The 57,192-nt window shown below is 70.1% G+C and carries 52 protein-coding genes (2 of these 52 only partly in view); 31 read left to right on the top strand and 21 right to left on the bottom strand.

Features of this window, described 5'->3' with window-relative positions:
- The 7 genes from N1032_RS13630 to N1032_RS13600 all read left to right on the top strand — a co-directional run.
- Nucleotides 1–698 carry the 3' portion of a LysR family transcriptional regulator gene (locus N1032_RS13630; RefSeq protein WP_259539644.1) on the top strand. It extends 187 nt beyond the left edge of the window, so 698 of the gene's 885 nt are visible here — the last part of the coding sequence; its start codon lies beyond the left edge, outside the window; it ends in the stop codon at nt 696–698.
- Nucleotides 695–1,528: an SDR family NAD(P)-dependent oxidoreductase gene (locus N1032_RS13625; protein ID WP_259539643.1), complete on the top strand. Its 834-nt coding sequence runs from the start codon at nt 695–697 to the stop codon at nt 1,526–1,528. Before N1032_RS13630 ends, N1032_RS13625 begins: the two co-directional genes overlap by 4 nt.
- A 311-nt stretch (nt 1,529–1,839) precedes the next feature.
- Nucleotides 1,840–2,853 carry an ABC transporter substrate-binding protein gene (locus N1032_RS13620; RefSeq protein ID WP_259539642.1) on the top strand — a complete coding sequence of 338 codons (1,014 nt, stop codon included), beginning with the start codon at nt 1,840–1,842 and terminating at the stop codon, nt 2,851–2,853.
- A gap of 51 nt (nt 2,854–2,904) precedes the next feature.
- Entirely contained in the window at nt 2,905–3,717 is an 813-nt protein-coding gene (locus N1032_RS13615; RefSeq protein ID WP_259539641.1) for an ABC transporter permease, read from the top strand.
- A complete protein-coding gene (locus N1032_RS13610) occupies nt 3,714–4,586 on the top strand; it encodes an ABC transporter permease (RefSeq protein WP_259539640.1) in 873 nt (290 codons plus the stop codon). Before N1032_RS13615 ends, N1032_RS13610 begins: the two co-directional genes overlap by 4 nt.
- Entirely contained in the window at nt 4,583–5,557 is a 975-nt protein-coding gene (locus tag N1032_RS13605) for an ABC transporter ATP-binding protein (RefSeq protein ID WP_310795951.1), read from the top strand. Before N1032_RS13610 ends, N1032_RS13605 begins: the two co-directional genes overlap by 4 nt.
- Nucleotides 5,554–7,332, top strand: coding sequence for a thiamine pyrophosphate-binding protein (locus N1032_RS13600; protein WP_259539639.1), 1,779 nt, complete (start codon nt 5,554–5,556; stop codon nt 7,330–7,332). Before N1032_RS13605 ends, N1032_RS13600 begins: the two co-directional genes overlap by 4 nt.
- A 31-nt stretch (nt 7,333–7,363) precedes the next feature.
- On the opposite strand, the gene N1032_RS13595 is transcribed toward N1032_RS13600, so the two are convergent.
- Nucleotides 7,364–8,353 (bottom strand): zinc-dependent alcohol dehydrogenase, encoded by a 990-nt coding sequence (locus tag N1032_RS13595; protein ID WP_259539638.1) that lies wholly within the window; start codon nt 8,351–8,353, stop codon nt 7,364–7,366.
- Complete coding sequence (locus N1032_RS13590) at nt 8,350–8,889, bottom strand: flavin reductase family protein (protein WP_259539637.1); 540 nt, start codon at nt 8,887–8,889, stop codon at nt 8,350–8,352. Before N1032_RS13590 ends, N1032_RS13595 begins: the two co-directional genes overlap by 4 nt.
- Before the next feature lie 249 nt (nt 8,890–9,138).
- Here N1032_RS13590 and N1032_RS13585 point away from each other — a divergent pair, with 249 nt between their 5' ends.
- The 3 genes from N1032_RS13585 (at nt 9,139) to N1032_RS13575 (ending at nt 12,228) form a co-directional block, all read left to right on the top strand.
- Entirely contained in the window at nt 9,139–10,323 is a 1,185-nt protein-coding gene (locus N1032_RS13585) for an acyl-CoA dehydrogenase family protein (RefSeq protein ID WP_259539636.1), read from the top strand.
- 61 nt (nt 10,324–10,384) lie between these two features.
- On the top strand, nt 10,385–11,476 hold the full coding sequence (locus tag N1032_RS13580; RefSeq protein WP_407933039.1) for a cupin domain-containing protein: 1,092 nt from the start codon (nt 10,385–10,387) through the stop codon (nt 11,474–11,476).
- A complete protein-coding gene (locus tag N1032_RS13575) occupies nt 11,473–12,228 on the top strand; it encodes a maleylpyruvate isomerase family mycothiol-dependent enzyme (RefSeq protein ID WP_259539634.1) in 756 nt (251 codons plus the stop codon). The genes N1032_RS13580 and N1032_RS13575 overlap by 4 nt, the downstream gene beginning before the upstream one ends.
- A 132-nt stretch (nt 12,229–12,360) precedes the next feature.
- Here the strand turns inward: N1032_RS13575 and purQ are convergent, their stop codons facing one another.
- From purQ to N1032_RS28300, 3 genes are read right to left on the bottom strand one after another with little or no spacing between them, the layout of a single operon-like run.
- Nucleotides 12,361–13,059, bottom strand: coding sequence for a phosphoribosylformylglycinamidine synthase subunit PurQ (gene purQ / locus N1032_RS13570; RefSeq protein WP_259539633.1), 699 nt, complete (start codon nt 13,057–13,059; stop codon nt 12,361–12,363).
- Complete coding sequence (purS, locus tag N1032_RS13565; RefSeq protein WP_259539632.1) at nt 13,056–13,349, bottom strand: phosphoribosylformylglycinamidine synthase subunit PurS; 294 nt, start codon at nt 13,347–13,349, stop codon at nt 13,056–13,058. Before purS ends, purQ begins: the two co-directional genes overlap by 4 nt.
- A gap of 40 nt (nt 13,350–13,389) precedes the next feature.
- Nucleotides 13,390–15,906, bottom strand: a complete 2,517-nt coding sequence (locus N1032_RS28300) for a helix-turn-helix transcriptional regulator (RefSeq protein WP_310795950.1) — start codon at nt 15,904–15,906, stop codon at nt 13,390–13,392.
- Nucleotides 15,907–16,334: 428 nt separating this feature from the next.
- On the opposite strand from N1032_RS28300, the gene N1032_RS13555 reads away from it, so the two are divergent.
- The 3 genes from N1032_RS13555 to N1032_RS13545 all read left to right on the top strand — a co-directional run bounded on the left by N1032_RS13555 (nt 16,335) and on the right by N1032_RS13545 (nt 23,738).
- On the top strand, nt 16,335–21,713 hold the full coding sequence (locus N1032_RS13555) for an ExeM/NucH family extracellular endonuclease (RefSeq protein ID WP_259539631.1): 5,379 nt from the start codon (nt 16,335–16,337) through the stop codon (nt 21,711–21,713).
- Nucleotides 21,714–21,804: 91 nt separating this feature from the next.
- Nucleotides 21,805–22,236, top strand: coding sequence for a Fur family transcriptional regulator (locus N1032_RS13550; protein WP_259539630.1), 432 nt, complete (start codon nt 21,805–21,807; stop codon nt 22,234–22,236).
- Nucleotides 22,233–23,738, top strand: coding sequence for a catalase (locus tag N1032_RS13545; RefSeq protein ID WP_259539629.1), 1,506 nt, complete (start codon nt 22,233–22,235; stop codon nt 23,736–23,738). The genes N1032_RS13550 and N1032_RS13545 overlap by 4 nt, the downstream gene beginning before the upstream one ends.
- 69 nt (nt 23,739–23,807) lie before the next feature.
- Here N1032_RS13545 and N1032_RS13540 read toward each other — a convergent pair whose 3' ends face one another.
- Nucleotides 23,808–24,680, bottom strand: a complete 873-nt coding sequence (locus N1032_RS13540) for a VOC family protein (protein WP_259539628.1) — start codon at nt 24,678–24,680, stop codon at nt 23,808–23,810.
- A 147-nt stretch (nt 24,681–24,827) separates the two neighbouring features.
- On the opposite strand from N1032_RS13540, the gene N1032_RS28295 reads away from it, so the two are divergent.
- From N1032_RS28295 to N1032_RS13515, 4 genes are all read left to right on the top strand, one after another.
- Nucleotides 24,828–27,776, top strand: coding sequence for a rhamnogalacturonan lyase (locus N1032_RS28295; protein ID WP_310795949.1), 2,949 nt, complete (start codon nt 24,828–24,830; stop codon nt 27,774–27,776).
- A 1,045-nt stretch (nt 27,777–28,821) separates the two neighbouring features.
- The gene (locus N1032_RS13525; RefSeq protein WP_259539627.1) at nt 28,822–29,784 is read left to right on the top strand and encodes a hypothetical protein; all 963 of its coding nucleotides are present in this window, start codon (nt 28,822–28,824) and stop codon (nt 29,782–29,784) included.
- 45 nt (nt 29,785–29,829) lie between these two features.
- Complete coding sequence (locus N1032_RS13520) at nt 29,830–30,702, top strand: alpha/beta fold hydrolase (protein WP_259539626.1); 873 nt, start codon at nt 29,830–29,832, stop codon at nt 30,700–30,702.
- A 7-nt stretch (nt 30,703–30,709) separates the two neighbouring features.
- Nucleotides 30,710–31,258, top strand: coding sequence for a TetR/AcrR family transcriptional regulator (locus N1032_RS13515; protein WP_259539625.1), 549 nt, complete (start codon nt 30,710–30,712; stop codon nt 31,256–31,258).
- Between the two features lie 138 nt (nt 31,259–31,396).
- Here the strand turns inward: N1032_RS13515 and N1032_RS13510 are convergent, their stop codons facing one another.
- The 4 genes from N1032_RS13510 to N1032_RS13495 form a co-directional block, all read right to left on the bottom strand.
- Nucleotides 31,397–31,807, bottom strand: a complete 411-nt coding sequence (locus tag N1032_RS13510) for a siderophore-interacting protein (protein ID WP_259539624.1) — start codon at nt 31,805–31,807, stop codon at nt 31,397–31,399.
- 85 nt (nt 31,808–31,892) lie between these two features.
- Nucleotides 31,893–33,029, bottom strand: coding sequence for a cell wall-binding repeat-containing protein (locus N1032_RS13505; RefSeq protein WP_259539623.1), 1,137 nt, complete (start codon nt 33,027–33,029; stop codon nt 31,893–31,895).
- Nucleotides 32,942–33,775 carry a hypothetical protein gene (locus N1032_RS13500; RefSeq protein ID WP_259539622.1) on the bottom strand — a complete coding sequence of 278 codons (834 nt, stop codon included), beginning with the start codon at nt 33,773–33,775 and terminating at the stop codon, nt 32,942–32,944. Before N1032_RS13500 ends, N1032_RS13505 begins: the two co-directional genes overlap by 88 nt.
- Before the next feature lie 477 nt (nt 33,776–34,252).
- On the bottom strand, nt 34,253–35,239 hold the full coding sequence (locus N1032_RS13495; protein WP_259539621.1) for a DsbA family protein: 987 nt from the start codon (nt 35,237–35,239) through the stop codon (nt 34,253–34,255).
- A gap of 83 nt (nt 35,240–35,322) precedes the next feature.
- Between N1032_RS13495 and N1032_RS13490 the strand changes: the two genes are divergently transcribed.
- Together N1032_RS13490 and N1032_RS13485 are read left to right on the top strand one after the other, a co-directional pair.
- Entirely contained in the window at nt 35,323–36,303 is a 981-nt protein-coding gene (locus N1032_RS13490) for an alanyl-tRNA editing protein (protein WP_259539620.1), read from the top strand.
- A gap of 61 nt (nt 36,304–36,364) precedes the next feature.
- On the top strand, nt 36,365–36,832 hold the full coding sequence (locus N1032_RS13485) for an NUDIX domain-containing protein (RefSeq protein WP_259539619.1): 468 nt from the start codon (nt 36,365–36,367) through the stop codon (nt 36,830–36,832).
- 60 nt (nt 36,833–36,892) lie between these two features.
- On the opposite strand, the gene N1032_RS13480 is transcribed toward N1032_RS13485, so the two are convergent.
- The 4 genes from N1032_RS13480 to N1032_RS13465 form a co-directional block, all read right to left on the bottom strand.
- The gene (locus N1032_RS13480) at nt 36,893–37,855 is read right to left on the bottom strand and encodes an acyl-CoA thioesterase (protein ID WP_259539618.1); all 963 of its coding nucleotides are present in this window, start codon (nt 37,853–37,855) and stop codon (nt 36,893–36,895) included.
- 131 nt (nt 37,856–37,986) lie between these two features.
- Nucleotides 37,987–38,775 (bottom strand): class I SAM-dependent methyltransferase, encoded by a 789-nt coding sequence (locus tag N1032_RS13475; RefSeq protein WP_259539617.1) that lies wholly within the window; start codon nt 38,773–38,775, stop codon nt 37,987–37,989.
- 29 nt (nt 38,776–38,804) lie between these two features.
- Nucleotides 38,805–39,227 carry a type II toxin-antitoxin system VapC family toxin gene (locus tag N1032_RS13470; protein WP_259539616.1) on the bottom strand — a complete coding sequence of 141 codons (423 nt, stop codon included), beginning with the start codon at nt 39,225–39,227 and terminating at the stop codon, nt 38,805–38,807.
- Complete coding sequence (locus tag N1032_RS13465) at nt 39,224–39,478, bottom strand: type II toxin-antitoxin system Phd/YefM family antitoxin (RefSeq protein ID WP_259539615.1); 255 nt, start codon at nt 39,476–39,478, stop codon at nt 39,224–39,226. Before N1032_RS13465 ends, N1032_RS13470 begins: the two co-directional genes overlap by 4 nt.
- 107 nt (nt 39,479–39,585) lie before the next feature.
- Here N1032_RS13465 and lipB point away from each other — a divergent pair, with 107 nt between their 5' ends.
- The 3 genes from lipB (at nt 39,586) to N1032_RS13450 (ending at nt 41,989) form a co-directional block, all read left to right on the top strand.
- Nucleotides 39,586–40,263, top strand: a complete 678-nt coding sequence (gene lipB, locus N1032_RS13460; RefSeq protein WP_259539614.1) for a lipoyl(octanoyl) transferase LipB — start codon at nt 39,586–39,588, stop codon at nt 40,261–40,263.
- Nucleotides 40,264–40,382: 119 nt separating this feature from the next.
- On the top strand, nt 40,383–41,351 hold the full coding sequence (lipA, locus tag N1032_RS13455) for a lipoyl synthase (protein WP_259539685.1): 969 nt from the start codon (nt 40,383–40,385) through the stop codon (nt 41,349–41,351).
- Nucleotides 41,352–41,467: 116 nt separating this feature from the next.
- Nucleotides 41,468–41,989, top strand: a complete 522-nt coding sequence (locus N1032_RS13450) for a VOC family protein (RefSeq protein WP_259539613.1) — start codon at nt 41,468–41,470, stop codon at nt 41,987–41,989.
- A 66-nt stretch (nt 41,990–42,055) separates the two neighbouring features.
- Here N1032_RS13450 and N1032_RS13445 read toward each other — a convergent pair whose 3' ends face one another.
- Together N1032_RS13445 and N1032_RS13440 are read right to left on the bottom strand one after the other, a co-directional pair.
- On the bottom strand, nt 42,056–43,237 hold the full coding sequence (locus N1032_RS13445) for a low temperature requirement protein A (protein WP_259539612.1): 1,182 nt from the start codon (nt 43,235–43,237) through the stop codon (nt 42,056–42,058).
- Nucleotides 43,237–43,659 (bottom strand): DUF1622 domain-containing protein, encoded by a 423-nt coding sequence (locus N1032_RS13440; protein ID WP_259539611.1) that lies wholly within the window; start codon nt 43,657–43,659, stop codon nt 43,237–43,239. The genes N1032_RS13445 and N1032_RS13440 overlap by 1 nt, the downstream gene beginning before the upstream one ends.
- 205 nt (nt 43,660–43,864) lie before the next feature.
- On the opposite strand from N1032_RS13440, the gene N1032_RS13435 reads away from it, so the two are divergent.
- Complete coding sequence (locus N1032_RS13435; protein WP_259539610.1) at nt 43,865–44,860, top strand: hypothetical protein; 996 nt, start codon at nt 43,865–43,867, stop codon at nt 44,858–44,860.
- A 92-nt stretch (nt 44,861–44,952) separates the two neighbouring features.
- Here N1032_RS13435 and N1032_RS13430 read toward each other — a convergent pair whose 3' ends face one another.
- Entirely contained in the window at nt 44,953–45,720 is a 768-nt protein-coding gene (locus N1032_RS13430; protein ID WP_259539609.1) for an SDR family NAD(P)-dependent oxidoreductase, read from the bottom strand.
- A 63-nt stretch (nt 45,721–45,783) separates the two neighbouring features.
- Here N1032_RS13430 and N1032_RS13425 point away from each other — a divergent pair, with 63 nt between their 5' ends.
- Nucleotides 45,784–46,365: a TetR/AcrR family transcriptional regulator gene (locus tag N1032_RS13425; protein WP_259539608.1), complete on the top strand. Its 582-nt coding sequence runs from the start codon at nt 45,784–45,786 to the stop codon at nt 46,363–46,365.
- A gap of 85 nt (nt 46,366–46,450) precedes the next feature.
- On the opposite strand, the gene N1032_RS13420 is transcribed toward N1032_RS13425, so the two are convergent.
- Complete coding sequence (locus N1032_RS13420; protein ID WP_259539607.1) at nt 46,451–48,124, bottom strand: alpha-amylase family protein; 1,674 nt, start codon at nt 48,122–48,124, stop codon at nt 46,451–46,453.
- Between the two features lie 163 nt (nt 48,125–48,287).
- Here N1032_RS13420 and N1032_RS13415 point away from each other — a divergent pair, with 163 nt between their 5' ends.
- From N1032_RS13415 to N1032_RS13405, 3 genes are all read left to right on the top strand, one after another.
- A complete protein-coding gene (locus N1032_RS13415) occupies nt 48,288–49,157 on the top strand; it encodes an aldo/keto reductase (protein WP_259539606.1) in 870 nt (289 codons plus the stop codon).
- Between the two features lie 136 nt (nt 49,158–49,293).
- On the top strand, nt 49,294–50,598 hold the full coding sequence (locus N1032_RS13410) for a glutathionylspermidine synthase family protein (RefSeq protein WP_259539605.1): 1,305 nt from the start codon (nt 49,294–49,296) through the stop codon (nt 50,596–50,598).
- A 53-nt stretch (nt 50,599–50,651) separates the two neighbouring features.
- Complete coding sequence (locus N1032_RS13405; RefSeq protein WP_259539604.1) at nt 50,652–51,230, top strand: hypothetical protein; 579 nt, start codon at nt 50,652–50,654, stop codon at nt 51,228–51,230.
- A gap of 99 nt (nt 51,231–51,329) precedes the next feature.
- Here N1032_RS13405 and N1032_RS13400 read toward each other — a convergent pair whose 3' ends face one another.
- Nucleotides 51,330–52,052 carry an SDR family NAD(P)-dependent oxidoreductase gene (locus tag N1032_RS13400; protein ID WP_259539603.1) on the bottom strand — a complete coding sequence of 241 codons (723 nt, stop codon included), beginning with the start codon at nt 52,050–52,052 and terminating at the stop codon, nt 51,330–51,332.
- Nucleotides 52,053–52,076: 24 nt separating this feature from the next.
- Nucleotides 52,077–52,505, bottom strand: a complete 429-nt coding sequence (locus N1032_RS13395; protein ID WP_259539602.1) for a cupin domain-containing protein — start codon at nt 52,503–52,505, stop codon at nt 52,077–52,079.
- Between the two features lie 86 nt (nt 52,506–52,591).
- Here N1032_RS13395 and N1032_RS13390 point away from each other — a divergent pair, with 86 nt between their 5' ends.
- Genes N1032_RS13390 through N1032_RS13375 form a run of 4 tightly spaced genes read left to right on the top strand, consistent with a single transcriptional unit; the run spans nt 52,592 to nt 56,477 of the window.
- A complete protein-coding gene (locus tag N1032_RS13390; RefSeq protein WP_259539600.1) occupies nt 52,592–53,353 on the top strand; it encodes an SDR family NAD(P)-dependent oxidoreductase in 762 nt (253 codons plus the stop codon).
- A gap of 34 nt (nt 53,354–53,387) precedes the next feature.
- Nucleotides 53,388–54,008 carry a DNA-3-methyladenine glycosylase I gene (locus N1032_RS13385; protein ID WP_259539599.1) on the top strand — a complete coding sequence of 207 codons (621 nt, stop codon included), beginning with the start codon at nt 53,388–53,390 and terminating at the stop codon, nt 54,006–54,008.
- A gap of 24 nt (nt 54,009–54,032) precedes the next feature.
- Entirely contained in the window at nt 54,033–55,076 is a 1,044-nt protein-coding gene (locus N1032_RS13380) for a cell wall-binding repeat-containing protein (protein WP_259539598.1), read from the top strand.
- Nucleotides 55,077–55,130: 54 nt separating this feature from the next.
- On the top strand, nt 55,131–56,477 hold the full coding sequence (locus N1032_RS13375; RefSeq protein ID WP_259539597.1) for an aminotransferase class III-fold pyridoxal phosphate-dependent enzyme: 1,347 nt from the start codon (nt 55,131–55,133) through the stop codon (nt 56,475–56,477).
- A 136-nt stretch (nt 56,478–56,613) separates the two neighbouring features.
- On the opposite strand, the gene N1032_RS13370 is transcribed toward N1032_RS13375, so the two are convergent.
- Nucleotides 56,614–57,192, bottom strand: partial view of an SDR family oxidoreductase gene (locus N1032_RS13370; protein WP_259539596.1) — the 3' portion only. 189 nt of this gene lie beyond the right edge of the window; the window shows 579 of its 768 coding nt (coding positions 190–768); its start codon lies beyond the right edge, outside the window — the gene reads right to left on this strand; its stop codon occupies nt 56,614–56,616.

The raw sequence follows: 57,192 nt of genomic DNA, 5'->3' as shown, positions 1-57,192 counted from the left end.
CCTTCCTCGAAGAGGCGATCGCGGTGCTCGCCCAGGCCGACGGCGCCAAGGCCCGGGCGATGGCGGTGAGTCGTGGTCAGGTGGGGCATCTCAACATCGGCTTCATCCAGCCGGCGCTCGCCGACCTGCTGCCCCGGGCGCTTCGTCGCTATCGCAAGGAATACCCCGACGTGCGCATCCGACTCGCAGAACTCACCAGTCGGCAGGCTCTCGACCAGACCGCGAGCCGCACGGTGCACTGCGCGTTCACGCGACTGCCCGTCGAGCTGCGCGACGACCTCGCCTTCGAGCCCGTGTCGCAGCAGGACGTCTCGCTGGCGATTCCCGAAGGGCATCCGCTGACCGAGAAAGACGAGATCGACCTGCGTGACATCGCCGACGAAGACATCATCCTGATCGACCGCCGGGTCGAGCCGGCCCTGCACGACTACTACATCTCGGTCTGCAACGAGGCCGGGTTCAGCCCGCGGGTGGCACACGAGGTGAACTCGACCTGGGTGGCCCTCGGCCTCGTGGCCGGTGGCCTCGGCGTCGGGTTCGCTCCGTCGTCGGCGAAGCTCGCTCCCCAGCAGGGCGTGGCCTACCGGCCCATCGCCGACATCGCGCCGCGACTGAGCATCGGGCTGATCTGGAACAACCGCGCCAAGCCTGCGGTGCTCACGAACTTTCTCGACATGCGACCCTGGAACGGACGGTGACGGCCACGATGACCACGACCACGAGACCGGAGTCGTCACGACCCGACGTGCTCTTCGCCGTCGCCGGCCGCGGAGCGGTGGTGACCGGCGCCGCCAGCGGCCTCGGCTTCGCGATGGCCCGCGTGCTCGCGCGCAACGGGGCCCGGGTGCTGCTCGTCGACGCCGTGCCCGAGACGCTCGACGCCGCACGGGCCGAGTTGGCGGCCGAGGGCCTCGACGTGCGGTCGGCCTGTGCCGACGTGCGCGACGCCGACGCGATGGATGCCGTGATGCGGGATGCCGCCGCGTGGGGCAGTGGGCTCGACATCGTATTCGCGAACGCCGGCATCTCGGCAGGCCTCGGGCAGCGCTTCGGCGTGGGCCGGCTGGCGGAGTTCGATCCGCAGCGCTGGAGCGAGGTGCTCGACGTCAACCTCACCGGCCTGATGAACACCGTGCGCGCGGCGGCCGAGCACGTCAACGACGGCGACGGCCGCATCATCGTGACCTCGTCGGTGGCGGGCCTCGGCCCCGACCCCCTGGTGGGCTACGCCTATTCCAGCTCGAAGGCGGCCGTGACCCTGTTCGCCCAGAACGCCGCCGCCGAACTCGCGCCCCGGGGCATCAACGTGAACGTGATCGCACCGGGGTCGTTCCTCACCGCGATCGGTGCTAGGAATCCGGGCAACACCGGCATGATCGACGCCCTCACCCGCGCCACGGCTACCAAACGCATCGCCGATCCGGCCGAGATCGAGGGCCTGGCGCTGCTTCTGGCCTCGCCCGCCGCCCGTCACATCACCGGTGCCGTCTTCGTCATCGACGGTGGCGTCATGGTCACCAGGAACTGAGCAGGCCATGTCGACCGCCCTCGTCACCCTTGCATCCGCGAACCGCTCTCAAGCGTTATCACGTGAGAGCTTTCGGGCCACTCCGGAGCATCACACGGAGATTAGCCTGAACGAAAGTCGCGGCGGGCGAGGCCTGCCCCGCAGTCACCGCACCGCCCGGACACGGTCGATCTCGACGCCGAGATCGCCGGCCCGGATGGCGCACACAGCACAGGCGAATCCCGTTCGCCGCCACTGCGAAGGAGCAGTTCTGACAGTGACCTCGATCGCGAGCGACTCCAGCACTCACATCTACCGAAAGGACATCCCGAATGTCTAGAAAAGCACTTCTCGCGGGCGGAGCACTCCTCGCCGCAACGGCGCTTCTCGCGGGCTGCGCAGGCAGCTCCGACGCGACGAGCACCGACGGCGCTGCCGCCGGCGGGGGCGAGACCACCAAGATCACGGTCGCCACGAACCCGTCGTCGCAGACGGCGCCGATCTACCTCGGCATTCAGGACGGCATCTTCGCGAAGCACGGGCTCGAGGTCGAGCTCGTGCCACAGACGGATGTCGCGGCGATCATCTCCGGGGTGGCGAGCGGTCAATACGACTTCGGGTTCGCCACCGTGGTGCACGTCATCAACGCGAACGCCAACGACATCCCGATCCGCGCCGTCGCCACCGTCGAGGGGCAGCAGAAGGCCGAGGAGGAGCCGGATGAGGGCAACGCGCTCGTCGCCGGCCCCGACTCGGGCATCGCCTCGGCGGGCGACCTCGGGGGCAAGACGCTCGGCGTGATCGGCCTCTCGTCGCTCAACACGCTCGCCGCCTGGGACATGGCCGCCAAAGAGGGCGTCGACACCACGTCGATCAACCTCGTGCAGCTGCCCTTCGGCCAGATGCCGGCCGCGCTCGCCGCGGGTGACATCGACGCCGCCGTCGTGCAGGCGCCGTTCATCGCCGAGGCCGAGGCGGCTGGAGCGACCATCATCGGCAAGCCGAACGTCGAGACCTTCCCCGACATGGCCGTCGGTCTCTACACCACCAGCCAGAACTACATCGACGCCAACCCCGACACCGTGAAGGCCTTCGCCGACGCGATGGTGGAGTCGCAGGAGTACGCGACGGCGAACATCGACAAGGCCAAGGAGACCCTGGTCACCAACCTCGGTCTGACCGAGGAGGCCGCCAAGGCTGCCAAGTGGAACACCGGCTCGAACCCCTACGTGAACGTCGAGGGCTTCGAGACGGCCAAGAAGCTGCTGTCGAAGTATGCCGGCCTGACCAAGGATCTCGACGTGAACGAGCTGGTCTGGCCCGGAGCGCTGGAAGAGAACAACTAGCTCCACCACCGCACCACCACCCGAAACCCGAGTCGAAGAGGATTCCGAACGATGAACGCAACGACGCGTCGGTCAGTGCGCTGGCTGGCCCCGGCAGCCGCGGTCGTGGTCGCCCTGCTGCTGTGGCAGCTGGTGACCGCGGGCGGTCTGTTCCGTGCCGACCAGTTCCCGACGATGTTCGACACCGTGCAGGCGCTCGGCAAGGCCGTGGCCACGCCGGCGTACTGGATGTCGATCGGCTCGACTCTTCAGGCCTGGTTCCTGGGGATGGTGATCGCCAGCGCACTGGCGATCACCATCGGGTCGGCGCTGGCGTTCAACGACTTCGCCTTCCGGAGTGCGGCGAGCGTGATCGAGATCTTCAAGGCGATCCCGGCCATCGCCATCCTCCCGCTGGTCATCCTGGTGCTCGGCTCGACCCTGCCGATGAAGGTTTTCCTCATCACGTTCGGCGTGTTCTGGCCGCTCGTCATCCAGGTGATCTACGGGGTGCGGTCGATGGACCCGATCGTGCTCGACACGGCCAAGGCCCTCGGCGTGGGCGGGTTGCGCCGCTTCGTCACCATCACCATCCCGAGCGCCTCGCCCTACATCGCGACCGGGCTGCGCATCGCGTCCGCGTCGGCGCTCATCCTCGCGGTGGTCTCCGAGCTGGTGGGTGGTGCCGCCGGCATCGGCCGCAACATCCTGCAGGCGCAGAACGGCGGGTCGTCGGCCTACCCCGTGATGTACGCCTACATCCTCACCGCGGGTCTTCTCGGCATCGTGCTCACGGGAGCGTTCTTCCTGCTCGAGCGCAACGTCATGCACTGGCACGAATCGCAGCGGAACATCCGCTCCAACGCCGAAGGGGCCCTCCGATGAGCCAGACCATCCTGCCCGAGGTCGTGCCCGAGCGGGCCGACGGACCCTCGATCGGCGAGACCACCGACCTGCTCGTCACCCCTCGCGGCCGCAGCCGCGGCACGGTGGTGCGCAACGTGCTCATCGCCGTCTGGCTGCCGATCGTGCTGCTCGCCGCCTGGTGGTTCCTGTCGGCCTCGAGCACGTCGCCGTTCTTCCCGCCGCTCAGCCGCATCCTCGAGGAGTGGTGGAACCAGTGGGTGATCGGCGACGCCAAGTTCCAGCTCAGTTCGAGCCTGCGCAACCTGCTGCTCGGCTATGCCGGCGGCGCGCTGATCGGCGTGGTGTTCGGAACCCTGCTGTGGCGCTTCCCGCCGGTGCGCCGGGTGTCGAACCCCATCATCTACTTCCTCTACGTGCTGCCGGCCCCGGCGCTCCTGCCCGCCATGATCGCCCTGTTCGGCATCGGCGAGCTGCGGCAGATCGCGCTCATCTCGTTCGGCGCCATCTGGCCCACCCTGCTCAACACGCTCGACGGCATGCGGGGCATCGACCAGGTGAAGTTCGACACCGCGCGCGCCATGAAGCTGAGCCCCGTGCGCATCCTGTTCTCGCTGGTGCTGCCGGGCGCCGGCCCGCAGATCGCCGCCGGTCTGCGCGCCAGCCTGCAGACCTCGATCATCCTCATGGTGGTCACCGAGATGGTGGCCGCGAAGCAGGGCATCGGCTACTTCATCCTGCAGGCGCAGACGGTGTTCGCCGTGACGACGATGTGGACCGGCATCCTGACGCTCGCCATCATCGGCACCGTGGCCAACTACGTCTTCGTGCTCGTGGAGCGGATCGTGCTGCGCTGGTACTACCGCTCCCGCGCGCTCGGCAACTCGTGAGCACCGCGCCCGATCAGCTCGAACCCCTCCCGCTCGAACCCCTCCCGCTCGAACCCCTCCCGCTCGAACCCCTCCCGCTCGAACCCCTCCCGCTCGAACCCCTCCCGCTCGAACCCCTCCCGCTCGAACCCCTCCCGCTCGAACCCCAGAAGACCGGAGAACACGCCATGTCCAACGCCACGGCCACGTCTGAAGTGCTCACCGTCGAGCACCTTCGCAAGATCTACAACGAGGGCAAACCGCAGGCCAAGACGGCCATCGACGACGTGAGCTTCACGGTGTCGAAAGGCGAGTTCGTCTGCATCGTCGGCCCCTCGGGCGCCGGAAAGACGACGCTGCTGCGCTGCATCTCGGGCCTCGCGAAGGCGAGCTCCGGCACCCTCGCCTTCGAGGGCACGCCGCTGACCGCGGTGCCCGACCAGCTCGGGCTGGTGTTCCAGGACTACGGGCGTTCGCTCTACCCGTGGTTCACCAACGCCAAGAACGTCGGGCTGCCGCTCGCCGCCCGCGGCATGCCGAAGGCGCAGCGCGCCGAGCGTGTGAGCGAGGTGCTCGCCAAGGTCGGGCTCGGGCACGTCGAGAAGCAGTACCCGTGGGAGCTCTCGGGCGGAATGCAGCAGCGCGTCGCGATCGCCCGCGCCCTGTCGTACAAGCCCGACCTGCTGCTGATGGACGAGCCCTTCGCCTCGGTCGACGCGCAGACCCGGTTCGACCTCGAAGACCTCATCCTCACGGTGCGGCGCGAACTCGGCATCACCGTCGTGCTCGTGACCCACGACATCGACGAGGCGATCTACCTCTCCGACCGCATCGTCGTGCTCTCGGGCTCGCCGAGCCGCGTGCGCGAAGTGGTCGACGTGCCGCTCGGCCGCGAGCGCGAGCAGGTCGCCACCCGCGCGAGCGACGAGTTCCTCGACCTGCGCCGGCACCTGCTCGACCTGGTCATGCCGCACGCGCCGCACGCCGCATGAGCGACGGGCCTGCGCAGACCGTCGCCCAGCAGCTCGCCGCGATCATGGCGGCCGAGGGATGCGACCACCTGTTCACCCTGATGGGCGCGGGCAACCTGTGGCTCGTGCACCACCTCGACGTGGAGCACGGGGTGTCGATCCACCACCTGCGGCACGAGAACGGAGCCGTCGGGGCGGCGGACGGCTATGCCCGCAGCACCGGACGCCTCGGCTGGGCGACGGTCACGCAGGGCCCCGGCTTCACCAACACCATCACCGCCATGCTCACCGCCGACCGCGGCCGCTCGCCCCTCGTGCTGCTCGTGAGCGATTCCTCGAACCTCGATCCCGGCCGCTTCCCCTTCGCCGGGGGCATGCAGGCGCTCGCCCCCGAGGCGCTGCTCGACCCGCTCGGAATCCTCACCGTGCGCGCCGAGGGGGCGGATGCCGGCTCCCGCCTGCTCGAGGCGATCCGGCGGGCCCGGGGCGAGCGGCGTGCCATCGCGTTCGTGATGCCCGCGGGTCTCGACAAAGTGACGGCGGCATCGCTCGAGCTCCCGGCCGGCGGTTCCGGAGAGGCCGGGCCGGCGGCCGCGGCTGCGACTGCTGCGGCTGCGCCTGCGCCTGCCGGTGCGGGTGCGCCTGCTGCTGCAGCGGCGCCTGCGCCCGACCCGCAGCAGATCGTCGCGGCGGCCGACGCCATCGAGGCGGCTGCGCATCCGCTCGTCGTGGCCGGGCGCGGTGTCATCGAGGCGGGCGCGGCTGCCGACGTGCTCCAACTCGCCGAGCTCCTCGGCGCGCGCGTGGCCACCACCGTGCCGGCCTCGGGCGCGCTGGGCGACCACCCGGCGGTGGTGGGCCAGTTCGGCGGATTCTCGATCGGCGCCACCGAGGCCCTGGTCGAACAGGCCGACTGCCTCGTGGTGATCGGGGCGTCGCTCAACACCTTCCAGACCCGCAAGGGCGAGTTCACGCGCGGCCGCACCATCGTGCGCATCGATCTCGACCCGCGCTCCGAGCTGCCGGCGATCGGGGCCGCCGACGTGGTGCGCCGCGCTCCGGTCGACCGGAGTTCAGGCGCACTGCTCACCGCCGGGCGCACGGTCGTGGTGGAGGCGGATGCCTGTGCCGGCACGGCCGCCATCGTCGCGGAGTTGCGCGCCCGCGGCCGGATGCCGAAGATGCAGGAACGCCTTCCGGCCGAGACGGTCGACCCGCGCGACGACCGCTCGGGCGACGGTCTCGTCGACCCCCGCCTGCTGAGCCTCGAGTTCGAGCGGCTGCTGCCGCGAGACCGCCGCGTGTTCGTCGACAACGGCCACTTCGGGGCGTTCCCGATGCTCTACCTGACCCACCGTGCGCCGAGGTCGCTTGTGTGGATGCCCGACTTCGGCGCGGTGGGCAGCGCTCTCGGTGCGAGCTTCGCGAGTGCCGTCGCCGACCCGGCCACGGCATCCGTTCTCTTCATCGGCGACTGCGGTCTCTACCTCACCCTCGGCGACCTCGAGACGGCCGTGCGCGAACGGGCGCCCCTGCTCGTGGTGTGCATGAACGACGGGGCCGCCGGCAGTGAGCTCGTGCACATGCAGGACTGGGGCGTGCCCCTCGACCAGGCGATCTTCGGCTACGCCGATTTCGCGGCGCTCGCCCGCGGGTTCGGCGCGCAGGGTGCGGTCGTCACCGCGGTCGAGCAGCTCGAGCCCGCGCTGGCCGGGTGGGACCGCTCGCGCGGCCCGTTCGTCGTCGACGCCCGCATCACGCGCGAGGTGCGCTCGCCCATCTACGCGCACGTCTGACGCGAGCGGCGCGAGGCTCAAGGCGCGCGGCTCAGGGTGCGAGGAAGGTCTTGCCCGAGAACGCGTCGGTGTGGTCGACGATGCCGTCGAACACCGCGCCGCCCTCGGCGAGGTCGACCACGCGAAAGCCCGGGGCGGGCGCCACCGTGCCGTCGGCCAGCCAGCCGAGCGCCACCTCGAAATCGGCGGGTGTGAAGCAGTTCGCCCCGCGCACGGTGATCTCGCGCCTCACCAGGTCGAACCACGGCACGGCCACCTCGTCGGCGCCGAGTCCCACGGCGATCACGGTGCCGCCGTTGCGGGCGCGCGAGATGGCGGCTCCGCGTGTGGCGGCGATGCCCACCACGTCGAAGACGGTGTCGAAGGATGCCGCCGGCACCTCGTCGGCCGAGCTCACGCAGAGTGCCGCACCGGCGGCGCGCGCCGAGTCGTGCTTCGCGGCATCCGGGTCGACGACGGTGACCCCGGTCGCGCCCTCGAGCCGCAGGGCGTGCACGATCCAGAGTCCGATCGAGCCGCTGCCGATCACGAGGCACTCGCCCAGCGGGCCGAGCTCGGCGGCGCGCAACACGTCGTGACGGGCCTGGGCGAGCGGTTCGGCCGAGGCGGCCGCCTCCCACGAGAGCGAGTCGGGCACCGGATGCGCGTTGCCGGCCGGCACGGCGACATAGCGCGCGAAGGCGCCGGGCCGGTGAACGCCCACGATGCGGATGGCCGAGCACGAGCTGGGGCGGCCGTCGAGGCAGGCCGGGCAGGTGCCGCACGGGATGACCGGGTCGACCGAGACGCGGGTGCCCGGCGCCAGGGCGGAGCCCGCGGCATCCGTCACCGTGCCCGAGAATTCGTGGCCGCGCACGGCACCGGGTTTCGAGATGCCCATCACGCCCTTGTGCGCCGTGACGTCAGAGCCGCAGATGCCCACCCGGGCCACCTCGACGAGCACCTCGCCGGGCCCGGCGACCGGGGTGTCGAGCTCCTCGAGCTGGTGTGAGAACGGGCCGCGCCAGACCAGAGCCCTCATACGGCGGCGGCCAGTGCCTGGCCCGCCGACATCGTGCTGCGGAAGAACACCAGGGGCGCCGAGTCGGGCTCGTGCACGGCACGGGTGACCTGGCAGACGATGAGCATGTGGGTGGCCTGGGGCTGAACGTCCATCACCGTGCACTCGAGCGAGGCCATCGACCCCTCGAGCAGCGGTGCGCCGTTCTCGCCCGAGGTCCATTCGACGCGGTCGAGCTTGTCGCTCTCTTTCGACGCGAACACCCGGGCGACCTGCTCCTGGTCGTGCGAGAGGATGTTCACGGCCAGCCGGCCGCTCGCGAGCACGTGGCCCAGGGTGGCGGTGGTGCGGGCCAGGCACACGATGATCTGCGGCGGGGAGGCCGACAGCGAGGTGAAGGAGTTCACCGTGCTGCCGTGCACGCCGTCGGCCGAGCGGGCGGTGACCACGGTCACCCCCGTGACGAAGCTCGAGCAGACGGCCCGGAAGTCGGCGGCGGTCAGCGAGTCGGGCGCCGGTGCGGTGGCATCGGGAAGTGCGGGTGCGGTGATCGACATGAGCCTGCCTTTCGTCGGGCGGTCATCGGCGACCGCTGCTCGCCTTCAGGTCTACGCGCTTCGTGATCGCTTCTCCAATAGCCGTTGGCTGCCAGTGATAGCGCTCGGTGATCGGCGACTGGATGCAGCAGAGCGATAACGAATGGCTCTCAGTCGGCGGTCAATGCCTATCACCGACGTCTGGTCAGGGCCGTGACCGCTGGGTTAGCGTCGCCAACAGCATCTTCGCCACGAACATTGGAGTTCACCATGACCGAGCTAGCCGAGCGCCGCACGTCGACGGCACTGGACAGCGCGCCGAGCGCGAGCGACGTGCTCACGGCCGTCGCCGGTCTGCACGACCTGGTCGACTCCTACGGCGCCGAGAACGACGTCGAGGGCCGCATCGCGGAACCCGTCGTCGAGGCGCTCTATGCCAGCGGCGCGATCGGCGTCATCACCCCGCGCGAACTGGGCGGCAGCGAGATGACGCCGCGGCAGGCGATGGATGTCTACCGCACGCTCTCCTACGCCGACCCGTCGACCGGGTGGGTCACGATGGCCCTGGCCATGTCGACCGGCCTCGCCGGCGCCTTCTTCGATCGCGACGCCGCCGAGGCGCTGTTCGCAACACCCCGTCTCGGCATCGCCGGGCAGGGCACGCGCGCCGGCCGGGCCGAGCCCGTCGACGGCGGCTACCGCATCAGCGGCCAGTGGTCGTTCGCCTCGGGCATCAAGCACGCCACCCACCTGCACACGGCCGCGGCCGACACGAAGACCGGCGAGACGCGGTTCTTCATCGTGCCCGTCGACCAGGTCGACTTCGTCGACAACTGGGACGTGCTGGGCCTGCGTGGCACCGCGAGCATCGACTACTCGCTCGACGGGGTGTTCGTGCCCACCGAGATGAGCTACCCCTCGCTGAGCGTCGAGCCGGTCACCGGTGGCAGCCTCTACCGCGTCGGCATCGGCAACTTCGCCAGCATCAACCACGGCGCCTGGGCGCTCGGGGTGGGGCGGCGGCTGCTCGACGAGCTCGCCGCCACCGTGCGGTCGAAGGCGGGACGCGCCGGGTCGTCGGCCGAGAACCCGAGCTTCCACGAGCAGTACGCCAACGCCGAGCTCAAACTGCGCGCCGCCCACGCACTGCTGTACGACGTGTGGGAAGAGATCGAGGCCGAGCTCGCGACGGGCGACCGCATGTCGATCCGGCTCGAGACCCTCAACCGGGCGGCCCTCTCCAACGCCACCTGGACCCTCGACGACGTGGCCGGGTTCGTCTATCGCAGCGCGGGAACCGACGCCCTGCGCCGCGGCACGATCCAGCGCCTCTACCGTGACGTGCACGGCGGAACCCAGCACATCTCGTCGTCGCCCATCATCCTGCAGTCGGCCGGGCGTCAGCTCGCCGGGCTCGCCGAGGGCCAGAAGTGGGTGCACTTCCAGCTGGTCTGACCTGGCCGCATCGACTGCCCGTCAGCTGAACAGAGGAGTTCGAATGACCGACCACAACACGATGAACGACGTCGAGAACGCGATGGAGGGCGGCGAGCAGAGCCCCGAACTCACGCAGCTCTACGCCGACTTCGAGGCGAAGAACCTCAGCCCGCTCTGGACCCAGCTCGGCGAGGTGATGACGGATGTGCCGCGATCGAAGGCGGTGCCGTTCGTCTGGCGCTGGAACGAGCTGCTGCCGCTGGCCGCGCGCTCGGGCGACCTCGTGCCGGTGGGCCGCGGGGGCGAGCGCCGGGCGATCGCCCTGGCGAACCCCGGGCTGAACGGCCACCCCTACGCCACCCCCACGATCTGGGCGGCCATCCAATACCTCGGGCCGCACGAGACGGCGCCCGAGCACCGGCACGCGCAGAACGCCTTCCGCTTCGTGGTGGAGGGCGAGGGGGTCTGGACCGTCGTCAACGGCGACCCGGTCGCCATGCGGCGCGGCGACTTCCTGCTCACGCCGGGCTGGAACTTCCACGGCCACCACAACCAGACCGACCAGCCGATGGCCTGGGTCGACGGGCTCGACGTGCCGCTGGCCGATCACCTCGACGTGGGCTTCTTCGAATACGGCACCGAGCGGGTGACCGACTACTCCACCCCCTCGGTCTCGCGCGCCGAGCGGCTCTGGGCCAACCCCGGCATCCGGCCGCTCTCGGGGCTCGACTCCCACGTGAACTCGCCGATCGCCGCCTACCGCTGGGAGTACACCGACCGGGCGCTGCGCGAGCAGTTGCTGCTCGAGGAAGAGGGCTTCCCCGCCACCGTCGAACAGGGGCATGCCGGCATCCGGTTCACCAACCCGACGAACGGCGGCGACGTGATGTCGACCCTGCGCGCCGAGTTCCACCGCCTGCGGGCGGGGGCGCAGACGCCGAGCCGCCGCGAGGTGGGTTCGTCGGTCTGGCAGGTGTTCGAGGGCCGGGGCGAGATGGTGGTGGCCGATCACACCTGGCTGCTCGAGAAGGGCGACCTCGTCGTCGTTCCGTCGTGGGAGCCCTGGGAGCTGCGCGCCGAGACCGAGCTCGACCTGTTCCGGTTCTCCGACGCCCCCGTCATCGAACGACTCAACTTCGACCGCACCTACGTGGCCGGCCGCGAGCGATGACGGTTCTCACCGATCGCGCCACGGATGCCGCGGTGCTCGACGATCTGCGCCAGGTGCGCCTCGGGCAGGCCAACTTCAGTCGCAAACTCAACGAGCTGCAGAACGTCGACCTCTACGAGATCTCGCGGCTGCCAGGGTGGACGCGCGCGCACGTCGTGGCGCACGTGGGCTACAACGCCCGGGCCATCGCGCGGCTGGTGGAATGGGCCGAGACGGGCGTCGAGAACCCGATGTACGAGTCATCCGCTCACCGCGACGCCGAGATCGACCTCGGTGCGACGCTGTCGCCGCGCGCCCTGCGCCACCTCTCCGATCACGCCGCAGTGGCCCTCGACGTGGCCTGGCGGGATCTGCCGCCCGAGCGCTGGTCGTTCCCTGTGGTCACCGCCCGCGGGCGCGAGGTGCCCGTTGCCGAGACGGTGTGGATGCGCACCCGCGAGCTCTGGCTGCACGCTCTCGATCTCGGCAACGGCGGGCGCTTCTCCGACGTGCCGGCACCGGTGGCACGCCGGCTGCTCGGCGACGTGCTCGGCACCTGGGCCGCTCGTGACAAGGCCGGCGCCGGGCCCCGCCACGTGCTCGAGGCCACCGACACGGGCGAGGTCTTCCGCGCCGACGGCGGGCCGGATGCCCCGGACACCCTCGTGCGCGGCACCCGCAGCGACCTGCTGGCCTGGGCGACCGGCCGCTCGGTGCTCGGGGTCACCCTCGCGAACGGCGACGCCCCCGACGTCGCCCCCCGCTGGCTCTGACCGCGCGCTCGCGCCCCGCCTTCTCGCGAGTGGTCACTTTTCGCGCCAAATCCTGCGTTTTTTCGCCGAAAGTGACCACTCGGCGAGAGGGGCGGCGCGGGCGGGACGGGCAGCGCGGGCGGGCCGGGCGGCTCAGGCGGCGAGCAGGCTCCGCAGGGCTGACGTGAACATGGCGAGACCGTCGACGCCCGAGCGCATGGCGGCGGGGGTGTCGGGGCCGAAGCCGGCCTCGACCGCGTGCTCGGGGTGGGGCATGAGGCCCACCACGTTGCCGCGCTCGTTGGTGACGCCGGCGATGTCGTTCAGCGACCCGTTGGGGTTCACACCGAGATAGCGGAACACCACGAGCCCCTCGCCCTCGAGCCGCTCGAGCGTCTCGGCCGAGGCGATGTAGCCGCCCTCGCCGTTCTTCAGCGGGATCGTGATCTGCTGGCCCACCTCGTAGCCGTTGGTCCACGCCGTCGACGTGTTCTCGACCCGCATCACCTGGTCGCGGCAGATGAACGAACCGTGATCGTTGCGGATGAGGCCTCCGGGCAGCAGGTGCGCCTCGGTCAGCATCTGGAAGCCGTTGCAGATGCCGAGAACCGGCACTCCGCGCTCCGCCGCCGCCACGACCTCGCGCATGATGGGCGAGTGCGAGGCGATCGCGCCGCAGCGCAGGTAGTCGCCGTAGCTGAAGCCGCCCGGCAGCACGACCGCATCGACGCCCTGCAGGTCGTGGTCGCCGTGCCAGAGCGCCACGGGGTCGGCCCCGGCGAACCGCACCGCCCGCTGCGCGTCGCGGTCGTCGAGCGAACCGGGAAAGGTGATGACTCCGACCCGGGTCACGCGAGGGCTCCGGATGCCGCGGCGGCGCTGTGCGTGCCCGCGGCGTCGACCACCGAGATGTTCACCACGTCTTCGATGACGCCGTTCGAGAGCAGGTCGTCGGCGATCTCGCGCACCGATGCGAGCACGGCGTCGTCGACCGGGCCGTCGACGGTGAGCTCGAAGCGCTTGCCGACGCGCACGTCGGTGAACCGATCGTTGCCGAGGCGGGCCAGAGCGCCGGCGACGGCTTTGCCCTGGGGGTCGAGCAGTTCGGCTTTGGGCATGACGTCGACGACGATTGTGGGCACGAGTTGCTCCTGCGGTCGGTCGGGGGAGGACTCGCCCAGTCTACCGTTCCCGCGCGACCTCGGCGTCGGCGACCACCCGCCCGAGTTCCCGGCGGGTGCGCGCCCCCACCTTCCCCCGCGCGGTGTAGACGTGCGACTCCACCGTGCGCACCGAGAGGAACAGGCGGCGCGCGATCTCCTTGTTGCTGAGCTGTTCGGCCACGAGCAGGGCGATTTCGTACTCGCGCTCCGAGAGCTCGTCGACGGCGTCGATGGTCTCGGTGGGCGCCGGGCTGCCGCCCGTGCGGTCTGCGGGCGCGGTGTGGCGATCACGGTGGGGAAAGCCGGGCGTGAGATCCCGTCCGCGGATGCTGTCGGCTCCGGCCCGTAGCGCTTCGGTGTAGGTGGTCAGCCGTGCCTGCTCGTAGGCGGCGACGATGGTCTCGTTCGAGGGTCCGAGATGCTCTATCGTCTCGTTCAGCAATTCGACGCCCTGACGCACGTCGCCGCTGGCGGCGTTGAGACTCGCTTCGACGGACAGCGCGGTGTATCGGTAGAGCTTGTGGTGCCCGAGAACGCGATCGTCGATCAGGTCGAGCACGAGGCTCGCCTTCTGCGTGTCACCCAGCCGGGTCAGGGCGTAGGCGCGCATGTACGACAGCAGCGGGCGCCAGACCGAGTACTCGATCTTGTCGAGGCGGCGCAGTGCGGCCGCGAGCTCCCGCTCGGCCACGCTGTCGTCGCCGCGCGCGAACCCCAGCACCATGGCCGTGGCCGCGTTGCCGAGCGCGAGTGTGTCGCTGTCGTTGCGCGCCGCGGCCAGCTGCACCGCGATCTGCAGTCGATCAGCCAGCGTCGGGTTGTGCCGGCCGGTGAACGAGCCGGCCACCGCCTCGAGGCAGAGCATCACGAGTTCAGCGATGACGGAGATCGGTCTGCCGCTGACGAGGTCGAGATTCCGACGGGCAGCCGCGAGGAACCTCGCCTCACCGCTCTCGAACCGCTGCAGCAGCATGTCGGAATACGCGGCGATGATGGTGCACCGCAGGCGTGTGATGCTGTGCGTCTGGCGTGACCGGATGACGGTGTCGGCCAGAGCGCACGCGCTCTCCCAGTCCATCGCGAGGGCCGCGAACTCGGCGCGCTGGGCATCGAGCTCGCTCCACACCCCCGCGTCGTCGATGCCGGCCGCATCCAGCGCCTCGGCGAGCCGGTCGATCGAATGCGATTCCGGCACCCAGGTGGTGAGACTCGCCCACCAGCGCACCAGACGCCTCAGGTCGTGACCGTTCAGCTGCTCGGGGCCGTCGATGGCCAGCACCGAGAACGCCTCGTCGAATCGCCGCAGCCCTGCGTAGGCGCGCGACGTCTCCAATCGCAATGCGGCGCACTGCCCGACCTCGGCCCCGTGGCGGGCGAAGGCGAGAGCCAGGTCGTAACGACCGTCGCCGTTGGCACTGCGGGCCGCACCCGCGAGGATGCGCCGGCGCGCATCGGCCGGCACCTCGGCGGGCCCCGGCACCGAGTCACGCATCGAGTGCCAGAAACCCGCGATCAACCGGTCGACGGCCAGACCGGCCGGCCGCTCGGGATTCTCGAGAGCTCGTCGCGCGAGCAGGTCGAGCGCACGCTCGAGGGTTCCCGCATCGAGCATCCGCTCGGCCTCTCGCGCAAGCGCGGGCACGACATGCAGCTCGCGTCGCCCGCCCTCGGTGCGGAGCGACTTGCCGGCGATGAGCGAGTCGAGGTCATCCGGGTCGACGCATCGACATGCGGCGGCGAATTCGATGCCGGGGAGTCTGCCGACGACGGCGATGGCCAGATGCTGTTCTTTGCTCAGATCGGTGAGCGCCGTCGCGTAGGCGTCGGACAGGCGCGATCCGACCGGTGCATGCCGAGCCAGGTCGAGCGGATCGCGGTGAGCCGCGAACTCCGCCGCCGCGTCGGCGCAGAGTTCGTGCAGCAGCATGCGTGAACCGCCGGAGCGGACGAACAGCGCCGCCTTCGTGACGGAATCGAAGTCGCCGCCCCCGAATTCGGAGATGAGCACGTCGGCGGTCTCGGGATCGAGGGCTTGGAGGTCGTAGCGGGCGACGATGCCGTCGAGCCAGAGCTCACGGAACGGATCAGGAGCGGCGGAGAGCCCCGAGGTCACGTCGCTGCTGACGGAGAACAGCACACGTGCCCGGCCCGCATAAATGGCCCGGGAGACCACATCGATCGACGCCGAGTCAAGGGCATGAGCATCGTCGATAGCGATCACGAGCGGCGTTTCGGTGGCGCCCCCGCCCTCCCAGAGCGTCTCGAGGCGCGGGTCGCCCGCCGCGCGCAGAGCCCCGAACGGGATCGTCTGAAGGGGAGCCGCCCCTCGAACGACGGCGGCGAAGACACCCCGGTGCGCGAGTTCGGCCACGATCGCCCGAGAGAAATAACTCTTTCCCGACCCATAGGCTCCGACGATCATGGCGCTGCCGGAGCCTGCGAGGCGGCCGGCCAATTCATCGACCCGGCGGTCGCCGCCGACGACCGCCATGCCGCCGGGCTCATCGCTCTGCAGCGGTCTCCGATTCACTGCCATTCAGACCCCCCGATCAAATAGCACCGCCGGCGTCGACTGCCTGCTGCCACGCGGTCCGCCCCACTGCGGTACAGCAACATTACCTAGCGCCCGTCGCACCGCGACAGCGCTCCCCGAGCTTCGACTACTCAAACGAGACATCGTCGACTACCGACGACTACCTAGAGCGGCGAGATGTCGGGGTGAAATCGACCGAGGTCCCTCTCGTGTGAGGGTGAAATCCAGCCAGAACGCTCGGTGCACCTTGAGCGAAGGTGGGTGCACAACCTAGAATCTGACCCCCGAAAGGGTGACAATCTTTCACATTCTCTAAGTTAACCTCGCCGAAATGTTCAGTCTTTCTTTCGTCACTCGAGGCTCCTAACATGGCCGAATCCGTGTGTCCCGAGAGGTCGAGGAGAGCCATGCCAGAGTCAGCCAGGAGGTCCGTGAAAGCGGTCCTCGCGACGGTCGTCGGGGGAGCGTTGTTCGCCGCCCCGCTCATCGGGGTCGCGTCATCCGCATCCGCCAGCGTCGACGGAACCGGTGTCGTGATCAACGAGGCCTACCTCAAGGGCGGCAGCGCCGGCGCTCCGTTCAACAAGAAGTTCGTCGAGCTCTACAACCCGTCGGATGCCGCGGTGGCGCTCGACGGCTGGTCGCTGCAATACCGTTCCGCGACGGTGGTGACCCCCGCCAACGTCGCTCCGCTGAGCGGCACCATCGCGCCTGACAGCTACTTCCTCGTGCAGATCAACGGCAACGGTGCCAACGGGTCGGCACTGCCCACGCCCGATCTCGACCTCGGCGGCGCCATCACCCCGTCGGGCACCACCGGAACCCTCATCCTCGCCGACACCACCACCGCCCTGGCACCCGCCGCGGGGTCGGTCACCGGCGCCGAGGGAGTGGTCGACCTGCTCGGCTACGGAGCCTCCAACACCTTCGAGGGCACGGTCGTTCCGGTCGACGGGGCCAACAGCGTTCCCAACTCGCTGGTGCGCACCGGGTTCGCCGACACCGACGTCAACGCGGCCGACTTCACCACCGCCACCACCGTGACCCCCCAGAACTCCTCCGGCGACGAGCCCGCCGAGCCGGGCGACCCGGTCGAGGCGACGATCGCCGACATCCAGGGCGCGACCGACACCTCCCCGCTCGCGGGCCAGACCGTGATCACCACCGGCGTCGTCACAGCCGCCTACGGCACCGGCGGATTCGACGGCTACTACATCCAGACCCCGGGCACCGGCGGCGCGGTCGACCTCGCCACCCACACCGTCTCCGACGGGCTGTTCGTCTACTCCGCGAGCACCGCCGGTCTCGTGGAGCCCGGCGACTACGTCGAGGTCACCGGCGCGGTGAGCGAGTTCAACGGACTGACCGAGCTCGCCGTGGCCGAGGCCACCGACCTCACGCAGCTCGACGCATCGACCGTCGAGGCCCCCACACCCGCGACCGTCGGGCTGCCGGCCGATGCCGCCCAGCGTGAGTCGCTCGAGGGAATGCTCGTGGCGCCGCAGGGCGACTTCACCGTGTCGGACACCTACTCCACCAACCAGTACGCCGAGATCGGCCTGGCCTCCGGAACCACACCGCTGATCACGCCCACCGAGATCGCGCGCCCCGGCACGCCCGAATACACGGCCGCCGTCGCCGACAACGCCGCCCGTGCGGTGACGCTCGACGACGGATCGAGCACCAACTTCCTGCCGCAGGGCGGAGGCGCGGCGCAAGACATCGCGCTGCCCTACCTCAAGGCCGCCGCGGCGAACGCCCCCATCACGGTGGGCGCCGCCGTCGACTTCACCGCTCCGGTGATCTTCGACTACCGCAACGACACCTGGAAGTTCCAGCCCACCGGTCAGCTCACCGCCGACGGCACGGCTCCGGCCACGTTCTCGAACGTGCGGGCCGCGGCTCCGGCACCGGTCGGCGGCGACATCCAGATCGCCGGCTTCAACGTGCTGAACTACTTCACCACCACCGGTGACGACCTCACCGGATGCTCGTTCTACGTCGATCGCGACGACGACCCGGTGACCGTGAACACCGGATGCGACGCCCGCGGTGCCGCCGAAGACGAAGACCTGGCCCGCCAGCAGGCCAAGATCGTCGCGGCCATCAACGGTCTCGGCGCCGAGGTCGTGTCGCTCGAGGAGATCGAGAACTCGGTCAAGTTCGGCGAAGCCCGCGACGAGGCTCTCAGCACGCTGACCGCTGCGCTGAACGCGGCGCTGCCGGCCGGCGAGGGGGAGTGGGACTTCGTGCCCTCCCCCGCGGCCGACCAGCTGCCGCCCGTCGCGCAGCAGGACGTCATCCGCACGGCCTTCATCTACAAGGCCGACGCGGTCGAGCCGGTGGGCGCCTCGCGTGTGCTGCTCGACGCCGCGTTCGCGAACGCCCGCCAGCCGCTGGCCCAGGAGTTCGTGCCGGTCGGCGGCAGCGACGACGAGTCGTTCATCGCCATCGTGAACCACTTCAAGTCGAAGGGCTCCGGATCGGGCGCGGACGCCGACCAGGGCGACGGGCAGGGCGCCTCGAACGCCTCGCGCGTGGCTCAAGCGCAGGCGCTGCTGACGTTCTCGACCAGCCTGCAGACCGAGCTCGGCACGAGCGACGTCTTCTTGATCGGCGACTTCAACGCCTACTCGCAGGAAGACCCGGCCGTGACCATCACGGATGCCGGCTACGTCGACCAGGGCGCCAAGAGCGGCAAGTACAGCTACTCGTTCGACGGGGCATCCGGTTCGCTCGACCACGTCTTCGCGTCGCCCTCGGCGAACGCGAAGGTGACCGGGGTCGACATCTGGAACATCAACTCCGGTGAGTCGATCGCGCTCGAATACAGCCGTTACAACTACAACGCGACGAACTTCTACGACGAGAGCGTCTACCGCTCGAGCGACCACGACCCCGTGGTCGTGGGCTACTCGTTCGCCCCGGCTGCGTCGACCGTCGATCTCAACCTGATCGACATCAACGACTTCCACGGCCGCATCGACGCCAACACGGTGAAGTTCGCGGGAACCATCGAGCAGCTGCGGGCCGCCGGCGGTGAGGCGAACACCCTGTTCGTCTCGTCGGGCGACAACGTGGGCGCCTCGCTGTTCGAGTCGGACTTCGCGCAGGACCAGCCGACGATCGACGTTCTCAACGAGCTGGAGCTCGACGCGAGCGCCGTGGGCAACCACGAGTTCGACAAGGGATTCAGCGACCTGACCGATCGCATCATCGGGCCGGATGCCGCGCCGAACGCGCTCTGGGACTACCTCGGCGCCAACGTCTACGCGAAGGGCACCACCACCCCGGTGCTTCCCGAGTACGCGACCTATGAGAAGGCCGGCCTGACCGTCGCCGTGATCGGCGCCGTCACCCAGGAGACCCCGACCCTCGTGTCGCCCGCCGGCGTGGCCGACCTCGACTTCGGCGACCCCGTCGACGCCGTGAACCGTGTCGCCGCCGAGCTCACCGACGGCGACGAGTCCAACGGCGAGGCCGACGTGATCGTGGCGACCTACCACGAGGGCGCGCCCGACAGCGAGTCGGCGACGATCGACCTCGAGACCGAGCTCGCCAAGAGCACGGTGTTCGCGAAGATCGTGAACGACACCGCCGCCGCCGTCGACGTGATCTTCACCGGTCACACCCACCAGAGCTACGTGTGGGACGGCGCCATCCCCGGTGAAGCCGGCAAGACCCGCCCCGTGCTGCAGACAGGCAGCTACGGAGCGAACGTCGGGCACGTCGTGCTGACGGTGGACGCCGAGACGGGCGACCTCGAGTCGTACACGGCCGAGAACGTGGCGCGGCTCGCCGCCCCGGCGGGCAGCACGCCCGCCGAGACCGCGGCCAACAGCGCGGCGCTCGACGCCCAGCTCGTGGCGACCTACCCGCGGGTGGCCGAGGTCAAGGCGACCGTCGACGCCGCCATCGCGGCCGCCGCCGTGGTCGGCAACCAGCCGGTCGGCTCGGTCACGAAAGACATCACGACGGCCTACACCGGCGGCTCCTACGTCAACGGTGTCTACACCGGCGGCACGCGTGACGACCGGGCATCCGAGTCGACGCTCGGCAACCTCGTCGCCGACTCGCTGGTCGACACCCTGTCGGCCGCCGATCGCGGCGGCGCCGAGATCGGTGTCGTGAATCCAGGCGGCCTTCGTGCCGAACTGCTGTTCGCGGCCGGAGACACCACGGCCAACCCGGCGAATACCGCGGGCGTCGTGACCTACTCCGAGGCGAACGCCGTGCTGCCGTTCGTGAACAACCTCTGGACCACGAGCCTCACCGGCGCGCAGTTCAAGACCGTTCTCGAGCAGCAGTGGCAGACGGATGCGAGCGGCAACGTGCCGTCGCGGCCCTTCCTCAAGCTGGGGCTCTCCGACAACGTCACCTACACCTACGACCCCGCCGCAGCGCAGGGCCAGCACATCACCGGCATCTTCGTCGACGGTGCGCCGATCGACCCCGCGGCCAGCTACCGCATCGGAACGTTCAGCTTCCTCACCGCGGGTGGCGACAACTTCCGTGAGCTGGCCAACGGCACGGATGCACGCGACTCGGGCCTGATCGACCGTGACGCGTGGATCGCCTACCTTCGCGCGAACCCGGGCCTCACGCCCGACTTCGCACGGGGTGCGACCCAGGTGACGGGCGTGCCGGAGTCGGCCATGGCCGGCACCAGCATCACCTTCACGGTGGGCGGGCTCGACCTCACCTCGCAGGGTGCTCCGCAGAACACGGCGCTCGCCGCGACGTGGACCGGTTCGGCCGCCACGTTCGACAGCATCCCGGTGTCGAACGGGTCGGCCACCGTCACGGTGACCGTTCCCCTCGACGCGCCGATCGGCGACGGGGAGCTCGTGCTCACCGCCTCGCCGAGCGGCACCGAGGTGCACGTGCCCGTGACGGTCACCGAGCCCATCGACGTCGACCGCATCGACGGCGCCAGCCGCTACGACGTCGCGGTCAACACGTCGAAGCAGGGCTGGCCCGAGGGCGCCGACACCGTCTACGTGGTGTCGGGCGAGGTGTTCCCCGACGCCCTGTCTGCGGCCCCTGCCGCTGCGGCCGACGACGCGCCGATCCTGCTCACCACGGGCGACCGGCTGCCGCCGGCCGTGCAGACCGAGCTCGAGCGTCTCGCACCCTCGTCGATCGTCATCGTCGGTGGCGAGAACTCGGTGAAACCAGCGGTCGAGACGGCGCTGAAGGCGATCGCCGACGACGTGACCCGCATCGCGGGCGCCGACCGGTTCGCCGTGTCGCGGAATGTCGCTGCGGCCGCGTTCCCCGACACCGCCGACGTCGCCGTGCTCGCCACGGGCACGACCTTCGCCGACGCCCTGTCGGCCGGAGCGGCGGTCGGCGGCGCCGGGCCCGTCATCCTGGTCGACGGCGCCGAGCCGTCGCTGGACGACGCCACGATGGAGCTGCTCGAGGGCCTCGCGCCCGACGAGATCGCCATCGCAGGAGGCCGCCTGTCGGTCTCGTCGGGCATCTTCGAGTCGGCACAGTCGATCGCCTCGACCGTGCGCCTCGGCGGCACCGATCGCTACGCGGCATCCCGGGCCATCAACAAGCACTTCTTCGACGAGGCCGACCGGGTGCTGATCGCCACCGGTGTCACGTTCCCGGATGCGCTGTCGGGCTCGGCGTTCGGCCCCAAGGTCGACGCTCCGCTGTTCACGGTTCCCGGCACCTGCATCCCGGCGGAGACGCTGGCGCAGATCCAGGATCTCGGGGCGGACCGGGCGACCCTCCTCGGTGGGGTGAACTCGCTCTCGGAGGCGGTGGAGAACCTCACCACCTGCCCCGCCGGCTGATGGCCTGACACCGCGCGCGGGCTGATGCCCGACGCGCCCATCCGTAGCCGCTAATTATGAACTACTCATAATTAGCGGCTACGGTCGTCTCATGACCTCGGAACTGGAGACGCGCATCCGGAACGCCGGTCTGCGCGTCACGGGCCAGCGGCTGGCGGTACTCGAAGCCCTCGAGACCGCCCCGCACGCCGACGCCGATTCGGTGCACCGGCGCGTGCAGCACGAGCTGCCGGGCACGTCGCTGCAGGCCACCTACGTGGTGCTGGGCGCGCTGACCGACGCCGGGCTCATCCGGCGCATCGAGCCCGCCGGCTCGCCCGCGCTCTATGAGCGGCGCATCGGTGACAACCACCACCACGTCGTGTGCACCCGCTGCGGCGCGGTGGCCGACGTCGACTGCGTGCACGGCGAGGCGCCCTGCCTCGCCCCGTCGTCGACGGCCGGTTTCGCCATCTCGACCGCCGAGGTCACCTTCTGGGGCCTCTGCCCCAGCTGCCAAGAGAACGACCGAGGAGAATCTTGACCGACTTCACCACCCGTAACGCCACCACCACCAACTCCGGAGCCCCGGTCGCGAGCGACGACCACTCGCAGAGCGTCGGCGCCGACGGCCCCGTCGTTTTGCACGACCACTACCTGGTCGAGAAGCTCGCGCAGTTCAACCGCGAACGGGTGCCGGAGCGCGTGGTGCACGCGAAGGGCGGCGGGGCGTTCGGCACGTTCGAGACCACGGGTGACGTGAGCGCCTACACACGCGCCTCGCTGTTTCAGCCGGGCGCCAAGGTCGACATGCTGGCGCGGTTCTCGACGGTCGCCGGCGAGCAGGGTTCGCCCGACACCTGGCGCGACCCGCGCGGCTTCGCGCTGAAGTTCTACACCGACGAGGGCAACTACGACCTGGTCGGCAACAACACCCCGGTGTTCTTCATTCGCGACGGCATCAAGTTCCCCGACTTCATCCACTCGCAGAAGCGCCTGCCGGGCAGCCATCTGCGCGACCACGACATGCAGTGGGACTTCTGGACCCTCTCGCCCGAGAGCGCCCACCAGGTGACCTGGCTGATGGGCGACCGCGGCCTGCCGGCATCCTGGCGTCACATGGACGGCTTCGGCTCGCACACCTACCAGTGGATCAACGCCGAAGGCGCCAAGTTCTGGGTGAAGTACCACTTCAAGACGAACCAGGGCATCGAGATCCTGTCCCAGGCCGCCGCCGACCAGATCGCCGGGGAAGACGCCGACTTCCACATCCGCGACCTCTCCGAGGCGATCTCGCGCGGCGACTTCCCGACCTGGACGCTGTCGGTGCAGATCATGCCCTACGCGGATGCCGCGACCTACCGCTTCAACCCGTTCGACCTCACCAAGGTGTGGCCGCACGCCGACTACCCGCTGATCGAGGTGGGCACCATGACCCTCGACCGCAACCCGTCGAACTACTTCGCCGAGATCGAGCAGGCCACCTTCGCGCCCTCGAACTTCGTTCCCGGCATCGCGGCGTCGCCCGACAAGATGCTGCTCGCGCGCATCTTCAGCTACGCCGACGCGCACCGCTACCGCGTGGGCACCAACCATGCGCAGCTTCCGGTCAACGCACCGCTGGCGTCGAACTCCTACTCGAAAGACGGCGCGATGCGGTTCAGCCACAACGATCCGTCGGTGCCCGTCTACGCGCCGAACTCGTTCGGCGGCCCGCACGCCGACCCCGCGCTCGCCGGTGACGACTCGGGATGGGATTCCGACGGCGCGCTTCTCCGTGTCGCCGCGACCCTGCACGCCGACGACGACGACTTCGGCCAGGCGGGAACCCTCGTGCGCGAGGTGCTCGACGACGCCGCCCGAGCCCGCTTGGTCTCGAACATCGCCGGTCACGTGTCGAAGGTGACGATTCCCGAGCTGCGGGTGCGCGTGCTGGAGTACTGGCACAACGTCGACCCCACGCTGGCACTGCGGGTGGCCGAGGCCCTCGAGCCGTCGGCGCCGGGCGCGGATGTCGCGGCCGAAGAGGTGGGCATCCCGGCGTAGGGCGTCTCACCTCGGGGCGGGCCGCTTCCGGCGGCTCGCCCGGGGGTGGCTCGCGCGGCGGTGGCGTCGTCAGTCGGCGGCGGGGCGCAGCACGATCGTGTTGTCCCACGGGTCGCTGACGGTGACCGACCGGCCGTCATCGGCGGTCTGCAGCCCGTGATGGCGCAGGCGCTCGTCGGCGGCCGCCACCTCGTCGGCGTCGGGCAGCACGATCTCGACCTGTCCGAGTCCCAGGGCGGGTTGCCGCCGCCCGGCGCCGCGCGAGTTCCACACGTTCATGGCCATGTGGTGGTGGTAGCCCCCCGCCGAGACGAAGAGGGCCGACGGCCCGAACGCCGTGGTGACCTCGAAGCCGAGCTTGTCGACATAGAAGTCGCGCGCCTGCGGCACGTCACCGACCGAGAGGTGCACGTGCCCGATGCCCGCGCTGCCCACCCGTGGGTCGGCGACCAGCTCGTCGGTCAGGTTCTGCTGCAGGAACACGTTGGGGTCGAGGAACAGCGTCGACATCTCGATCTGCCCGTGCACCCAGCTCCACTGGCTGCGGTCGCGGTCCCAATAGAGCTCGACGCCGTTGCCCTCGGGGTCGGTGAAGTAGAACGCCTTCGACACCAGGTGGTCGCTCGACCCCGTGAACGACTGCGGAAAACGGCTGGCGACCGAATACACCGCGGCCGCGAGCGCCTGCTCGCTGTCGAACAGGATGGCGGTGTGAAAGAGTCCCGCCGCGCGCGGCTCGGGGCTCGTGAGCTCCGGGGCGTGCTGCAGCACCAGGGCCGGCACTCCGCCGCGCCCGAGCACCGCGGAGTCGCCGTCGCGGCTGATCACGTCGAGCGTCACCGCGTCGCGGTAGTAGGCGACCATGCCGTCGAGGTCGCCCACGCGCAGAGTGACCGCGCCCATCGCGGTCGACGGGGCGAGAAGGTCGGGGGAGTTCGTCATGCTCCATTACAACACTTGTAGCCACAACTGAATTCCGGATGCCGCCCCCTGCGCGACATCCGTCGATCGGGTTCTTGACCACCCCTGAACGGGGGTAATAGGCTGGGCACCCGTAGAAAGCGCTTTCCAGGGGATGGGTATTCAAAGATGAATCGTTTCAGAACTGTGCTGCGCGCCGGGATCGTCGCCACGACGACCGCCGCGCTGGCGTTCACGGCGGCACCGGCCGCTTTCGCTCTCGACACCGCGCCACATTCGAATGACGTGGGCACGGAGGCCGACGTCTCGTCGGGAGGCCAGAACGGCCTCCCGAGCGCCGCCGCCGCGGCATCCGGCCTCCCGAGCGGCGGCGCGGGAACCGCCGCACCGCAGCTCGAGTCGCTCGACCGCGGGCTGATCGCGGTGACCACCTCGGGCGGACAGTTCCTCAGCTGGCGGTTGCTCAAGGGCGAGGCCTACGGGTCGAACGCCACCGGCCTCACCGGTGCCGACTTCGCCGTCTATCGCGACGGCGAGAAGATCGCCACCGTCACCGACAGCACCAACTACCTCGACGCCGCCGGCTCCACCGGCGCCGAATACCGGGTCGCCGCCGTTCTGGGCGGCCACGAGCAGGCGCCGAGCGAATCCGTCGTGCCACTGGCCCAGAACTTCGCGAACCTGCCGCTGCAGAAGCCGGCCGACGGCGTGACGCCGATGGGCGAGGCCTACACCTACTCCGCCGGAGACGCGTCGGTGGGCGACGTCGACGGCGACGGCGACTACGAGTTCGTCGTGAAGTGGGACCCGTCGAACTCGAAAGACGTCTCGCAGGTCGGCTACACCGGAACGGTCTACATCGACACCTACGAGCTCGACGGCACCCTGCTGAACCGCATCGACCTCGGCGTCAACATCCGCGCCGGCTCGCACTACACCGAGTTCATGGTGTACGACTTCGACGGCGACGGACGGGCCGAGACCATCATGAAGACGGCGCCCGGCACCAAGTCGACCGGCTTCGCGCCCGACGGCTCGGTGACCAACGAGGGCTTCGTCACCATGCCCGCCGCCGACATCGCGGCCGGCTACAGCAACAGCGACGACTACCGCCTGAGCGCCGCCGACTACGCCGATCATCTGGTCGAGGTGTTCCAGGGCTGGGCGACCCGGCCCGAGGTGCTCGACGGCAGCTGGCCGGCCACCCTCGAGCAGGCCTTCGGCATCCCGGTGACGCACAGCTACCCGCTGTCGGAGGCGGATGCGCGTGAGTTGGTCGACTACTTCATCGACGTCTACGCCCCCTCGCGGAGCGGCAACAACAAGCTGCGCAACTTCAACGGCTTCATCGTCGACGGCCCCGAATATCTCACGGTGTTCGACGGCGCGACCGGTGCCGAGCTGCAGACCATCCCCTACGAGCCGGGCCGCACCGACGACGGACTGCTCTGGGGCGACTACGCGATGGCGCGCATCGAGCCGGGCAACCGCGTCGACCGTTTCCTGGCCGGTGTCGCCTATCTCGACGGCGAGCATCCCTCGGCCGTGTTCGCCCGCGGCTACTACACGCGCGCGACCGTCGCCGCCTGGGACTGGAACGGTGAGACGCTCTCGCAGCGATTCCTCGTCGACAGCGGCTTCGTGCCGATGACGAACCCCTTCAACGACTCACCGCACGGCCGCGAGGGCACGTCGCCCGAGTGGGGCCGGCTCACGACGCAGGGCTTCCACTCGCTCAGCGCCGCGGATGTCGACGCCGACGGCAAGCAGGAGATCGTCTACGGCTCGGCCACCCTCGACGACGACGGCAGCCTGCTCTACAGCTCCTACGACACGTTGCCCGCGGGCAGTGCGGCGCCCGGAACCGAGGCGAAGCTCGGTCACGGCGATGCGATGCACGTCACCGACATCGATCCGAACCGGCCTGGCCTCGAGATCTTCACCGTGCACGAAGGGGCGACCTCGGCGCCCTACGGCTACGCGTTGCGCGACGCGGCGACGGGCGAGGTGATCTACGGCGAGTACAGCGGCCGCGACACGGGCCGCGGCATGATCGGCGACGTCGACCCATCGGTGCCGGGGCTCGAGACCTGGGCCACCCGGCTGCGGTCGGCCGCGGGCGACAGCCTCGGTTCGGCGATGCCGGGCACCAACCAGTCGATCCACTGGAAGGGCGACTTCACGACGCAGCTCGTCAACGGCAGCGGTGACGCGACGGTCACGATCGACGACTTCACCCGCGGCCGCCAGCTCACCGCCGACGGCACCCGCTCGAACAACGGCACGAAGGGCACCGCGAGCCTCGTGGCCGACGTGCTGGGCGACTGGCGCGAGGAGCTCGTGGTGCGCACGGCCGACTCGAGTGCTCTGCGCATCTACCTCAGCACCGAGGTGACCGCGCACAAGCTCTACACGCTCATGCACGACGCGCAGTACCGCGCCGAGGTCGCCCGCCAGAACACCACCTATAACCAGCCGAGCTACACCGGCTTCTACCTCGCCAGCGACATGTCGTTCGCGAACGTGCCGTTGCGCGCGGCCCCGCTGCCCGTGGCGGCACCCTCGATCGGGGTCGACAGCGCGGGTGTCAACGTGACCTGGAAGGCTCCGGATGCCGCCGGCACCTCACCGCTCACCGGCTACGTCGTGACGCTCACGCCGTCTTCCGGGGCCGCGCCGCTCTCGGTCACGGTCGGTGCCGACCAGGCGCGCGCGTCGTTCGCGGGCGTGCCCGCGGGCCGCTATGCGGCGACGGTCGTCGCGGTGAGCGACGTCGGAGCGTCTCCGGCCTCCGGGCCGTCGGCCACGGCGGTGGTGACCGGATCGCAGCCGGTGCCGATCGGCGCGAACGCCCGATCGCAGTGCGTGAACGGCACGGCGCACGTGGCGGTCTACGGCTACAACAACGCGGCGCAGAAGGCCGACATCCGGCTCTCGGTGCTGGGCGTCGACAAGAAGGAGTCGGCCGTGGCCCCGGGCAAGGCCGTCTACAGCCTGGTGCCGGCGGGCCAGACCTCCGTCGCCGCCGGGTCGGCCACGGTGACGGCGTTCTCGTTCGTCGACGGGGTGGGCTACCACTCCACCTACACCGTGCCCTTCGCGGCGCTCGCCTGCTAGCGCCCCCCGGATGGCGCGGGGCTCGCGTGCCCCGCGCCATCCGCGCGCGCCCGCTCGCGCCGCTCCGCCCCACCTGCGTTTCCCGTGCGCGCCGGCTCGCGCCCGCTCCGCGCCCGTCGCGCCCGCTCCGCGCTACCCGCGTGCGGCGTGCGCGACCGCTCCGCGCCACCCGCGTGCCGGGCGCTCCACGTCACCCGCGCGCCGAGCGCTCCTTACCGCGGCCGACCGCTCCACCCCGGTCGCGGTCGCGCAAAATGCTCCCCGGGCGTCCTTGTGGCGCGTTTTGTGCGACCAAGAGCACGGGTTTGGCTACCGCTCGACGCACACCGTGCCCCCTGCGGCGGTCACTTGCTCTCGGACAACCGGATGATGCGGCACTCGCGGGCCTCGCGCCATCCACGTGCCCGGTCGCGCCCGCACCGCGCCCGGTTATGGGTCCCGGTCGTGGTCGCGCAAAACGCTCATCCGGCGTCTGAATGGAGCATTTTGTGCGACCGGCCTCGTAGGGTCTGGCGTCGTGGTGGGCTACCGCTCGACGTGCACCGTGCCGCTCATACGTGTTTCCCGGCGCTCCCGGTCGTGGTCGCGCAAAATGCTCCCTGGGCGTCTTTGTGAAGCATTTTGTGCGACCGGCTGCGTGGGTGCGGTGTCGGGGTGGGCTGCCGCTCGACATGCAGCGTGCCCCTCATACGTGTTTTTCGGGCGCTTGCGCTTGCGGTCGCGCAGAGTGCTCCTCGGGCGTCTTTATAGCGCGTTTTGTGCGACCGACAGCGTAGGTGTGGTGTGGGGGTGGGGCGACCACTCGAGGTACACCGTGCCCTTCGCGGCGATGGGATGCCGTGTCTCTCGGTCGCGGTCGCGCGGAATGCTCTGCGGGCGTCTTTAACGCGCGTTTTGTGCGACCTGAGCCTGGGAGTGGCGCGAGTGGCGCGGGGTGGGCGGGGGGTGCGGGGTGCGGGGAAGGGCGGGGGCGATGCCGGAGCCGGGGGCGGCGAGTAGCCTCGGGGCAACGGGAACGTGTGGTTCCGGGCCGAGGAGGGTCGACGTGCGAGCGCTGTCGGGAGCCGCGGGACCTCTGCGGATTGCGGGAGTCGTGGCGGTTGTCGTCGGGCTGCTGGCTAGCGCGGTGTCGCTTTTCTCGGTGTCGTCGACGTGTTCGAGCAACGGCGGGTGCCGCACCGACAACGACGTGCTCTATCTGCTCACCTCGGTCGGTCGGGTGCTCGGTCCGGCGTTCGTGGCGGCCGGGGTGATCGCGCTCGCCCTTGGGCTGCTCGTGCGCGCGAGGGGCGGAGTCGCGCGGGCCGTGGGCCCGCAACTCGCCGAAGCCTCGTGGCAGCGGGACGGGAGCTCACGCATGGCCGGCACCAACCCCTTCGCCGACGTCATGCCCCGAGCGGCCGTCGGCGGTGACCTCGACAGCGACTCCATCCGCGACCGCGGAGGCGATGCCGACCGCGACCGCGACGGCACTGTCACTTCCGCTCCTTCGCGCCTCCGTCGCACTCACGGCCTCGCCGGCCACGACGCCGACCCTGACCACGACCTCGACTCCGAGCTCGAACCGGGGCGCGCGCCCGCGGTCGCGCTCTGGATCTTCGCCGGGGCACTGCTCGTCGTGGCTCTGGGCGCCGCGGTGTTCGTGTCGCTGCCCCAGACGCTCAATCTCTCGATGGCCAGTTGCGATGCCTTCGGGTGCACGCGGCCCGCATCCCTTCTGCTCGTGCAGCTGGCTGGACTCCTCGCGCCGAGCCTCGTGCTGGCCGCCCTGCTGATCGCCGCGATCGCGATCATCGCGACCGCCGTCAACCGCCGCGCCGCCGCATCAGCCCGCGCGACCTCGACAGCGACCGCCACCGCGACCTCGACGGCCACCGCCACCTCGACACGCACCACCGCGCTCACCCCCGGCCGCCGCGCCCGCCGCCGGGGTGCCGGCTCCGACCCCTCCGACGACTTCGCCGCCTTCCGCCGCCCTCCCGACGACAGCGCCGCCGACCGCCGCTGAACTAAAGCTATTGCAATTAGCCAAAAAGCTAGCTACAGTAGCCACATGAACGCAACGGACAACAAGAGCGAACTCCGCTACCTCGACCGAGGCGAGGGCCGACTGGCCTTCGGCCTCGCCGGCGACGGCCCCCTGGTCGTCACCTCGCCCGGCATGGGCGACCTCCGCTCCACCTACCGTGAACTCTCGCCGCAGCTCGTCGCGGCCGGCTTCCGCGTCGCCGACGCCGAGCTGCGCGGCCACGGCGACAGCGACGCGACCTTCACGTCATACGGCGACTCCGACACCGCCGACGACCTGATCGCGCTGATCGAGCACCTCGGCGGCCCCGCCGTCGTGGTCGGCAACTCGATGAGCGCCGGGTCGGCCGTGCTCGCGGCCCGCCGCCCTGAGCTCGTGGCGGGCCTCGTGCTCGTCGGCCCGTTCGTGCGCAACCCGCCGATGAACCTGCTGCTGGCCGGTCTCTTCCGCGTGATGATGGCCCGCCCCTGGGCCGCCGCGGTCTGGAACGCCTACCTGCCGACCCTCTTCGCCGGCCACCGCCCGGCCGACTTCGACGCCTATCGTGCCTCGGTGTCCGAGGCCCTTCGCCGGCCCGGCCGCACCCGGGCGTTCTCGCGCACCACGCGCACGAGCCACGCCGAGGCCGAGGCCGCGGTCGGCCGCGTGTCGGCGCCCGCACTCGTGGTGATGGGCGAGCGCGACCCCGACTTCCGAGACCCGGCGGCCGAGAGTGCGTGGATCGCCGAGCGGTTCGCCGCGCACGCCGGCGCCGAGGTGGTCATGGTTCCGGATGCCGGCCACTACCCCCACGCGCAACGCCCCGAGATCGTCACTCCCGCGGTGCTGGCGTTCGCCGAATCCGTGCGGGCGGCGGGCGGCTTCACGAGCGCCGGCGCCGAAGGCGACCGTGCCTAGGGCGGGAGTGACCAGCGAGCGCGTGGCCCTGGAGGGCGAGCAGCTCGCCGACGAGGTCGGCCTCGAGTCGGTGACGCTCGCTGCTGTCGCGGCGCGCCTCGGCATCAAGCTGCCGAGTCTTTACAAGCACATCGACGGCCTCGGCGCCCTGCGCGCCACGATCGCCGAACGCGCCATCCGCGAGCTCACCGACGTGATGGTGCGCGCGACCGTCGGCCGCTCGGGAGCCGACGCGGTCTCCGCGCTCGCGCACGCCCTTCGCAGTTGGGCGCAGCAGCATCCGGGTCGCTACGCCGCCACGATCTCCGCTCCGCGCGACACCGCTCCCGAAGCCGAGGTGGCCGCCGCCGACCAGGCGGTGCGGGTGATCTTCGACGTGCTCGCGGGCTTCGGACTCAGCGGCGACGACGCCATCGACGCCACGCGGGGCCTCCGCGCCGTGCTGCACGGATTCGTCGCGCTCGAGGCGGCCGGCGGCTTCGGCCTGCCGGTCGACGTCGACCGCAGCTTCGACCGACTGATCGACTCGTTCGTGCGCTCGCTGCCCTCGTACTGAAGGCGCAGAGCGCCCCGACCGCGCCGGACCGGTTGACGCCTGCGGATTTTTCGCCGACCGACCCCCTATACGGCCTCGGTCGGCGGAAATCACGCATCCGCCAACCGCCAGCCCCAGAAGTCGCCGCGGCACCCGCCGCTACGCGCCGGCGTGCCCCCGCAGCAGCGAGCTGAGCTCGCAATACAGCGCCCCCACCCGCGGGCTCGCGTTGCAGCCGAGCCACAGGTGCAGGTGATCCCCCGGCACGGCGGCTTCGGGCATCCACTCGGCGACCCACGCCGACACCGCCGAGCGGATGAGCTCGCCGCGCGGCGCGGTCTCGAGCAACCCGTGCGGCACCAGGTCGCGGCGCAGCCACGTGATCGACACGCCGGCCGGAGCGACGAGTGGCCTGATCTGCACCGGTGACACGATTTCGAGATAGACCCGCCCGTAGGCGTCGGCGGGTAGTGCGTCGAGGATGCGCCGGATCGGCGCGATGTCGCCCGTGTCGCCCGCGAGCAGCACGCGCACGAGTGCGGCGTGGTCGTCGGCGCGTGAGGTGTGCATGATTCGGCTCCTTGTGCCAGAAGAGGGGCCATCCGGATGCCGGACAGCCCCTCTCGAGTGGTGAAGCGGTGTTCCCGCGCTGCTGCTAGAAGCTGCAGGCCGTCAGCGACTGCACCGCCGGGGTGAGCGAGTTCGGCCCACCGAGCAGGGTGACCTGCCCGGCACCGAGGCGCTCGATGTCGGCCACGACGCCCTTCGGCACGCAATCGGTCGGCACCACGTAGAGCGGCGATCCCTTGAGTCCAGCCAGTGCCGCGCCGGCCAGCGCGTCGGGGTAGTTGTAGCCCGTCGCGAGGTAGACCGTGTTCGCCCAGCTGAACGCGCTGTTGTTGATCGAGATCGAGGCCGCGAAGCGGTCGGCCCCCGACAGGCGGGTGACGACGACCTTCTTGGCGGGGTCGGTCTTCGATGCGAGTGCTTCGATGGATGCCTTCACGCCGTCGCTGACGGAGTTGGGGCCACCGGCGACCGAAGCGCTGTCGATGCCAAGCTTCGTCAGCAGCGCCAACGTAGGAGCGTCGATCGACGCGGCGCCGCCGTTGACGAGCAGCACGGGCGTCGCCGTGGCACCGCCGGCCGCGCTCGCCGACAGGGCGTCGGGGAAGTTCGACCCGGTGGCGACGTAGGCGCTCGCGACGCCGATGCCGAACGCGTAGTCGACGACGTTGCGGGATGCCTCGTAGCGGTCCGTCCCCGACAGGCGCACCACGTCGGCGGCCAGCGTCTTCAGCTCGGTCTCGACCGCGGCCGAGACCGAGTTCGGTCCACCGACGATCACGATCTTGTTCGGGGTGAGCCGCTGCAGCTCGGACTCGACCGGTGCCGGCAGTTCGTTCGTGGCGGTGAGCACCAGCGGAGCCTTCTCCTTGACCGCGGCGGGCGCGGCGCTCAGTGCGTCGGCGAAGCCCGAACCCGTCACCACGTAGGCGACATCGGAACCATCGGGGTAGGCCTTCATCGACACGTTGATCGCGACATCCGTTCGCGTCGCGCCCTCGATGCGGTCGACCGACGGATCGGCGAACGTCACCGGCGTGAAGGTCTCGAAGGGCGCGAAGACCGCGCCACCGCCGGCGTAGGTGTAGACGCCGAAGTTGCCGTCGGCGTGGGCGCCCGAGAAGCCCTTCTTGACGGTCATCGTGGCGCTGAAGGAGCCATCGGCCGCGAGGGTGATCGCGCCGCGTGCCGCGCCGCCGATGGTGGCGACGTCTTCGGCGTGCACAGCCCACTTGGTGGTGCTGCCGTCGGCCTTGCGGGCGGTCGAGGGAGCGCCCTCGGATGCCTTCCAGGTGTCGAGGAAGGTGTCGAAGGATCGAGGCTGTCGGTCTTCGAAACGGTGACGGTGGGCACGGCCGTCGCGGTGTAGCTCACCGTGAGCGGTAGGGCGGCCTTGTTCTCGTCGGTGGACCCGACGCTGGAGTACCAGTTAGAGGACTGCCCCGTGAGCTGCTGGAAGTCGACGAAGCTCTGCGGGAACGCGTCCCAGCCGGCGACGGTGCGGTTCTGCGCCGTGGCCGTGGCGGGGGTGGTGATCTCGACGCCGGCGTAGTCGGGGGTGGCGATGAAGCCGGTGGCGGTGACCTCGACCTCGCCGAGGTCGGCGAGCGTCACGACGGTGTCGGCGATCGGAACCCAGAGGGTGGGGTCGTTCATGTCGGCCTGGAATCCGCAGAGGGTGGCGGTGACGGTGCCGAAGCCGTTGTCGACGTCGAGCGTGGGGTCGCTGACGTAGAAGTAGGTGAGGCCGCTGTAGAAGGCCACGGTGAAGTCGCCGTCCCAGGTGATCTCGGCGTCTTGGTTCGCCGGGTCGACCGTGCCGGTGCCGTTGTCGACGACGACCTGGTGGTTGCTGAACTTATCGCTCGTGGGGTTCGGGATGGCGGTGCCGTCGGGCTGCGTGGCCAGGCCCGCGAAGGTCGCCGTGGCGTAGCCGCGGGCGCGGCGGCGAGGGCGGGGGGAGGCGGGCATGGCGGGCGCAATCGTCGGGGGCGGGGTCGCGTCGGGGCGATCGTCCTGAGCTTCGTTAGGTACGGCACCTCGTCAATCCAGGGGCGGCGCGCCCTCGTGGGCGCTGGCTTCTCGACTCTGCGGCCAGCGGGCGTGCCGGCGAGTGCGCGGGGCCCGCCGTCCGGGGCGGTCAGCGCGCCCTTCTTGTTTCGAGGCGCCGGTTATTCGCGGCGCGCCGGGCCAAACTGGGCGCGATCGCGGGCAGGTGGGAGTGCGCGCGGTGTCGTCGATCGCGAAGGTGGGGGAGCGCGGCGGATGCGCGGCGCGCAGTGCCAGACGAGGCGCGATCGCGGGCATGTGGGGGGGGGGGGGGGGGGGGGCGGTCGTTGATCTCGAGGGTGGGCGAGTGCGGTGGATGCGCGGCGCGCCGAACCAAACTGGGCGCGATCGCGGGCACGTGGGAGTGCGGCGGCTGCGCGGCGCGCAGCGTGCGCGAGGCTAGCCGGCCGCGGGGGTGCGGCCCGGGGCCTCGGTCGGCGTGCCCGTGCCGGTGTCGTCGGTGCCGGTGCCGTCCGTGCCCGTGCTGTCGCCGGCCGCACCGGGGTCGGTGGTGCCCGTGGCGGCGGAGAAGACCTCGGTGATGAGCGCGTTGAGGGCGTCGGTGTCGTCGAGGGCGCCGGAGTAGGCGGTGCCGTCGATGATGACGAGGGGAGTCGCGGTGAGGGTTGCGACATCCGAGTTCGGCACGTTCTGCTGCGCGCGGGCGGTGGCGCCCGCCACCCAGTCGTCGAACTCGTTGCCGGTGATGCAGGAGGCGATGGCGGCATCCGTCGCGCCCGCCTTCTGCACCAGTGCGACAAGGTCGTCGTTGCTGAGGCCACCGTCGGGCAGCGTGGGCTGCGCGGCCACCAGGGCGTTGTGCACGGCGAGGGTGGCGTCGGGCGTCGAGTTCGCCACGCACGCGACCGCGTTGGCGGCGCGGGTCGAGTAGCCGCTTGCGTCGCCGTCGAGGGCTACGGGGTGCAGCTCGATGCTGGCGTAGCCGGCCGACACGTAGGACTGCAGGGCGGAGGCGTTCGCGGTCTCGAAGGTGGCGACATCCGGGCTCGCGTAGTCGACGTATTCGGTTATGCGCAGCACCGTCGAGGTGTCGAGGTCGGAGGCGACCGGCTGCGCATCGGGTTGCAGGGCCGCGGTGGTGACGGCGGTGGTGGTGCTGCCATCGCCCTCGAACAGGATGCCGTCGCTCAGCATATTGAGCGGCCCCACGAACGTGGAGCGGATGCCGTTGTAGACGGCGAACCCGGCCACCGCGAGCACGGCGACGCCCGCCACGATGAGCGTGGTGCGCACGGCGATGCGGGTGCGCCGCTTGCGCTTGCGCTCCTCCTCCCGCTGGATGCGGGCGATCTCGCGGGCGAGGGCCTGGCGGTCCTTCTTCGAGAGTCCGTCGTACATGCTCTTGTCGGACCTCGCAGAACTCATGCCGCATCGGCTCCTCTCGCTCGGTCGTGACGCTAGGGACGAAGTCTATGAGCCCGCTTTGCGCGGAGTGGGAAAATGGTGACATGACCCTCCCGCGCGTCGACACCGTCGTGACCTATCCCGCCGGCGCCGTCTCGTCGACCGGCCGCGTGCTGCACGTCGAACCGCTCGGCGACGGGCGTGCCGCCGTGCTGCTCGACGAGACCGCGTTTCACCCCGTGGATGCCGCGTGGCCCGACCAGGGCGCCGACCGCGGCGTGCTCGTGGTCGGGGTCGACGGGGGTGACGGCGACGGTGGCGGCGGCATCCGCCCGGCCGCGGCGCTCGACGTCGTGGACTGCGTCGTGGGCGCGACCGACGGCGAGACCCTGTTCCTCGGCGCCGACATCCCGGTGCGCAAAGGCACCGACGGCTGGGCGTTCGTGGTGGCCCACATCGTCGAGACGGGCGATGCGACGGGTGGCACGACTCCCGCCGACGGGGTGACGGATGCCGCCCCCGGGCCGCTCCTCGTCGAGGGCGCCGCCGTGCGCACCGAGGTCGACCCGCGCCTGCGGCGCGCCCTCTCGGCCGGGCACACCGCCTGCCACCTCGCCTCACTCGCGTTGAACGAGGCGCTCGCGACGGCCTGGACAAAAGACGTGCCTCTCGACGCCCGCGGCAACCCGAACTTCGACGCGATCGCCATCGAGTCGTCGACCATCGAGCCGTTCGGCTCGACCGATGTCTACCGGGTGGGCAAGTCGCTGCGCAAGAAGGGCTTCGCTCCCGCGGCGCTGACCGATGACCTCGGGGCGGTCGAAGCTCGGGTGAACGACCTGCTCGCGCAGTGGCGCGCATCCGGAGCCCCCGTCGGCATCGACCGCGAGGGGGATGGCCTCACCTCCCGCCGCACCTGGACCTGCGCGCTGCCCGACAGCACGGTCGCCATCGCGTGCGGCGGAACGCACGTGGAGTCGCTCGGCGAGTTCGCGACCCTCGGCGTCGAACTCGCCACGAACGAGCTGCCAGGCGCCCTCGAGCTGCGCATGGTGACGTGGGCGACCATGAGCGAGGGGGGATGACCGGGGTGGGCGGGGTCGAGTTCGGCGTCCACCACCTCGCCCGACCCGATCGGGGTGCGCCGTGCCGGTGAGGAGTGCCGGCATCCTGCTCTGGAGGCGGCGCGGCGACGGTCTCGAGGTGTGGCTGGCGCACATGGGCGGGCCGTTCTGGGCGAAGAAAGACGAGGGTGCCTGGTCGGTGGTGAAGGGCGAGTTCGATCCCGACGAGAACGCCTTCGCGGCGGCCCGGCGCGAGTTCGCCGAGGAGACCGGTCAGCCGGCACCCGACGTCGCCTATGACGAGCTGGGCGAGTTCCGGCAGCCGTCGGGCAAGCTCATCACGGTGTTCGCGGGCGAGAGCGACACCGCTCCCGACCCGGTGGTGAGCAACACCTTCGCCCTCGAGTGGCCTCCGCGCAGCGGGCGGATGCGCGAGTTTCCCGAGATCGACGACGCCCGCTGGTTCTCACTCGCCGACGCGCGGGCGAAGATCGTGAAGGGGCAGCGCGCCATCCTCGATGCGCTCGCCGCGCGGCTCGCCGGCGGCTGAGCCGCCCGCCCAGCGCGCCGCGCCGGCCGCCGCCCGCCCCGCGCGCCGCGCCAAACCCGGCTAGACCACCCCGGCCGGCATCCGCGCGAGCGGCAGGGCCTCGAGCTCGCTCCGCATGCGGATGAGTTCTTCGGCGTGCGCGTCGAGCCGCCGGTCTTCGTCGGACACCAGCGGAAGCGGCGGCACCGCCCGCGCGGCACCATCGGGCCCGAGGTCGACGAACACGCTCATGCACTGCGTGGTCAGCTCGAGCGACCGCGGTGAACGCGGCGACCCCGACCGCACGTGGATGGCGATGTGCAGACTGCGCGGACCGGTGTGGATCAGCCGCGCGTCGACCTCCACGATGTGCCCGATGCGGATCGGCCGGTAGAAGTGGATGCCGCCCGAATACACCGCGACGGCCGCCTCCGACGTCCAGCCCGCGGCACAGGCGTAGGCGGTCTCGTCGATCCAGCGCATGACGGTTCCACCGTGCGCGTTGCCGCCCCAGTTGGCGTCGGCCGGTGCCGCGAGAAAGCGGAAGACCGTGCGCGGGGTCGTGCCCTGCGCCGAATAGATCTGCTGCTGCATCGCGTCACGGATGGCGCGCCGCGGGGCGAGCCTCTCCTCGGCGCGCTCGTGCAGCATCCGGTCGCTCTCGGTGGTCGGCGACCACGGCGACACCTCGCGCGGCCGGCCGTTCTCGTCGACGGCCACGAAGACGAGGATGCAGTGGGTCGCGGGGGCGAAGTCGCGGCTGCGCACGTCGGCGGCCTCGACGGTGACGAGCACCTGCATGCTGCTGCGACCGGTCTGGATGATGCGTGCCGTGGCCTCGATCATCTGCCCCGACGCGATCGGGCGCGTGAAGTGCACGTTGCCCACATAGGCCGTGACGCAATACGACGAGCTCCAGCCCACGGCGCAGGCGTAGCCCGCCTTGTCGATCCACTCGAGCACTCGGCCGGCCGCGACGGTCGCCCCGCCGGCGGCCGTGTCTTGGGGTGAGGCGAGAAAGCGCAGGGTGATCTTGTCGTCCATCTTCTCACTGTGCCATGCGGCGGGCGCTCTTTCGGCGGATCAGGCCGCGAAGAAAGGCCGATCTTTGCGATGCGTCAAACGAGGCGGCGAACACGCGGGCGACCGAGTGGGGGAGTGCGGCCGCACCCCGCTCACGGCTTGCGCGCCTCGAGCAGCGCCCGCTCGCTGTGACTCACGAACGAGCCCTCGGCCAGGATGCGCGCGTGCACCGCGGCGAGCCGGTCGCGGTAGCGTTCGACCGTGAAGTCGGGCACTGTCCACAACACCTTGCGCAAGAAGTACACCACCGCCGCCACGTCGAAGAACTCGACCTTCGTCGACTCGGTCAACAGATCGACCACGCGCAGCCCCGCGTCGCGCGCCCCCGTGACGAGATTCACGGGGCTGCGCGCGTCGTTCTCACCCGACGGCTGCGGCCCCATCAAGAACTCGTAGAGCTCACGGTTCGATCCCGCCGCGACCTGCTGCGAGAGATAGGTGCCGCCCGACCGCAGCACCCGGGCGATCTCGTGCCACTCGACGACCTGCGGATGCCGGCTGAGAACGAGATCGAACCGCCCGTCGGCGAACGGCAACCCCGCGCTCTCGCCCACCAGCACCACGTCGCCGCGAAAGAGCTCGAGCCGCTCGTGCGCCAGCCGGAAGTTCGGCTCCCACCCCTCGGTCGCCCACACCGTCGACGGAATGCGGCCGGCCGCGCTCAGGATGCCGGCGAACACCTCGCCCCCACCGGTCTGCAGGTCGATCACCGCGTCGACCGGAGGAACGGATGCCGCGATCCGCTCGGCCGCGAGCCCCGAGTAGCCCCACGACGGTCGCTCCTCGGTGGCGCGCCCCTCGAACCACGAGAAGTCCCAGCCCTCGACCGGAACCGACTCCCCTTCGGCCAGGAGCTCTTCGAACGTGCGCGACGCATCCATGCCCCCAGTCTGCCCCAGGGTGCGAAGAGTCAGACCCGGATGACCTCCGGGCCTCCGAGGTCGGCCAGCGCGTCGTAGTCGGCGTCTTGGGTGACGATCGGCAGGTCGTTCGCGAGCGCCACCGACGCGATCCAGAGATCGTTCACGTTCACCCGCCGCCCGGCCTCGTGCAGCCGATATCGCAGTCGAGCCCACTCGGCCGCGGCACCGTCGTCGACCGGGAGCACCGCGACGTCGCCGAGGGCCTCCAGGGTGCGGAGCCGCCGAGCGCGGGTGTCGGTGTCGACCGCGGCCAGAACGCCCGCGCGCAACTCGGCGAGCGTGATCACGCAGAGGAACGACTCCTCCGGCAGCTTCTCGGTGTCGAGTCGCCGACCGGCCTCCGACGCGATGAGCACGCTGGTGTCGAGCAGTCCGCGCGGCGAGCGAGAGCTGGAGGTGGTCGCGCTCACCGGATGGGGCCGAGGTCGTCGGTGGTGTCGCCCGCGAGCTCGTTCAGGTCATCGCGCAGAGCCGCGTCGGCCGGCTCGTCGAGCAGAGCGATGAGGTCGATGCGACCGAGAGGCGACCGCCCCCCGCGCACGGGAGTGAGCTGGGCGACCGGCACGCCGTTGGCGGTGATCGTGATGTCTTCGCCGCTCTGCACGCGCCGAACGACGTCGGCGGTGTGGTTGCGCAATTCGCGCACGGGCACGGCGGTCATGACTGGATCGTAGCACTCCGTAGCCGTGCGTAGCCATCCGTAGCACTGGATGTGGCGCCCAGTCAGACGGATTGTTGTACTCAGTCCAATTAACCTAGACTCGGCCCATGACAGACTTCGTGGTCGAGGGCGTGGGGCGGCGACTCGTTCCCTACGCCGAGGGTTTGACGCTGCAGTCCGAGCTGCACGATCGCGTGGTGGCGGGCGATGCTCCCGACACGCTCGTGCTGCTCGAGCACGAGTCGGTCTACACGGCCGGCAAGCGCACCGAGCAGAGCGAGCGCCCCACTGACGGCACCCCGGTGGTCGACGTCGACCGGGGCGGCAAGATCACCTGGCACGGCCCCGGACAACTCGTGGGCTACCCGATCCTGCGCCTGCCCGACCCCATCGACGTGGTGGCTTATGTGCGCTCGCTCGAGTCGCTGCTGCTCGAGGTCGTGATCGAACTCGGCGTGGTGGCGCACCGCGTCGAGGGGCGCTCCGGCATCTGGACCACCGTCGACGGCACCACCTCGAAGCTCGGCGCCATCGGCATCCGGGTCGCCTCGGGGGTCACCACCCACGGCTTCGCGCTCAACTGCAGCAACAGCCTCGAGCCCTACTCGCGCATCGTCGCGTGCGGCATCCGTGACGCCGGGGTCACGACCATCAGCGACATCCTGGGCCGGCGGGTCGACCCGGTCGACGTCGTCGATTCGGTGATCTCGAGGTTCGAATCGCCGGGCGACCGGATGTCGCGGCTCGTCGAGATCGGACACGCGGCGTTCGCGGGTGCCCGATGAGCGCGGGCGCGGGGTGCGGCCCGGTGGGGGCGGGGGCGGGTGTCGCTGCGGGTGCGGCCGGCACCGCGACATCCGTTCGCCCGACGGGTCCCGCGGCCGGTGCTCCCGAGGGCCGCAAGCTGCTACGCCTCGAGGTGCGCAACGCCGAGACGCCGATCGAGCGCAAACCGCCGTGGATCAAGGCCAAGGCCAAGTTCGGCCCCGAATACCGCGAGCTGCAAGAGCTCGTGAAGACCCAGGAGCTGCACACGGTGTGCCAGGAGGCCGGCTGCCCCAACATCTTCGAATGCTGGGAAGACCGCGAGGCGACCTTCCTCATCGGCGGCTCCCAGTGCACCCGCCGGTGCGACTTCTGCCAGATCGACACCGGCAAACCGGCCGACTACGACACCGACGAGCCGCGCCGGGTGGCCGAATCGGTGGTGTCGATGGCGCTGCGCTACGCGACGGTCACCGGCGTGGCCCGCGACGACCTGCCCGACGAGGGGGCGTGGCTGCACGCCGAGACGGTGCGGCAGATCCACGCGCTCAACCCGGGCACGGGCGTCGAAATCCTCGCCACCGACTTCTCGGGCGACCCGTCGCTGCTGCAGGTGGTGTTCGACTCGCGCCCCGAGGTGTTCGCCCACAACGTCGAGACGGTGCCGCGCATCTTCAAGCGCATCCGGCCGGCCTTCCGCTACGAGCGGTCGCTCGACGTGATCTCGCAGGCGCGGGCGGCGAACCTGATCACGAAGTCGAACCTCATTCTCGGCATGGGTGAGACGCGGGCCGAGATCACGTCGGCGCTGCACGACCTGCATGACGCCGGGTGCGACATCCTCACGGTGACGCAATATCTGCGCCCGTCGCCGCGGCATCTGCCGGTGGCGTCGTGGGTGCGGCCCGAGGAGTTCGTCGACATCAAGCAGGAGGCCGAGCAGATCGGGTTCCTCGGCGTGCTCGCGGGGCCGCTCGTGCGGTCGTCGTATCGCGCGGGGCGGCTGTGGGCGCAGTCGATGCAGCGCAAGGGCTGGCAGATTCCGCCGGCACTCGCAGGGCTGGCCGAGCGGGCGGCCGACGCGGACGGGTTCGCGCAGGCGGTCTGATCGAGGGGTGGGCGGCGGTTCTGCGCACCCCTCACGGGTGTGGTTCTCGTCGCCCTCGCAGGCGTCGGTTCTCGAGCCCCTCGCGGGCGTCGGGGGCGCGCGCTACCGTGTTGCCCATGGATCAGCGACTCGATTTCATCACCCTCGCCACGGCCGATCTCGGTGCGGCCCGGGCGTTCTATCGCGACGGCCTCGGCTGGTCGCCGCTGCTCGACGTGCCCGGCGAGATCCTGTTCTTCCAGGTGGGTCGCGGGCTCGTGCTCGGGCTGTTCGACGCCGCCGCGTTCGCGGCCGATCTCGCGTCGGGAGCGGCATCCGGTGCAGCGCCGGACGGCGGCTCGCTGGGCGCACCCGGGGCCGCGGCGTCCGGAACTGCGGCGGCGGCGGCATCCGCCGCGGCGCCCGCTCCGGCCGGCCTGACGCTCTCGCACAACGTCGACTCCGCCGACGCCGTCGATGCAGCGGTCGAACGGATGCTCGCCGCCGGCGGCGCGGTCGTCAAGCCTCCGCAACAGGCGGCTTTCGGTGGTTACCACGGCCACGTGGCCGACCCGAACGGCGTCATCTGGGAGGTCGCCTTCAACCCCGGCTGGAGCGTCGACCCCGACGGCACCGTGAAACTCGAGCCGGTGGAGTAGCGGGCGGGTGGAGTAGCGGGCGGGTCGGTGGCGGGGCGACGGCCGAAACATCCGCCGTGCTCTCCGTCACGTGCGCGTGCGCACCCGGCGCGCGACGAGCGGACCCGTCGCCAGGTGCAGCACCGTGTCGACGAGCATCACGGTCACCACCACCCACGGCGCCCATCCCGCCCCGAACGCGATCACGAACGCCGAGATCGCGATGCTCAGCACGCCCCACACGAGCAGCAGCCGCATCGGCAGGCCGTAGCGCCAGGCGATCAGCACCTGGGCGGCGTGATAGAGCGCCGTGCCTCCGCAGAGGGCGACGAGGGTGCCGAACGCGAGCCGGGCGCCGTCGGCCTGTTCGATCGCGCCGCCGAGCCCGGCCGCCACGCCGATGAGGCCCAGCACGATCACGTAGTGCGCCACGCCGAGCACGTCTCGCAGCACCGCGACCACGTGCGTCGCGTGCGCGCCGACCCCGTCGCTCGCGTCGACCGCGTCGGCACGGCCCAGCACCCGCTCGGTGACGGGCGCGCCGGCGGCGAAGTACAGCCACCAGAACGAGCAGATGATGCTGAAGCCGAGGGCCGAGATGATCCACGCCGTCGCCGATTGCCCGATGTCGATGGCCAGGATGAGCTCGACCAGCGACTCGCCCAGCACGATCATCGTGAACAACCCGACCCGCTCGATCAGGTGCCCGGCGATGAACCGGGTGCCCTTCAACCCGGTCGCGACGATCGCCATCTCGGCCACCACAAGCGCCGCCCACACCCACAGCCGGTAGCCGTCGGGCACCGCGATCGAGGCCAGCCACAGCACGGCGATCCCCGGTCCGTAGAGGGTCGGCCGCAACGCCCCGCGGCCGCTCCGCCGCCGGGCCCGCACCCACACCGGCCAGATCGCCACCCGCGCCACGGCGTAGCCGATCGCGAACAGCGGGGCGCCGTCGCCCGTGACCTCGGGGATCGACACCGCGATCAACCCCACACCCGCCATCGACACGAGCACCGGCACCCGGGCGCCGCCGGGCGTGCCTCCCACCATGTTCACGAAGGTGACCACGTTGAGCCACGCCGCCCAGACGAGCACCAGGATGCCGGCCACCAGCAGAAAATCGTCGACTCCGGGGTCGCCGTGCAGCAGGTCGGTGAGCTGCTTGACGATCACCACGAAGACGAGGTCGAAGAACAGCTCGAGCCAGTCGACGCGACGGAACGCGTCGCCGGTGCGCTGTGCGGTCGGTGCGGTGGGCGAAGGCATCAGCCCGGGATGTCGGCCGGGGGCGCGGAGGCGGCGCGGGCGCCACCGGGCGGGGCGGCGGCATCCGGGGTGTTCGCGGCATCCGGTGGCGCCTTCTGCCAGGGCCAGCGTCCGGTGATCTCGAGTTCGAGCGAGAAGCTGAGGAACGTGCGGATGAGCACGATCGCGCCCAGCACCGCCACGCTCTCGAGTGTCGGGGTCACGGCGACGGTGCGGATGATGTCGGCCGCCACGAGCAGTTCGAGCCCGAGCAGGATGGCTCGCCCGAGCAGCCGGCGGAACTGCGTGTAGACCGGCCGCTGCCGGCGAACGGCCCGGCTCAGCGCGTTGAGCGCCGCGAACAGCGCGCCGATCACGATCGCCGCGACTCCGGCCGCGTCGATCACCTTGCCGACGATCTCGATGACGCCGTAGAAGTCCATGCACGCCTCCGTCTGCCGAGCCGTTCGCGGCCGCCGTCGGTCGGTGGCTGGTCACAACAGTGGCAGTCCGCCGCGTCGGGTGCAACGGATGCCGCGGGCTGAATGCGAGTGGGCCGGTGGCGACTGTCGGCCGCACCCGCTACATTAACTGAGGCATTCTCAGAAGACCCATTGGGAGTGTCTTCGCTGATTCGAAAGAAGACCCATGAAACATCCGTTCTCCTCTCCGTCACGTCGTCGCACGGCCGGCATCGCCGTGTTGGCGCTGGCCGCCCTCTGCTGTTCTCCGCTCGCTGCCGCCTCGAGCGCTTCGGCGGCCGAATGCCGGTTCAGCCCCGGGCTCAAGGCGCCCGCCGAAGCCGCCGGCATCTCATGCCTCGACGTCACCGACGCAAGCGGTGAAGGCCATGCTCCGGCGGGCGGGCAGCACGGTGGTGCGTGCCGCTACTCGGCCGATGCGAGCGACTTCCCCGACGGATTCCTCGACTTTACCAAAGACCCCTACGACGAGAAGTTCATCGAAGACGCCAACGGCAAGTTGACCATCCATACGCACTACAACGAGGAGGGGGAGATCACTGGCCGCGTCGAGATCGCGGTCGAGAAGGCCGATTCGTCGTACACCTGGTGGATCAACAACCCGATCACGATCTACGGGGTCAAGATCAACCAGATCGCCTCGTTCAGCTGCAAAGACTCGCAAGACGGGTGGTCGTTCGACGTGACCGACGAGCAGATGGGGGTCGACGATCCGACCGGTGCCACTCCAGCAGCGCCGACGGTGCCGGCGCCGTCGCCGCGCATCCTCAACCCGGTGGCCGTGACCGACGCCATCACGCCGCTTCCCGGCCGTCCCGACGAATACCTGTTGCGGTTGAACCTCACGAACACCGGCAGCAAGACCGCACCCTACGTCGACACCGCGTTCGATCTCACCGACTGGGCGTCGGTCGAACTCGTCTCGGGCGTCGGGGCCACCTGCGAGGTCGACGCCGCTCTGGAGCTCTGCGAGGTCGTGGGCGTGCCGGCGGGCTCGACCACGACCCTCGTGTTCCACGTGGTGGCGCACGAGGCGGCGGGCGACTACCTTCCGGTCTCGATCCTTAACGACGGCCGGCTCAAGTGGAGCTGGTCGGCGGCCGATCACCTCACCTGGAAGACAGCCCCCGTGCAGAACACCTTCTTCGTGACCCGCCCCTGACCGTCGCGCTCTCCCTCACCCCTCTCTCGCCGAGTTGCGCCAAAGTGCCCGAAAAAGCCCTCGCGAAGGGCACTTTGGCGCAACTCGACGAGTCAGGCCGCCGCGAACACGTTGAGGCGGCCGCCGTCGACGTCGAGCACCGTGCCGTGCACGAACGACGCGGCGTCGCTCGCGAGGAACACCGCCGCCGCGCCGACCTCCTCGGCCAGGCCGGCGCGACCCGAGGGGCTCGTGAGCATGAGCGATTCCGAGGGCAGGTCGGCATCCGCGGCCGATCCGAGCGGCCGGATGACGCCGGGCGAGAGCGAATTGACGCGCACGCCCTGCGGTCCCAATTCGGCCGACCAGGCGCGCGTCAGCGCCTCGACCGCAGCCTTCGACGAACTGTAGAGCGGGCTCGATGCCACGCCCACCCGCGCCACCCACGAGCCCAGGTTGATGACCACGCCATCGCCCGACGCCACGAGCGCCGGCGCGAGAGCCTGCACGAGATAGAACGGAGCGCTCACGTTGACGTCGTAGATCTGCCGGAACAGGTCGTCGCCGGCGCTCGCCGTGGAGTGGCGGGGATACACTCCCGCATTGTTCACCAGGATGTCGAGGCGGCCGCCGAGAACCGCCAGCGCCTCCTCGGCCAGGGCTCGGCTCGCCGTCGCCGAGCCGTCGAGGTCGGCGCGCACGAAGTCGGCGCGGCCTCCGGCACGCCGGATGGCGGCGGCGGTCGCCTCCCCGCGTTCGGCGTCGCGCCCCGAGATCACGACGTGCGCCCCGGCCGACGCCAGGGCTTCGGCGATCGCGCGCCCGATGTTGTTGGTCGATCCGGTCACGAGGGCCGTCTTGCCGCTGAGCTGCTGATTCATGGCGTCGACCGTACGTCGCCATTTCTGGACTCACAAGTCCAGAAATGCGCTACCATCGACCCCATGACCCTGACCGCCAAAGGCCGCGCCACCCGCGATCGCATCGTCGACGGCGCCGCCACCTTCCTGCGCGAGAACGAGCTCGGCGACATCACCCTCGACGACGTGCGCGCGGTCACGAACACGAGCAAGAGCCAGCTCTTCCACTACTTCCCCGGCGGAAAAGAAGACCTGCTGCTGGCGGTCATGCACCACGAGGCCGACCGCGTGCTCAGCGATCAGCAGCCCTACCTCGGCACCCTCGACGACTGGCCCGCCTGGAACCGCTGGCGCGACGCCGTCATCGCCCGCTACCGCGCCCAGGGCGCGCATTGCCCCCTCAACTCGCTGATCGGACAGGTCGGCACCACCCCCGGAGCCGACGAAGTGGTGCGCGCCCTGCTGTCGCAGTGGCAGGGGCTGGTGGCAACCGGCATCCGTTCGATGCAGGATGCCGGGCTGATGCGCACCGACCTCCCCGCCGAACGCCTCGCCGGGGCTCTCGTGGCCGGCATCCAGGGCGGCGTCGTCATCATGTGGTCGACCGGCACCACCGACCATCTCGAGGCCGTGCTCGACGCCCTCTTCGACTACCTGCGTGCCTGAGCGTCGCTCCGCACGACGCACGCAAGCCACCCCGGCACGCAAGCCGCCCCGGGCACGCAAGCCACCCCGGCTCGCGCCGCCGCCCTCAGTACTCGAGCCGTTCTCCCTCGGGGATGACCCGCAGCCAGGTGAACCCGTAGCCGTCGAGCTCGATCGTCGTCCGGCCCGACGCGCTGAGCGAGCTCGTCGCGCCCGTGAGCAGGTCGCTCACGCGGCATCCGGCGTGCGCACGCCCGAGATCGAGCGGCACCGAGACCGGTGACGCCGAGAAGTTGTGCAGCACCACCACGGTGCGGTCGTCCCAGGTCAGTGAGTGCGCGAGCACCGAAGGATGCGATTGCGGCAGCACCGCGAACGCGCCCCAGCCGAACTCGGGCGCGTTGCGGTAGTGCTGCACCAGGCCGCGGATGAACGAGTAGAGCGAATCCGGGTCCCTCCGCTGCGACTCGACGTTCACGTGCGCGGGGCCATACCCTCCCGGCACCACGGCGTTTCGCAGTCGCGACGGGCGGGCCGCTGAGAATCCGCCGGTCGGCTCGGAGTTCCACTGCATCGGCGACCGCACCGCCATGCGCCCTGGAGCCTCGGGGTTCTCGCCCATGCCGATCTCTTCGCCATAGAACAGCACGGGCGTGCCGGGCAGCGAGAACAGCAGACTGTAGACCATGCGGATGCGTCGCGGATCACCATCGAGCATCGGCGGCAGCCGACGCACGAGCCCCCGGCCGTAGACCTGCATCGAGGCCTCGGGCCCGAAGGCGGCGAACACCTCCTCGCGCTCGGCATCGCTCAGTTTGTCGAGCGTGAGCTCGTCGTGGTTGCGCACGAAGTTGGCCCACTGCGAGTCGGGCGAGCCGGCCGGTCGCGATTCGAGGGCGGCGATCAGCGGGCCGGCATCCTGCCTCGCCAGTGAGAGATACAGGTTCTGCATGGCGATGAAGTCGAACTGCATCGTGAGCTCGTCGCCCTCCGCGCCGCCGAAGAACAGCTCCTGCTCGTCGCGCGGCAGGTTCACTTCGCCCAGCAGCACGCCCTCGCCGCTCCGCCGGCCGAGGAACGAGCGCAGCGACCGCAGGTAGGCGTGCGGGTCGGGCAGCAGCTTCGCGCCGTCGATGACGCCCGATTCGTCGAGCAGGAAGGGCACGGCATCGACCCTGAACCCCGACAACCCGAGCTGCAGCCAGAAGCCCATCACCTTCGCGATCTCGTCGCGCACGAGCGGGTTGGTGATGTTGAGGTCGGGCTGGTGCTTGTAGAAAACGTGCTGGTAGTACTGACCGGTCTTCTCGTCGAGCTGCCAGTTGCTGGTCTCCTGGTCGGGGAACACCGGTGCACCGTCGTGGGCCGGCGGCGAGTCGCGCCACACGTAATAGTCGCGATACGGGTTCCAGCGGCTCGATCGCGCGGCCTTGAACCACGGATGCCGGTCGCTCGTGTGATTGATCACGAGATCGGCGATCACCCTCATGCCCCGGTCCCGCGCGATGCGGATCACCTCGACCAGATCGCCGAAATGTCCGAGCCGCGGGTCGACGCCGTAGAAGTCGACGATGTCGTAGCCGTCGTCGCGATCGGGCGTGGGGTAGAACGGCATCAGCCAGAGACAGGTCACGCCGAGCTCGGCCAGGTAGTCGAGCCGGTGCGCGAGCCCGGCGAAGTCGCCCACGCCGTCGCCGTTCCAGTCCATGAACGTCTCGACGTCGAGGCAGTAGATGACGGCGCTCTTCCACCACAGGTCGCTCGTGTCGGTGATCTTCATGCCCCCAGTGTGCGCACATCCCGCCCCTTCTCCCTCCCACCTCCCCGCCGAGTTGCGCCGAAGTGCCCCAAAACGCGTCCGCGAAGGGCACTTTGGCGCAACTCGGCAGCGGGGAAGGCCCCGAGCTAGGAATGCAGAGGGCCCTGGAGGGGTTTGGATCTGCATGACTTCTGCAGACACCATCAACGCCTCCGCCGCCGGAACCTTCGCCATCGGCGGCGACCTCGTCGTCAACCGCCTCGGCTTCGGCACCATGCAGCTCACCGGCCGCGGCGTCTGGGGCGAGCCCGCCGACCGCGCGGGCGCCATCGCGGTTCTGCGCCGTGCCGTCGAACTCGGCGTCACCCTCATCGACACCGCGGATGCCTACGGCCCCTTCGTCACCGACGCGCTCATCCACGAGGCGCTGCACCCCTACGCCGACGGCGTCGCCATCGCCACCAAGGTCGGCTTCACCCGCCAGGGGCCGAACCAGTGGATCCCCGTCGGCCGCCCCGAATACCTCCGCCAGCAGACCGAGCTGAACCTCCGCCACCTCGGCGTCGACCGCATCGACCTGCTGCAGCTGCACCGCATCGACCCCAAGGTTCCGCTCGAAGACCAGATCGGCGAGCTCGCGGCCCTGCAGGCCGAGGGCAAGGTGCGGCACATCGGGCTCAGCGAGGTGACGGTGGCGGATGTCGCGGCCGCGCGTCAGATCGCCCCCATCGTGTCGGTGCAGAACCTGTTCAACCTCTCCGACCGCAGCGCCTCCGAATTGCTCGACTACTCCGAGGCCGAGGGCATCGCGTTCATCCCGTGGTTCCCGCTCGCCACCGGCGAGCTGTCGGCTGCGGGAACGCCGCTCGCCGAGCTCGCCGCGTCGCACGACGCCACGCCGAGTCAGCTCGCGCTCGCCTGGCTGCTGCACCGCTCGCCGGTGACGCTGCCTATCCCGGGCACATCCTCGGTCGCGCACCTCGAAGAGAACGTGGCCGCCGCCGCGATCACCCTCTCCGACGACGAGTACGCCGCCCTCGACGCCCTGAGCTGACCCCGCCCCCGCCCCCGGGCCCTAGTGTCCTCCCCGCTCCCGTCCCTCTCTTTCCGCCGAGTTGCGCTAAAGTGCCCTTCCTGAGCCTGTCTTAGGGCACTTTGGCGCAACTCGGCGAAGGGGAGGGGAGCGCGGGGTGGGCGATACTGGAGGCATGCGACGCGTCGAGGTGAGCCCCCGGCCGAACTGGCGGCAGCGGTGCGACGCCGTGGGGTTCAGCTTCTACGATCTCGAGTCGGAAGACGGGCGCCCCTACTGGAATGAAGAGGCCGCCTACGCCTTCGCGCCGCCCGAGATCGCGCTGCTCGAGACGGCGACCGCCGAGCTCTTCGCCCGCTGCATGGACGCGGTCGAGCACGTCGTGCGGGCCGGCCGGTTCGCCGAATTCGGCATCCCGGAACGCTTCCACGAACTCGTGCGCGCCTCGTGGGACGACGACGACCCCACCGTCTACGGCCGCTTCGACCTCGCCTACGACGACGGCGCCGGGCCGCCCGACCTCTCCGGTCGCCCAGCACGATTCGGCACGGTGCGCTCGCCCGCGGTGAAGTTGCTCGAGTTCAACGCCGACACCCCCACCTCGCTCGTCGAGACCGCCGCCGCCCAGTGGCAGTGGCTCGAAGAGCAGACCGCCGCCGGAGTGCTCCCCGCCGGCGCCGACCAGTTCAACGCCGTGCACGAGCTGCTGATCGAGCAGTGGGAGCACATCCGCACCGCCCGGTGGGGCCTCGCACCCGGCGCCCGGCTGCACCTCGCATCGCTGCACGACAACGGCGAGCCCGAGGCCGAACTCATCGTCGAAGACTTCGACACCATCGCCTACATGGCCGAGACCGCGAAGGCGGCGGGCTTCGACCCGAAACTGATCTTCATGGAAGACCTCAGCTTCAGCGTCGACCGCCAGGCGTTTCTCGACGCCGACGACGAAGAGGTGCACCGCATCTTCAAGCTCTACCCCTGGGAGTGGATGCTCGCCGAACAGTTCGGCGGCTTCCTCCCGAACACGCGCGGCCGCACCGCCTGGGTGGAGCCGGCCTGGAAGCTCCTGCTCAGCAACAAGCAGCTGCTCGTTGTGCTCTGGGAACTCTTCCCCGACCACCCCAACCTGCTTCCCGCTTTCGAGGCTCCGGATGCGCTGCGCGGCGGCTCGGCCGGCTACGTCGCGAAACCGAGACTCGGCCGTGAGGGCGCGAACGTTCGGGTCTTCGACGGGACCGACGCACTCGTGGCCTCGAACGAGGGCGGCTACGGTGACGAGGGCTTCGTCTATCAGCAGCGGGCGCGATTCACCCCGATCGCGACGGCGGCCGGGCGGCCGAAGACCGCGGTCATCGGCAGCTGGATCGTGGGCGAAACGCCGGCCGGCATCGACCTGCGCGAGACGGGCGGCCCGATCACCGGCGACCTGGCCGAGTTCGTGCCGCACTACATCGAACCCTGAGCCGCCCGAACCCTGAGCACATTCCCACGCCCGTGGGGCAGGATGGAACCCTCATGGCCTCCCGTTCCTCCTCTCTCGCCCTGTCCGGCATCGCGGCCACCAAACGCGCCGCGCTCCGCCGCCCGGCAGCCGCCCGCGGCGTTGCCGTGGTCTCCATCGCCGGTGCCGTGCTCGCCCTCTCGGGCTGCGCCCCCACCGACGAGGGCATCGTGCTCGAGGGCGCCGACGGCGAGAAGTACGTCGTGCCCGAGAACGCCGAGCGCCCGATGTACGACTCCAAAGAGGCCTGCATCGCCGACGTCACCGAGCAGATCGCGGTGCTCGAGCGGCAGGGCGAAGACATCGTCGACACCCCCGAAGACCTGTGCGAGCCCTCGTCGCGCTACCCGGGCGCGCACTACGCCGGACTGTGGCTCGGCCCGCTCCTGTTCGCCGGATCGCGCTGGAACTCGCCCAACGTCTCCGGCTGGGCCACCGTTCCGAACGGCGGCTTCGCGGCCCCCGGTTCGAAACTGCAGTCGGATGTCGTGACTCCGGCCGCGGCCGGCGCCAAGACCGGTGACCGCGCGCCCCTCAAGGCCGGCTTCGGCTCGTCGGGCAAGTCGGGCTTCGGCTCGTCGGCCGGCGGCTGATCGCGGGAGAACGAGCACGCGCGGCATCCGGCGCCCTGCACCCGGCCCCCGGCACGCCCCAGCGAGCACGCCGCCATGACCGCACGCCGCGGCATCCGGTCACTGCGTCGTGTAGCCCCCGTCGATGACGAGCTCGGCACCGGTCATGAAGCTCGACTCGTCGCTCGCGAGAAAGAGCGCACCGAAGGCGATCTCCTGTGCCGTTCCGAGCCGGCCCAACGGCGTCTGCGCCACCACTCCCGCCGTGATCTGCGCATCCTGAGCCGCGATCAACGGGGTGTCGATGATGCCCGGGTGAATCGAGTTCGCCCGTATGCCGTCGGCCGCATACGACAACGCGAGGTTCTTCGTGAGCAGCCGCACCGCGCCTTTCGAGGCGGTGTAGGCGGCCACTCCCGCGGCTCCCGCGATGCCCCAGATCGACGACGTGTTGATGATCGATCCCCGGCCGGCGGCACGCATCCGCGGCACGACGGTTCGGGCGCCGTAGAAGACGCCGTTGAGATTGACGTTCATCACCCGAGCCCAGTCGTCGAGCGCGATCGAGTCGACGGGTTCGTACGAGCCGACGAGGCCGGCATTGTTGAACAGCACGTCGATGCGGCCGTGCTCGTCGACGATGCCGTTGACCACCGTCTGCCAGGCCTCCAGATCGGTGACGTCGAGTTCGACGAATGTCACCGCCGGCGACTCGAAGGGCTCGTCGACCGACAGGTCGGCCGCGTAGACGGTGGCGCCCTCGGCGGCGAAGAGTTCCGCGGTCGCGCGCCCGATGCCCCGGCCCGCGCCCGTCACCAGGGCGATCTTGTTCTGCAGTCTCATCGCTGTCTCCGCCGGACGTTCGCGCTACTCGAAGGTGTCGGCGTCGCTCGGCACGAAGTGCGGCTCGCCGCCCGGCGGGTAGGCGGTGTAGCCCACCTCGTCCTTCGGCATGTAGCTGATCGCGAAGGCGAGCGCGCGGAATCCCTCGCCCTCCTTCGCCCGGATGCTGTGGATCTGGTTGCGGGGAATGCGCACGAGGTTGCCGGGGCCGACATCCTGCTCCTCGTCTTCGATGCGCATCACCGCGGTGCCACGCAGCAGGTAATAGAACTCGTCGGTGTTGTGCGAGTGCGGCTCGAGGGCCGTGCCCGCCGCGAGCTCGAACTCGTCGATGAACTCGAGGTAGCCGCCCTCGGTCTCGTCGCGCAGCTCCTCTTTATGAAAGAAGAACCACGATCGGCAGGTGCCCCCGTGCTCGAGCATCGTGGGGACGTTGGTGTCTTTGACAATCACGTTGTAACCTCTCCCTGAACAGCGCTGTTCACTTACGATTAACACTACAGTGTGGTTGTACACGATTCACAAGGGAGTGACAAGACATGACCGCAAGACTCGAGGGCAAGACCGCCATCGTCACCGGCGCCGGCAGCGGCATGGGCGAGGCCATCTCGCGCCTGTTCGCCCGCGAAGGCGCGGCCGTGGCGCTCGTCGACATGTCGGATTCGGGCGAACGGGTGGCCCAGGAGATCCGGGATGCCGGCGGCACCGCCCAGTTCTGGACCATGAACGTCACCGACGAGAGCCGCATCGAGCAGGTGTTCGCCGAGGTGGTCGAGCGGTTCGGCGCCCTCAACATCCTCATCAACAACGCGGGCATCGCCGGCCCCGTCGAACCCACCGACAAGGTCGACTTCGCCGATTGGGAGAAGGTCTTCAAGGTCAACGCGGGCGGCCCGTTCCTGTGCACCAAGCACGCCATCCCGCACATGCGCAACACCCCGGGGCAGAAGAGCATCGTCAACATGTCGTCGATCTACGCCATCATCGGCAACGCCGACGTTCCCGTCTACCACGCCACCAAGGCCGCCGTGCGCACCATGACGAAGACGGATGCGATCACGTATGCCGCCGAGGGAATACGCTTCAACGCCATCCTGCCCGGCACCATCCTGACGCCCATGAACATCGAGAAGGCGCGCCAGACCCCCGGCTACATCGAGCAGATGAAATCGGAGCATCCACTCGGCACCATCGGCGAGCCCGACGACGTCGCCTACGCGATGCTGTTCCTCGCTTCTGACGAGTCGAAGTTCACCACGGGCAGCGAGCTGGTCATCGACGGCGGCTACACGGCGCAATAGCAGGCATGTCGGCGCCTGCTGAGATGATCGAGGCATGACCGAAACGGATGCCGCGGCACACCCCGAGCCAGAGTTCGACCCCCACGGCGGCACGTGCGCGTGGGCCAACGGCAGTCTCGCCATGCGCCGCTACCACGACGCCGAGTGGGGCGTGCCGTCGCACGACGACCGGCATCTGTTCGAGATGCTCGTGCTCGAGGGCGCGCAGGCCGGGCTGTCGTGGTCGACCATCCTGGGTCGCCGCGCCGGGTACGAACGGGCGTTCGCGGGCTACGACGTCGTGGCGGTGTCGCAGTTCGACGACGAGCAGCTCGAGGCCTTGATGAGCGATGGCGGAATCATCCGGAACCGCCTGAAGATCTTCGGCACGCGCAAGAACGCTCTCGCCTTTCTGCGGGTGCAGGAGGAGTTCGGCAGCTTCGCCGCCTACCTCTGGGGGTGGGTCGACGACGAGCAGATCGTGAACCATCCGCGCGGCCTCGGCGACCTGCAGGCCACCACACCGCTCTCGGACCGCCTGAGCAAAGACCTGAAGAAGCGCGGTTTCACGTTCGTGGGGTCGACCATCGTCTACGCCTACCTCGAGGCCGTTGGCGTGGTCGACGACCACGTCGACACCTGCCCGCGTAAGGGCGCGGGAAGCCAGATAAAGTGAGGGAAGCTCGTGTATGGTTAGCGCATGAGATTCTCCACGATCATCCTGACCAGCACGATCGTGTTGCTGGCATCGATGGGGCCGGCGGCTGGCGCCCACGCGGCCGTCGCCCATAACGAAGTCGCCGAAACGTGTCCGCCGACGGAATCGATCCCGCCAGGTGTCGAGAGGATCTCCGGCGCTGACCGGTTCGAGGTGTCTGCTCGCACGTCTGCGAGAAGCTTCCCGGGCGGCGCGGCGGTGGTCTTCCTCGCCACTGGGTCGGGCTTCGCCGATGCACTCAGCGGTTCGGCAGCGGCCGGGCACCTGCATGGCCCAGTGCTCCTCGTGACGAAAGATTCCGTTCCCGCCTCGGTGCGTGCCGAGATCGTGCGTCTCGCGCCCAGGGATATCGTGATCCTCGGTGGAACCGCCTCGATCTCATCCGAGGTCGAGCGCTCGGTGTCGGGCCTCGCCACCGGGTCGGTCAAGCGCATCTCGGGCGATGACCGCTACGACGTGTCGGCGCGTCTGGCGTCGCAGATGTTCGGCACCGACGTCGACACTGTCTACGTGGCGTCAGGAGAAGTCTTCTCCGATGCACTGTCGGCGGCGGCGGCGGCCGGTGACGCGTTCGCACCGGTACTCCTGGTTCAGAAGAATGGAGTACCGCCGGAGATCGCCCGCTATCTGGCCGCTCGGGGCGACGTCGAGCACATCATCATCGTCGGAGGGCCGTCGACTGTCAGCGACGCGACCGCTTTGACGCTGGCTGCAAATGCGCCGACCCAAAGGGTTCCGGGTCCCGATCGCTATGCCGTCTCGGCCGCGACGTCGGCGAATCAGTTCTGTGCCGAACGATCGATGGTGTTCGTTGCGTCAGGCGAGGTGTTCCCCGATGCGTTGTCGGGTTCTGCGGCTGCGATCGCGTTCGGCAGTCCCGTGTTACTGGTTTCGAAGAATGGCATCTCGTTGCAGGTGGAACAGGAGTTGCGACGTCTCGATCCACAGCGGATCATCGTGCTAGGCGGCCAGGACACGATCTCGAAGTCGTTGGAAGACAAGCTGGCGAACTACTTACGCCCGTAGTCCATGAACTGAGCGGGAACGAGCGCGCCCCCGGTCGCGGGTTAGGCTCGAAGCATGGTCGACTCTTCCTCCTTCTCCGTTCCGCAAGCGCGCAAGATCGTCACCGAACTGCCCGGGCCGAAGTCGAGGGAGCTGCACGAGCGCCGCCGCAAGACCGTGTCGCGAGGTGCCGGAACGCTCGCCGACATCTACATGGATCACGGGTCGGGCGCCATCCTCGTCGACGTCGACGGCAACCAGATCATCGATCTCGGGTGCGGCATCGGCGTCACGACCATCGGCCACGCGCATCCGGCTGTCGCGGCTGCCGCTGCCGAGCAGGCGTCGAAGCTGACCCACACGCTCTTCACGGTCACGCCCTACGAGAACTACCTGCGGGTGGCCGAGAAGCTCGCCGAGATCACCCCGGGCGACTTCGAGAAGCGTTCGATCCTCGTCAACTCGGGCGCCGAGGCGGTCGAGAACGCCGTCAAGATCGCCCGCAAGTACACCGGCCGCCGCGTGATCGCGACGCTCGACCACGCGTTCCACGGCCGCACCAACCTCACCATGGCCATGACCTACCGCCCCTGGCCCGAGCGCGCCGGCATGGGGCCGATGCCGGGCGACATCTACAGCGTGCCGATCAGCTACCCCTTCCGCGACCCCGACGGCATGACCGGCGACGAGGCGGCCGAGCGCACCATCGACTACATCAACACGCACATCGGGGCGACCGAGCTGGCGGCGCTGTTCGTCGAGCCGATCCAGGGCGACGGCGGCATCGTCATCCCCGCTCCCGGCTTCTTCAAACGCCTGAGCGAGTTCTGCACCGAGAACGGCATCGTGTTCGTGGCCGACGAGATCCAGGCCGGCATCGCCCGCTCGGGGGCGTGGTATTCGATCGAGCACCACGGCGTCGTGCCCGACCTCGTCACGAGCGCCAAGGGCATCGCGGGCGGCTTCCCGCTCGCGGCGGTCACCGGTCGCGCCGAGATCATGGATGCCGTGCAACCCGGCGGCATCGGCGGCACCTTCGGCGGCAACCCGGTGTCGACGGCCGCGGCTCTCGCCGTTTTCGACGTGATCGAGTCGGAGGGCCTCATCGCCGAGGCGCAGCGCGTCGAGCGTGCGTTCTTCGCCCGCATCGGCGACTGGGCCTCGCGCTTCAGCGTGGTCGGCGAGGTGCGCGGCAAGGGCGCCATGTTCGGCGTCGAGCTCGTGCACCCCGGCACCAAGAAGCCCAACCCCGAGGCGCTCACCGCCGTGATCAAGCACGCCACCTCGAACGGCGTGATCGTGCTGGATGCCGGCAGCTGGGACAGCGTGCTGCGATTCCTGCCCAGCGTCGTCATCTCTGAGGAACTCATCGACGACGCCGCCACCGTGATCGAGCAGAAGCTGGCCGAGCTCTCCGCCTGACGGCGGCTCGCCGCGGCACCCCGCGGTCACCCCGCGGTCACGCCGCTGCCGCGCTGCGGACAACAGCAAACCTCGGCGCAACCGGGCCGTATGCGGCCGAGGTTCGCTCGAGGTTTGCTGTTGTCCGCGGGTACGGTCAGCGCGCCGGCGCCGGCGTCGCCCCGCCCGCGGCGAGCCAGGCCTCGAGGGTCGTGCCCGCGGCATCCGGTGCCGACTCGGGCACGAGCGACGTGTCGTCGACGTGGGCGCCGAAGTACGTCGCGGCGGGGTCGGCCACCACCGTGCGCTCGTCGCCGCGCGCCTGAAGCACGCGGGCCACAATCCGGTCGAACGGCGCGCGCTCGGGCCCGGCGATCTCGACGATGCCGTTCACCGGCGCGCCCACGGCGGCGCGGGTCACGGCGGCGGCGACGTCATCGGCCGCCACCGGCTGGAACGCCACCGGCGGCAGCGTCACGGTCGTGCCGCTCGTCGCGGTGTCGGCGATGGCGCCGATGAACTCGAAGAACTGCGTGGCGTGCACGATGGTGAACGGCTGCCCCGACTCGCGGATCAGCGTCTCCTGCGCCGCTTTGGCCTGAAAGTAGCCGCCGTCGGAGGGCCGCTCCACGCCCACGATCGAGAGCGCGACGTGGTGCCCGACGCCGGCGCGCCGCTCGGCCGCCAGCTGGTTGGCGGTCGAGGTCGTGAAGAAGTGCATCACGTCGGCGGGCGC

This window comes from Herbiconiux daphne (assembly GCF_024979295.1).
Lineage (GTDB): Bacteria > Actinomycetota > Actinomycetes > Actinomycetales > Microbacteriaceae > Herbiconiux > Herbiconiux daphnes.
This window is presented reverse-complemented; position numbering and strand designations above follow the sequence as displayed.

Coding starts and splice junctions, on each gene's coding strand:
- N1032_RS13620 (WP_259539642.1), top strand. CDS start 1,840: ATGTCTAGAAAAGCACTTCTCGCGGGCGGAGCACTCCTCGCCGCAACG.
- N1032_RS13615 (WP_259539641.1), top strand. CDS start 2,905: ATGAACGCAACGACGCGTCGGTCAGTGCGCTGGCTGGCCCCGGCAGCC.
- N1032_RS13610 (WP_259539640.1), top strand. CDS start 3,714: ATGAGCCAGACCATCCTGCCCGAGGTCGTGCCCGAGCGGGCCGACGGA.
- N1032_RS13600 (WP_259539639.1), top strand. CDS start 5,554: ATGAGCGACGGGCCTGCGCAGACCGTCGCCCAGCAGCTCGCCGCGATC.
- N1032_RS13595 (WP_259539638.1), bottom strand. CDS start 8,353: ATGAGGGCTCTGGTCTGGCGCGGCCCGTTCTCACACCAGCTCGAGGAG.
- N1032_RS13590 (WP_259539637.1), bottom strand. CDS start 8,889: ATGTCGATCACCGCACCCGCACTTCCCGATGCCACCGCACCGGCGCCC.
- N1032_RS13585 (WP_259539636.1), top strand. CDS start 9,139: ATGACCGAGCTAGCCGAGCGCCGCACGTCGACGGCACTGGACAGCGCG.
- N1032_RS13580 (WP_407933039.1), top strand. CDS start 10,385: ATGAACGACGTCGAGAACGCGATGGAGGGCGGCGAGCAGAGCCCCGAA.
- N1032_RS13575 (WP_259539634.1), top strand. CDS start 11,473: ATGACGGTTCTCACCGATCGCGCCACGGATGCCGCGGTGCTCGACGAT.
- N1032_RS28300 (WP_310795950.1), bottom strand. CDS start 15,906: ATGGCAGTGAATCGGAGACCGCTGCAGAGCGATGAGCCCGGCGGCATG.
- N1032_RS13550 (WP_259539630.1), top strand. CDS start 21,805: ATGACCTCGGAACTGGAGACGCGCATCCGGAACGCCGGTCTGCGCGTC.
- N1032_RS13540 (WP_259539628.1), bottom strand. CDS start 24,680: ATGACGAACTCCCCCGACCTTCTCGCCCCGTCGACCGCGATGGGCGCG.
- N1032_RS28295 (WP_310795949.1), top strand. CDS start 24,828: ATGAATCGTTTCAGAACTGTGCTGCGCGCCGGGATCGTCGCCACGACG.
- N1032_RS13520 (WP_259539626.1), top strand. CDS start 29,830: ATGAACGCAACGGACAACAAGAGCGAACTCCGCTACCTCGACCGAGGC.
- N1032_RS13510 (WP_259539624.1), bottom strand. CDS start 31,807: ATGCACACCTCACGCGCCGACGACCACGCCGCACTCGTGCGCGTGCTG.
- N1032_RS13500 (WP_259539622.1), bottom strand. CDS start 33,775: ATGCCCGCCTCCCCCCGCCCTCGCCGCCGCGCCCGCGGCTACGCCACG.
- N1032_RS13495 (WP_259539621.1), bottom strand. CDS start 35,239: ATGAGTTCTGCGAGGTCCGACAAGAGCATGTACGACGGACTCTCGAAG.
- N1032_RS13490 (WP_259539620.1), top strand. CDS start 35,323: ATGACCCTCCCGCGCGTCGACACCGTCGTGACCTATCCCGCCGGCGCC.
- N1032_RS13480 (WP_259539618.1), bottom strand. CDS start 37,855: ATGGACGACAAGATCACCCTGCGCTTTCTCGCCTCACCCCAAGACACG.
- N1032_RS13475 (WP_259539617.1), bottom strand. CDS start 38,775: ATGGATGCGTCGCGCACGTTCGAAGAGCTCCTGGCCGAAGGGGAGTCG.
- N1032_RS13465 (WP_259539615.1), bottom strand. CDS start 39,478: ATGACCGCCGTGCCCGTGCGCGAATTGCGCAACCACACCGCCGACGTC.
- lipB (WP_259539614.1), top strand. CDS start 39,586: ATGACAGACTTCGTGGTCGAGGGCGTGGGGCGGCGACTCGTTCCCTAC.
- N1032_RS13450 (WP_259539613.1), top strand. CDS start 41,468: ATGGATCAGCGACTCGATTTCATCACCCTCGCCACGGCCGATCTCGGT.
- N1032_RS13445 (WP_259539612.1), bottom strand. CDS start 43,237: ATGCCTTCGCCCACCGCACCGACCGCACAGCGCACCGGCGACGCGTTC.
- N1032_RS13440 (WP_259539611.1), bottom strand. CDS start 43,659: ATGGACTTCTACGGCGTCATCGAGATCGTCGGCAAGGTGATCGACGCG.
- N1032_RS13435 (WP_259539610.1), top strand. CDS start 43,865: ATGAAACATCCGTTCTCCTCTCCGTCACGTCGTCGCACGGCCGGCATC.
- N1032_RS13430 (WP_259539609.1), bottom strand. CDS start 45,720: ATGAATCAGCAGCTCAGCGGCAAGACGGCCCTCGTGACCGGATCGACC.
- N1032_RS13425 (WP_259539608.1), top strand. CDS start 45,784: ATGACCCTGACCGCCAAAGGCCGCGCCACCCGCGATCGCATCGTCGAC.
- N1032_RS13420 (WP_259539607.1), bottom strand. CDS start 48,124: ATGAAGATCACCGACACGAGCGACCTGTGGTGGAAGAGCGCCGTCATC.
- N1032_RS13415 (WP_259539606.1), top strand. CDS start 48,288: ATGACTTCTGCAGACACCATCAACGCCTCCGCCGCCGGAACCTTCGCC.
- N1032_RS13405 (WP_259539604.1), top strand. CDS start 50,652: ATGGCCTCCCGTTCCTCCTCTCTCGCCCTGTCCGGCATCGCGGCCACC.
- N1032_RS13400 (WP_259539603.1), bottom strand. CDS start 52,052: ATGAGACTGCAGAACAAGATCGCCCTGGTGACGGGCGCGGGCCGGGGC.
- N1032_RS13390 (WP_259539600.1), top strand. CDS start 52,592: ATGACCGCAAGACTCGAGGGCAAGACCGCCATCGTCACCGGCGCCGGC.
- N1032_RS13385 (WP_259539599.1), top strand. CDS start 53,388: ATGACCGAAACGGATGCCGCGGCACACCCCGAGCCAGAGTTCGACCCC.
- N1032_RS13380 (WP_259539598.1), top strand. CDS start 54,033: ATGAGATTCTCCACGATCATCCTGACCAGCACGATCGTGTTGCTGGCA.
- N1032_RS13375 (WP_259539597.1), top strand. CDS start 55,131: ATGGTCGACTCTTCCTCCTTCTCCGTTCCGCAAGCGCGCAAGATCGTC.